A 55,886-nucleotide genomic window follows, 5' to 3' on the forward strand; every position below is an offset into this window, starting at 1 on the left:
GCCCCGGCGCCCGTCTACAGCCTCGACGGTGGACAGGACCCGGTCATGGGGTGGACGCCGACGCGCGCCCCCTCGAGCCGTCGCGCCGCCCGGCTGGCCGAGGCCCTGGTCGACAAGGCCGCGCTCGCCGACCAGGAGGCCCTGCTCGTCCCCGACACCGGCCCCTCGCCGGTCCTGCCCCGGTCGGCCGCGGCCCCGTCGTCGGTCTCCGCGCCCTCCTCCGTGCTCACGCCGCCCGCGGCCGCAGGGCCCACGGCAGCCTCCCCGGCACCGCTCAGCCCGCCGCCCGCCGGCCACGTGCTGCCGTCCACGCCGCGAGCCGGCTGGGTCGACCCCCGCTTCGAGGAGCCGATCCGCGCCTCCCGGGCTCAGGCGACCCCCACGCAGGAGGCGCGGGCCGGCTCCGCGACGGACCTCGCCGCCACCGCCCCCACCGTCGCGATCCCGGCGACGGCCGGCACGACGGCGACGAGCTCGTCCGCCTCGCCGTTCGCCGCCGAGGGCGTCGTCTTCCCGGCCGCCGACGGCGTCCCGGCGGCCCCGTCCGCGGTGGCGCCCTGGGACGCCCCGGCCCCGCAGCACGTCGCCGCCGACGCGCCGACCGCCGTCCTCACCACCCCCGAGGACGCGGCCGACTTCCACGGCATCGAGCTGCACCGCCACCCGCGCGACCACGCGCACGCCGGGCTCGTCTCGGCGTTGATCCAGGTCGTGCTGCAGAACGCGTCCGACCTGCACGTCACCACCGACGCGATGCCGACGATCCGCGTCGACGGCGCCCTGCGACCGGCCCTCGCCGGCGGGACCGTCTGGGATGCGGCCATCGTCCGCACGGCGCTGGAGAGCCTGCTCACGCCCGAGCAGCAGCAGCGGTTCGACGACGAGCTCGAGCTCGACTTCGCCTACTCGCTCTCGGACGAGGCGCGTTTTCGCGTGAACTTCTACCAGCAGCGCGGTTCGTTGGGGGCGGCGTTCCGGCTCATCCCGACCGAGATCAAGCAGCTCGGCGACCTGGGCGTGCCCGAGTCGGTGTCGACCTTCGCCAAGCTGCCGCGCGGTCTCGTGCTCGTCACGGGCCCCACGGGTTCGGGCAAGTCGACGACCCTCGCGGCACTGATCGACCTCGTCAACCGCACGCGCGCCGACCACATCGTGACGGTCGAGGACCCGATCGAGTTCATGCACCAGCACAAGAAGTCGCTCGTGAACCAGCGCGAGGTCGGGCACGACACGCACAGCTTCGCGGCGGCGCTCAAGCACGTGCTGCGGCAGGACCCCGACGTCATCCTGATCGGCGAGCTCCGCGACCTCGAGACCATCTCGGTCGCGCTGACCGCCGCCGAGACCGGCCACCTGGTGTTCGCGACCCTGCACACGCAGAGCGCGGCGCAGACGATCGACCGTGTCATCGACGTGTTCCCGCCGTACCAGCAGGACCAGGTGCGCACGCAGCTCGCCTCGACGCTGCAGGGCGTCGTCTGCCAGACGCTGCTGCCCAAGGCCAGCGGGCGGGGCCGGGTCGTGGCGACCGAGATCATGATGATGACCCCCGCCATCGGCAACCTCGTCCGCGAGGGCAAGACCTACCAGATCGCCTCGTCGATGCAGGCGGGCCGTGACCTCGGCATGCACACCATGGACCAGAAGCTCGCCGACCTGGTGAACACCGGCGTCGTGACGCACAAGGCCGCCATGGAGAAGGTGCACGACCGTGAAGGGTTTGACCGTCTCGTGACGCGTGTGATCAACAAGTCCGAGAGTCAGGGCCTCGACAGCGGCATCGACTTCGGCGACTCGTTCTCGGGCGGGGCCGCCTGATGGCCGGGGCAGTCGCCTACGCCTACAAGGGGCGTGACGGGGCCGGCAAGGTCGTCAAGGGGAAGGTCGACGCGTCGAGCGAGGGCGCGGTCATCACCCGCCTGCGCACGATGGGCGTGCAGCCGATCTCGATCAGCGAGGCGGGCGCCGGCACGGGCCTGCAGCGCGAGGTGTCGATCCCCGGGCTCGGCGACCGCGCGGTCAAGATGAAGGACATCGCGGTCATGTCGCGCCAGATGGCGACCATGATCGGCTCGGGGCTGTCGCTCTTGCGCACCCTGACGATCCTCGCCGACCAGGTCGAGAACAAGCGGCTGGCCAAGATCATGGCCGAGGTGCGTGACGACGTCGAGACCGGCGTCTCGTTCTCGGACGCGGTCGGCAAGCACGACAAGGACTTCCCCCCGCTGATGATCAACATGATCAAGGCGGGCGAGACCGGTGGGTTCCTCGACAAGGCGCTCGAGTCGACGGCCGAGAACTTCGAGAAAGAGGTGGCGCTGCGGTCGACGATCAAGTCGGCCATGACCTACCCCGTCGTCGTGCTCGTCATGTCGCTCGTCGCGGTCGTCGTGATGCTGCTGTTCATCGTCCCGATCTTCCAGGACATGTTCACGAACCTCGGCGGGCAGCTGCCGTTGCCGACGATGATGCTCGTCTACGCCTCGCGGGCGATGCCGTACGTGGTGCCGGCCGGCATCGTCGTGGGCATCGCGTTCTCGATCTGGTGGCGGACGAACAAGAACTCGGTCAGGGTGCGGGCGTTCCTCGACCCGCTCAAGCTGAGGCTGCCCGTCTTCGGTGCGCTGTTCCGCAAGATCGCGATCGCACGGTTCAGCCGCAACTTCTCGAACATGATCGGGGCCGGCGTGCCGATCCTCACGGCGCTGCGCATCGTGGGTGAGGTGTCGGGCAACTACGTCCTCGAGGAGGCGCTGGTCAAGGTGGCCGAGTCGGTGCGGCAGGGCGAGTCCATCGCCGGACCGCTGACCGAGTCGGGGGTCTTCCCCTCGATGGTCACGCAGATGATCTCGGTCGGTGAGGACAGCGGTTCGCTGCAGACGATGCTCGAGAAGGTCGCGGACTTCTACGACCAAGAGGTGAAGTCGACGACCGAGTCGCTCACGGCCCTGATCGAGCCCCTGCTGATCGCCTTCCTCGGCGTCGTCGTCGGCGGCATGATCGTGGCGCTCTACCTGCCCATCTTCCAGATCACGTCGCTGATCAAGTAGCGCATCAGGCACCCCCGCAGGAGGCGCGGCCCGGCTCACGAGGCCGGCTCGCGCCTCCTTCTCGTGCCGGGCGTCTCGCGACGGCCCGGTCTACCCCGCGAACGGGTGCTGACCAGCGATTTTCGGCCTTTCGGGGGATACCCGAACTGGGGCCGTGTCGCGGCCCAAAACCCCCCTTCCAAGGGATTCTGGGGCACTTTCCCAGGTGGCACCATCGATCCCGGCGGGAGCTCGGTGACCGCCTACCCGAACACCGAGACAACCACCCCGCACCCGACCGAACAGGACCAGCGACATGTACTTCACCCTCATGGGCAAGCTCAGCGCCCGCCGCCAGAACCTCGCCGAAGACAAGGACAAGGGCTTCACCCTGATCGAGCTCCTCGTCGTCGTGATCATCATCGGCATCCTCGCCGCGATCGCCATCCCGGTGTACCTGGGCGTGCAGAACAACGCCAAGGACTCGGCCGTGAAGAGCGACGTCACGAACCTCAAGACGGCCATCATCAGCCTGCAGACGAACGCAACAAGCACGCTGCCCGCCACTGCCACCTTCACCCAGACGGCAAAACCTGCTGCGGGAACCGCGACGACTCCCGACTGGGCCGGTGCTGGTGCGACGATCAGCGACAACACGACCGAGCTGAAGTTCGGCAAGTCGTCCACGGACTCCTTCTGCATCATCGGAACGAGCTCGACAAACAAGAAGTTCTACGCCACCGGCAACTCCGGTGTCAGCGAGACGGCCTGCACCATTTCCTAGCCCTTCAGCTCGCCCCTGAGGCGGGACGGCGGCTTGTCCTCGTCCCGCCTCTTCCAACGTCCTTGCTACAGGACATGAACGCCCTCGACCCGACCGGGAGGTGAACCACCATGTTGCAGCGCCTCAGCGCCCGTCTCTGTCCCCTCGACCCCGAGGCGCGCGACGCCGGCCTGTCGATCGTCGAGGTGGTCGTCGCCCTCCTGGTCTTCGCGATCATCACGGTCGGCTCGATCGTCGCCGTCGGCACCACGTTGACCATCTCGAGCGACAACCGCAGCCGTGAGGTCGCCACCAACCTCGCCGCACAGGCCGTCGACGTCGCCCGCGCCGTGACGGACGTCGTCGCGGTGGCCTCGGGCACGACGACGACCGTCGTCAACGGCACCACGTTCACCGTGGCCCAGACCGCCGCCTGGATCACCACCACGGGCGTCGACGCGACCTGCACCCCGGCCTCCGCGTCGGGCAACGGTTCGCTGTTCTACAAGCGTCTGCAGGTCGCGGTGACCTGGTCGGGCATGCGCAAGACCACCTCGCCCGTGCGCAGCGACACGATCCTCGCCCCCAACAGCCGGCTCAACGACCAGGACACCGGCACGATCGTCATCGGGGTCAAGGACACCAAGGGTGGCCCGGTCTCGGGCGTCGTGGTCACGGTCGAGCCCGACACCGCCTCGACCACCCCCGGCAAAGCGCTGACCTCCGGCTCCAAGCCCGGCGCGACCAACGCCGACGGTTGCGCGGTCGCCATCAAGGTGCTTCCGGGCTCCTACAAGGTGACCGTCTCGCGGGCCGACGCCGCGCCCTACCGCGACTCCCGGCAGCAGCCGGCGCCGTTCAAGACGGGAACCGTCGTCGTCAAGGGAGACACGGCCGGTGTCTCGTTCACCTACGACCTGGGTGACGACTTCGAACTCGGCTACGCCTCGAACTACACCGGCGGCACCGTGCTGCTGCCGAACGACCTCAAGACCACCGTCCTCGGCGGGCCCGAAGCGTACGTGCTCAACGGCCCGGTGAGCGACGCCTACCTCTTCCCCCTGACGACCGGCTACCAGCTGATCGCCGGCACGTACCTGCCCGTCGGCACGACCGGCGGCAGCTGCCTCTCACCCGACCCGGCCTCGTGGCCTGCCAACGCCGCCGGCAAGACGGCCACGCGCCAGCCGTTCGTCGCCGCGTCGGACAAGACCGCTGCCTACCCGTTGCCGATGGGCGTGACGACGGTGAAGCTCGCCGCGGGCAGCGACACCCTGATCCAGGCCCGGTCGACCACCGCCCTCAACGGCGACCCCGGCTGCGCCGCCACACAGACCTACTCCTTCACGGTCAAGAACAAGACGCCGGCCAACGAGGTGACGATCGCCCTTCCCTACGGCACCTGGGCGATCAGCTCGGGCACGTCGACCTCGAACCTCCGGTCGTTGACCATCAGCGGGTTGATCGGCAGCATCATCGGGGCCATCTTCGGTGGCAGCGGCGGCACCGCCAACGTCGTCACGCTCGACCCGAGGCCCGCCAAGTGACCGCGCTGCGGCGACTCATCGCCCGGGCCCGCCGTGACGAGGGCGTCAGCCTGGCCGAGCTGCTCGTGGCGATCATGGTCTTCGGCATCGTCCTCACAGTCGTCTCGACCACCTTCGTCTCGTTGACGAAAGCCACGGCCCAGGCCCGCTTCATCGACGCCAACACCAGGGTCGCCTCGAACGGGTTGAACGACCTCAGTCGGACCATCCGCGCCGCCCGCACGATCGCCCAACCCGGCGGCACCGAGGCGTCGTCGTTCACGCTCGCCACGACCGAGAGCCTCACTCTGACGACAGCCGTCAACACCGCGGACTCCCTGACCACCGTGCCGCGGCGCGTGACCTTCCGCGTCGAGGCCGACCGCACCCTCAGCTCGTCCACCGTCGTGGCCACGCCCCTCCAGACCGACTTCTGGCAGTTCACCTCGCCGGCGACCAAGCGCGCCCTCGGCGGCACCGTCGTCACGGCCGCGAGCAGCGGTGCGCCGCTCTTCACCTATCTCGACTTCACGGGCAAGGCGCTGACCCCCGACGCCTCGGGTGCGCTCACGGCGTCGCAGCTGCCCTCCATCGCCGCGGTGACCATCTCGTTGACCATCGACCGGACGAGCTCGATGTCGAGCCAGGCGGTCACCCTGCAGAACACCGTCTCACTGTCCAACCTCGCCGGAGGGGCGACGACATGACCTCCTTGCGCACCCGTCTCGGCCTGGGCGGCCCGTCCGCCGAGAGCGGCATGGCCATGGCCATCACCCTCATCTTCGGCATGGTGCTCGTCATCATGGCCGCCACCGCCCTCACCGTGGCCACCAGCGGGCTCAAGAAGGCCGACGGGGACCAGGACGTCAACGGTGCCCTCGCCGCGGCCTACGCCGGCGTCGAGGAGTACCAGTCGCGTCTCGCCAACGACAACAGCTACCAGCAGTACGGCGACTCCGACGCCCCGTTCAGCAAGGCGACCGCCAGCAAGCTGACCCTGCCGTCGGGCAGTCAGGCCAACAAGGCGTTCGGGTCGGGCCCCTCGGGCTCGTGGGCCTCGGTGCCGGGCAGCACCGACCTCGCGCAGTTCCGCTACGAGGTCGACAATTCGAAGTACGTCGGGTCGGGCGCCCTGCGCATCCGCTCGACGGGCAAGGTCGGTTCGGCCACGCGGTCGGTCATCGCCGACCTTCGCCAGAAGGGCTTCATCGACTACCTGTACTTCACCGACATCGAGTCCCAGGACCCCACGCTCACCCGCAGCACGAACGCGGACTGCACCAAGCACGCCTGGGAAGGACGCACCCAGGGGGACGACTGCGGCGAGATCGCGTTCAGCGGTGGAGACACGATCTACGGGCCGGCACACTCCAACGACACGATGCGCGTCTGCTCGGCGACCTTCAAGGAGGTCGTGACCACGGCCGACCCGACCCTCGGACGCACGTACGCCAAGGTCGACTCGAACAACAGTGCCTGCTCGGGCCAGACGTTCGACAAGGGCGTTCCCGGTCAGGTCGCGACCGTGCAGATGCCCGACACCAACAACGACAAGGTGCGCGAGACCCGCACCGACATCCCCGCCGAGGTGCCGCGCCCCGGCTGCCTCTACACGGGGCCGACCGACATCGTCTTCACCGCCGACGGCAAGATGACCGTCAAGTCGCCGTACTCGAAGATGACGCGGCTCGCGAACGCCGAGGCCACCGAGGGCAGCGCCCCGGCCGAGTGCGGCACACCGGGCACGGGGAAGGGGCAGCTCGGCTCGACCGACGGCGCGACCATCACCGTGCCCGCGAACAACCTGGTCTACGTCCAGGACATCCCCGTGCCCGCGTCGGGCAAGGGCAAGTCCAACGTCAACGCGTGGGCCTCCACCGGCGACCTCACCGAGACCTCGTGCTCCAACAACCACGTCGGCTACCCCCTGGCCGGCGAGTCCGTCCCGATCGCGAACACGGCCGGCGGTCCGGGCTCCGGGGCCTGCGCCTACGGTGCCCGCAGCGGGGACGCCTTCGTCAAGGGCGCTTTCCAGGGGCAGCTGACCATCGCGGCGAAGAACTACCTCTACGTCACGGGCGACCTGACCTACGCGTCCACGAACGCGAGCACGAACATCCTCGGCCTGGCCTCCGACGGCGTCACCTGGGTGCACAACCCGGTCAACGTCTTCGGCGGTTCGATGCTGGGCGACCGTGACCGTGAGATCGACGCCGCGATCATCTCCGTCCAGCACTCGTTCCTCGTGCAGAACTACGGCCGCGGTGGCGACCGGGGCACGCTGACCATCAAGGGGTCGATCTCGCAGGCCTACCGTGGCGTCGTCCGCAGCGGGTCGAACGGCTACATCAAGGCCTACACCTACGACACGCGCCTGCGGTACCTCGCGCCGCCCAAGTTCCTCAGCCCGGTCACCACCTCGTACGGTGTCACCACGCAGACCGAGGTCAAGGCCGCCTTCACGTCGACCGGGGCCGCGACGTGATCGCGGCCCCGTGGGTCACCGCCGTCCTCCTGGCGGGTGGTTTCGGTCTGCTCATCGGCTCGTTCCTCAACGTCGTCGTGTACCGCGTCCCCGCGGGGATCTCGATCGCGCGACCCGCGAGCGCCTGCCCGAGTTGCTCGACGCCGATCCGCCGCCGTGACAACGTCCCCGTGGTCAGCTGGCTCGCCCTCGGCGGGAAGTGCCGCGACTGCCGCACGTCCATCTCGGCCCGGTACCCGATCGTCGAACTGGCCACCGGCCTGTTCTTCGTGCTCGTCGCCGCCCGGCTGTGGCCGCTCGTCGACGTCCCGACCGAGGCGCTGCCGCTCGTGTCGCGCCTCCTGGCGCTCGTCGCGTTCCTCTGGCTGGCCGGCGTCAGCGTCGCGCTCGCCGTGATCGACCTCGAGCACCACCGACTGCCGAACGCGATCGTCCTGCCGTCCTACGCGGTCGGGGGCGCGCTCCTGGCGGCCTCGAGCATCCTCGTGGGGGACTGGTCGGCGCTCGTCCGCGCCGCCATCGGCCTGGCCTCCCTCTTCGCCTTCTACCTGATCGCCGCCCTGTCGTACCCGGGAGGCATGGGCTTCGGCGACGTCAAGCTCGCCGGCGTGCTCGGCCTGTACCTCGCCTGGCTCGGCTGGGGCGAGTTCGCCGTGGGCGCCTTCGCGGCGTTCCTGCTGGGCGGCCTCTTCGCGATCGTCCTCCTCGTCACCCGGCGCGTGCATCGCACGGGCGGCATCCCCTTCGGCCCCTGGATGCTCGCGGGCACCTGGGTCGGCGTCTTCGCCGGCGGCACCGTCGCCACGGCGTACCTCACCCTCCTCGGCCTGGCATGAGCCGGCGAGCTGACAGAGAGCAGAACTGATGGGCAAGAACATCGTGGGCATCGACATCGGCAGCCGCTTCGTGCGCGCGGTCGAGGTCGCCGACGTCGACAAGGCGAAGCCGACCATCGTCCGGTTCAGCGAGGTCGCCCTGCCCGACGGTGCCGCGAGCCGCGGCGAGGTCATCGAGTCGCAGACCATGGCCGGCACGCTCAAGCAGCTGTGGTCGGCCGGGGGCTTCAAGAGCAAGCGCGTCGTGCTGGGCATGGGCAACCAGCGGGTGCTCGCGCGCGACATGACGGTGCCGAAGGCCTCGCACAAACGCATCCGCGAGATGCTGCCGTTCCAGGTGCAGGACATGCTCCCCGTCCCGGTCGCCGACGCCCTGCTCGACTTCTACCCCTACGCCGAAGGGCTCGGCGAGAACGGTCCCGTCGTCCACGGGCTGCTCATCGCGGCGGTCAAGGACGCGGTCCTCGGCAACGTGCAGGCCAGCAAGCTCGCCGGCCTGACCACGCTGGGGGTCGACCTGATCCCGTTCTCGAACACGCGCCTCCTCGTCACCCGCCCGCGCATCGCGGGCACGGTCGCGCTCGTCGAGATCGGTCACAGCACGACCTCGGTCATCATGATCGCCGACGGCGTCCCGCAGTTCGTCCGCATCATCCCCTCGGGCGGTGACGACGTCACGCAGGCCGTCGCGACGAAGCTCGAGGTCTCGTCCCAGGTCGCCGAGGGCATCAAGTTCGGCCGCGGCCTCGCCACGACCGTCACGACTCCCGACGAGCAGGCCGCGTCGGCCGCGATTTTCGAGTCCGTCAACGAGTTGCTCGGCAGCCTGCGCAACACGATCCAGTACTACGTCAACACCCGCCCGACCGAGACCGTCGCGGGCATCATGATCGCCGGTGGGGGAGCGGCCCTGCCGGGCCTGCCCGAGGCGCTCAGTGAGGTCACCCGCCTGCCGGTCGCCCTCGCCGACCCGTTCGCGACGGTGGGCTTCGCGAAGAACCTCGACGAGACCGCCCTGCGGTCGCGGTCGACCGACCTGACCGTGGCCCTCGGCCTGGCCCTGGGGAGCGCAGCATGAGAACCCGTGGGAAAGACATCGGCATCACCGTAGGAGGCGCGCCTCGCGTCGACCTGCTGCCTCCTGAGGTCCGCGCCGAGCGTCGCGCCGCCGCCCTGACCCATCGGGTCTGGGCCGGCGTCGTCGTGGTCGCCATCGTGGTCGGCATCGGTTCGGGCGCGGCGTTCTTGCAGCGCATGCAGGCCGAGGACGGGCTGATGACCGCCCAGGGCGAGACCCAGTCCCTCCTCATGTCCCAGACGAAGTACGCGGACCTCAAGACCACGCAGGGGCAGCTCGACCTGGTCGAGGCCGCCCAGAAGGTCGGCGGCTCGACCGACATCGACTGGCCGACCTACCTCGAGAAGGTGCAGGGCACCCTGCCCGTGGGCGTGACGATCATCAGCGTCTCGCTCGACCAGGCCTCGCCCCTCGTGCAGTACACCCAGCCGACCGCGCCGCTCCAGGGGGCCCGGGTCGCGACCCTGACCTTCCAGGCGACCAGCCCGACCCTGCCGTCCGTGCCCGACTGGCTGAACGGCCTCGCGACCCTCCCCGGCTTCGCCGACGCCCAGCCGGGCTCGGTGACCCTCGAGGAAGGCGTCTACAAAGCGGACATCACGATGCACATCACGGCGGACGCCTTCTCGGGCCGCTTCGACCAGAAAGCCGGCGAGTGACCATGGACCGCAACCGGATGATGCTCATCGCCGCCGCCCTGACCGGCGTCGTGGTGTTGGCCCTCGGATTCCTCGTGGGGGTGCAGCCGCAACTCGTCGCCGCCTCGTCCGCCGAGTCGCAACAGCAGAGCGTCGAGGCGCAGAACGAGACCCTGCGCGCGAGCCTCGCGACCCTCGAGACCGACAACGCCAAGCTCCCCGACCTGAAGTCCGAGTTGGCGACGCTCGACACGTCCGTGCCGTCCCAGGCCGCCCTGTCGTCCTTCCTGACCGAACTCGACCAGCTGGCCGGGGCCTCGGGCACGACCGTGACGGGATTCACCTCGTCCGACGCGACGGTCTACGAGCCCACGACCACGGACGTCGCCGCACCCGCCGCCACCGACGAGGCGGCATCCGACTCGGGCGGGACCGCCGCCACCGCCCCGGCCGCGCCCACCGCCCCCGACCTCGTGACCGACCCGCTCGTCACCGCGACGAACTTCTCGTCGATCCCGATCACGGTCAGCATCCAGGGCAGCTACGCCCAGGCCCGTGACTTCCTGTCGAAGCTGCAGGGCGGGTCGCGGCTCTTCCTCGTGACGACGTTCGCCAGCACCGGCAGCTCCGAGGCCGGCGACGCGACCGGCGTCCCCGACCAGTGGACCGTCGGCGGCCTCGTCTACGTCCTCCAGGACGCCGCAGCGACCCAGGCCGACCAGGCCGCCGAGACCCCCGCCGCCACGGCGGAGGGCACCGACGGCACGAGCTCGGACACCGCCGCCGGCCAGTAGCGCGAAGCGCCTCAGGCCGGGTCCCGACCACCGCCCGCCCCAGAACGCCACGATCTGGACACGCCGCCACGAGAAAACGTGGCGGCGTGTCCACATCGTGGCGGGGTGGCGCATCGGCGGGCCACCGCGCCTCCTGCGGGCGCGTAGCCTCGAAGGATGTCCCGAGCCGTCTACGCCGTCATGGGCACCGTCCTCTTCGGTGCGCTCGTCATCATGGTCGCGGGCTTCGAGGCGCTGCTGCTCGACCGCGACCCGATCGACGAACCCGACGCCGGCACGTTGCTCGGCCCACTGATGGTCGCCGCCGCCGTGCTCGTGGTGCTGCTGTCGCTGCTACGGTCGGCGGCACTCTCCGACGCCCGCGACGACAGGGCTCCGGAGGTGCGGGGCACGTTCCCCGCGCAGCCCGCCGTGTTCGCCCGCCCGGGCACCGCGGGCGGAACGCGCTCCGGCACCGGTGACGAGGTGACCGGCCCTGGAGGACCCGCACCGCGCCTCCTCGTCGTCGCGATCGTCACCGCAGCGCTCGTGTACGTCCTGATGCTCGCCGTCGGGGGAGTCGTCTACGGCCTCGTGCGGGAGGAACTCGTCTGGGTGCTGCTCTTCGCCGCGCGGTACGCCGTGTCGCCCTTCGTGATCGGCTCGGCGATCTGCGCCGGACTCGTCGTCGGGGGCACGCTCGCCGTGTCCCGCATCGACCCGGGGCACGCCGACCCTCGACCATTTGATTAAGGCACTACCGCAAGATAAGCTCTTTCGGGTGTGCGCCTGACCGCGCGCCCGAATAAAAGCCCCCTCGACCTCGCGGCCGAGACGGGCAGACCGTCTCGGCCACCGAGACGAGGATGCCGGCTGATCAGCCGGACAGAGCAGAGCGATGCGAGAGCAGCGCGACTCGGCGTGTTCGAGAGAACAGCGTCGAGATCCGATGAGGAGAACCAGTGCCAACTATTCAGCAGCTGGTCCGCAAGGGACGTACGCCGAAGGTCGTCAAGACCAAGGCCCCCGCCCTGCGGTCCAACCCCCAGCAGCGTGGCGTGTGCACGCGTGTGTACACCACCACCCCCAAGAAGCCGAACTCCGCGCTCCGCAAGGTCGCCCGTGTGAAGCTCTCGAACGGCACCGAGGTCACCGCCTACATCCCCGGCGAGGGCCACAACCTGCAAGAGCACTCGATGGTGCTCGTGCGCGGCGGTCGTGTGAAAGACCTCCCCGGTGTGCGCTACAAGATCGTCCGTGGCGCCCTCGACACCCAGGCCGTGAAGAACCGCAAGCAGGCTCGCAGCCTCTACGGTGCGAAGAAGGACAAGAAGTAATGCCTCGTAAAGGACCCGCGCCCAAGCGCCCTGTCGTCGCCGACCCGGTCTACGGTGCGCCGATCGTCAGCCAGCTCGTCAACAAGATCCTCCTCGACGGCAAGAAGGGCCTCGCCGAGCGCATCGTCTACGGTGCTCTCGCCGGCGTCACCGCCAAGAACGACCAAGATGCGGTGGCCACGCTGAAGAAGGCGCTCGACAACGTGCGCCCGACCCTCGAGGTCCGCTCGCGTCGCGTCGGCGGTTCGACCTACCAGGTCCCCGTCGAGGTCAAGCCCCACCGCGCCAACACCCTGGCCCTCCGCTGGCTCACCAGCTACGCCAAGGCTCGTCGCGAGAAGACGATGACCGAGCGTCTCATGAACGAGATCCTCGACGCGTCGAACGGTCTCGGCGCCGCTGTCAAGCGTCGCGAAGACACGCACAAGATGGCCGAGTCGAACAAGGCCTTCGCGCACTACCGCTGGTAACCGGCACGAGGAGGCGCGGTGTGCGCACGACGCGCACCGCACCTCCTCGTCCCCCCAACTACCCCACCTATCCCTTCGGAGGAACCCGTGGCACAAGATGTGCTCACCGACCTGAACAAGGTCCGCAACATCGGCATCATGGCTCACATCGATGCTGGCAAGACGACGACCACCGAGCGCATCCTGTACTACACGGGCATCACCCACAAGATCGGTGAGGTCCACGACGGTGCGGCCACGATGGACTGGATGGCGCAAGAGCAAGAGCGCGGCATCACCATCACGTCGGCTGCGACGACCTGCTTCTGGAACAAGAACCAGATCAACATCATCGACACCCCCGGTCACGTCGACTTCACGGTCGAGGTCGAGCGGTCGCTCCGCGTGCTCGACGGTGCCGTCGCCGTCTTCGACGGCAAAGAGGGCGTCGAGCCCCAGTCCGAGACCGTCTGGCGTCAGGCCGACAAGTACGACGTGCCCCGCATCTGCTTCGTCAACAAGATGGACAAGCTCGGTGCCGACTTCTACTTCACGGTCGACACGATCATCAACCGCCTCGGCGCCAAGCCGCTGGTGATGCAGCTCCCGATCGGTGCCGAGAGCTCCTTCGAGGGCGTCGTCGACCTGGTCGAGATGCGTGCCCTCACGTGGCGCGGCGACGCCAAGGGTGACGTCGAGCTGGGTGCGAAGTACGAGATCGAAGAGATCCCCGAAGACCTCAAGGAGAAGGCGGCCGAGTACCGCGCCAAGCTCCTCGAGACGGTCGCCGAGTCCGACGACGTGCTGCTCGAGAAGTACTTCGGTGGCGAAGAGCTCACGATCGCCGAGATCAAGGGTGCCGTCCGCAAGATGACGGTCAACTCCGAGCTGTACCCGATCTTCTGTGGTTCGGCCTTCAAGAACCGCGGCGTGCAGCCGATGCTCGACGCGGTCATCGACTACCTGCCCTCGCCGCTCGACGTGCCTCCCATGGAGGGTCACGACGTCCGCGACGCCGAGAAGATCATCATCCGCAAGCCCGAGTCGACCGAGCCCTTCTCGGCTCTCGCCTTCAAGGTCGCGGTGCACCCCTTCTTCGGTCGCCTCACCTACGTCCGCGTCTACTCGGGTTCGATCGAGTCCGGCGCCCAGGTCATCAACTCGACCAAGGACAAGAAAGAGCGCATCGGCAAGATCTTCCAGATGCACTCCAACAAGGAGAACCCGGTCGACAGCGTGACCGCCGGTCACATCTACGCCGTCATCGGGCTCAAGTTCACCACCACCGGTGACACCCTGTGCGACCCGTCCGAGCAGATCGTCCTCGAGTCGATGACGTTCCCCGAGCCCGTCATCGAGGTCGCGATCGAGCCGAAGACCAAGGCCGACCAAGAGAAGCTGTCGCTGGCCATCCAGAAGCTCGCCGAAGAAGACCCGACGTTCCGCGTCGAGCTCAACGCCGAGACGGGCCAGACGGTCATCAAGGGCATGGGCGAGCTCCACCTCGACATCCTGGTCGACCGCATGAAGCGCGAGTTCAACGTCGAGGCCAACGTGGGCAAGCCCCAGGTCGCGTACCGCGAGACCCTCAAGAAGGGCATCGAGCGCTACGACTACACCCACAAGAAGCAGACCGGTGGTTCGGGTCAGTTCGCCAAGGTGCAGATCGCTCTCGAGCCCTTCGAGGTCACGGCCGAGTCGACCTACGAGTTCGTCAACAAGGTCACCGGTGGCCGCATCCCCCGCGAGTACATCCCCTCGGTCGATGCCGGCATCCAGGACGCCATGCAGGTCGGCGTGCTCGCCGGCTACCCGACGGTGGGCGTCCGCGCGCTGCTGCTCGACGGTGCGGCGCACGACGTCGACTCGTCCGAGATGGCGTTCAAGATCGCTGGGTCGATCGCCTACAAAGAGGCGGCTCGCAAGGCCCAGCCCGTTCTCCTCGAGCCGCTCATGGCGGTCGAGGTCCGTACGCCCGAGGAATACATGGGCGACGTCATCGGCGACCTCAGCTCGCGACGCGGGCAGATCTCGTCGATGGAAGACGCCAGTGGTGTGAAGGTCGTTCGGGCCAGCGTGCCGCTGTCGGAGATGTTCGGTTACGTCGGAGACCTGCGGTCGAAGACCTCGGGCCGGGCCGTCTACTCGATGACGTTCGAGTCGTACCAAGAGGTGCCCTCGGCCGTCGCCGAAGAGATCATCCAGAAGAACAAGGGCGAATAGTCCTGAACCGCGTGGTCGTCCGACGACCACGTAACATGTACACACACCAATCCGCGAGGCGTCCGGTAGGCCGGGTCATCGACCCGGCCCCCGGCCGCACCGCAACCGAGTCCTGAGGAGGACCCACAGTGGCTAAGGCCAAGTTCGAGCGGACCAAGCCGCACGTCAACATCGGAACCATCGGTCACGTCGACCACGGCAAGACCACGCTCACCGCGGCGATCACCAAGGTCCTGCACGACAAGTACCCCGACCTCAACACGGCGTCGGCGTTCGACCAGATCGACAACTCGCCTGAAGAGAAGCAGCGCGGCATCACGATCAACATCTCGCACGTCGAGTACCAGACCGAGAAGCGCCACTACGCTCACGTCGACGCTCCCGGCCACGCCGACTACGTCAAGAACATGATCACCGGTGCGGCTCAGATGGACGGCGCGATCCTCGTCGTCGCCGCCACCGACGGTCCCATGCCCCAGACGCGTGAGCACGTGCTGCTCGCTCGCCAGGTCGGCGTGCCCTACATCGTCGTCGCCCTGAACAAGGCCGACATGGTCGATGACGAAGAGATCATGGAGCTCGTCGAGCTCGAGGTCCGCGAGCTCCTCTCGAGCCAGGAGTTCGACGGCGACAACGCCCCGATCGTCCAGGTCTCCGCTCTCAAGGCCCTCGAGGGCGACGAGAAGTGGGCCGAGACGGTCGCCGAGCTGATGAACGCCGTCGACGAGAACGTGCCCGAGCCCGTTCGCGCCACCGACCAGCCCTTCCTCATGCCCATCGAGGACGTCTTCACGATCACCGGTCGTGGCACCGTCGTCACCGGTCGTGTCGAGCGCGGTCAGCTCAACGTCAACGAAGAGGTCGAGATCGTCGGCATCCGCCCGACCGTCAAGACCACCGTCACCGGCATCGAGATGTTCCGCAAGCTGCTCGACTCGGCCCAGGCCGGCGACAACACCGGTCTGCTCCTTCGTGGCACCAAGCGCGAAGACGTCGAGCGCGGCCAGGTCGTCGTCAAGCCCGGTTCGGTCACGCCGCACACCGAGTTCGAGGCGAACGTCTACATCCTCTCGAAGGACGAGGGCGGCCGTCACAACCCGTTCTACGCGAACTACCGCCCGCAGTTCTACTTCCGCACCACCGACGTCACGGGTGTCATCACGCTGCCCGAGGGCACCGAGATGGTCATGCCCGGCGACACGACCGAGATCAGCGTCCAGCTGATCCAGCCGATCGCCATGGAAGCCGGCCTGCGCTTCGCCATCCGCGAGGGTGGTCGCACGGTCGGTGCCGGTACGGTCACCAAGATCAACAAGTAAGTCCTGTTCACGCAGAACTGCTGATCTGACGAAAGAGGTCAGGCCCTTCGGGGTCTGACCTCTTTCGCGTTCCCGGAGCACGATGGAACGGACGCCGGACGGTCCGGCGCCGACGGGAGGACGTCATGGCAGGCTTCGACGACATCACCAAGAAGGCCCAGGCCTTCCTCAAGGACGGCAAGGTGCAGGACGCACTCAAGAGCGAGAAGGCCGAGGGAGTCAGCGACAACATCCTCGACGCCGTCGCGTCCGCGGCCGACAAGGCCACCGGTGGCAAGCACACCGACAAGATCCGCCAGGCGAAAGAGCAGGCCGACAAGAAGCTCGGCAACCAGTAGGTCGTCCCCGGCGAAGCCCCCGTCTCCCCGACGGGGGCTTCGCTGTACCCCGCCCAGCCCCCTCGGCGACGGGCGGTGTTCACTCGACCGATGCCGCGCCTCCGGAGGACCGATTCGAGTCGACCCGGGTTGACCCGGGTCCGAGCGGGACGAGGATTCTCGTACCGCACCGCCGACGGGACTGCCGTCGCGGACGTCGAACTACGGGGCCGCATCGAGCACCTCGCGATCCCACCGGCCTGGACCGACGTCTGGATCTCGCCGTACGACAACGGCCACATCCAGGCCACGGGCGTGGACGCCGCAGGTCGGCGTCAGTACATCTACCACCCGACCTGGCGTGAGCAGAAGGATCGCATCAAGTTCGACCGTGCCCTCGCCCTCGCCGAGTCGCTGCCGACCGCCCGCCGGTTCGTGACGCGCGACCTCCGCCTCGACGGTGCCGGGCGAGAGCGCGTCCTGGCCGCCGCCTTCCGCATGCTCGACACCGGCTCCCTACGTGTGGGGTCCGAGCGCTACGCGCAGGAGCACGGCAGCCACGGGCTCTCGACCCTGCTCTGTGCTCACGCGACCGTCTCCGGCGACACGGTGTCGCTTGCCTTCCCCGGCAAGAGCGGTCAGGACTGGGACTCCGAGATCCGCGACGCCGACCTGGCCTCCGTCGTCCGCAGCCTGAAACGGCGTGGCGGGCGGGCCCGGTTGCTCGCCTGGAAGGCCGACGTCGGGGGAGCGGAGGAGGCGCGCGCGGCCTGGCACCCGCTGCGAGCGACCGAGATCAACGAGTACGTCAAGGACAAGGCGGGTGACGAGTTCACCGCGAAGGACTTCCGCACCCTGCACGGGACCGTCGCCGCCGCCGTCAGCCTGGCCCGCTCCGGGCCGCAGGCGGCGGCCTCCCGCCAGGCGAGGTCCCTCGCGCAGGCGATGCGCGACGCCGCCGCCGTGCTCGGCAACACCCCGGCCATCGCGAAGTCCTCGTACGTCGATCCCCGACTGGTCGACGCGTACCGTCCACGGGGAGACCATCGACCCGGCCCGCCTGCACGCGGCAGAATCCGAGGTCCGGGCCCTGCTGTTCCGCTGAGCCCGCGGGCTGCCGTCGTCGCCCTCGGTCTGCGGGCGGCCCCCGTCGTGACGTAACCTAGAGGGTCGCGTCCCGTTCGGGGCGCCCGAGAGGAACAACTGCAGTGACTGACGAGTGCATCCACGGATTCGAGCGAGAGTTGTGCGACATCTGTGCTCCCCGCAAGCGCGAGGGCGTCGCCGACGGCATGCCCTCGACCGCCGCACGGTCGGTCACCACCCGCCGCCGCCCCTCCAACCGCAAGCCCGAGTCGTTGCGCAGCACGCCCGCGCTCGCCCGTGACTCGGCCGCCGTGGCCGTGGCCGCCCAGTCGGCTGCCACTCCCGTCCCCGAGTTCTCGACCCAGCGTGCCTACCACTGGACCCACGTGTCGAATCTGCCCGCCATCCTCGAGGCCGGTGCCCTGCAGGCGGGTGCGACTCCCGTGCTCGACGTCAGCTCCGAGGCCACGCGGGCCCTCCGCGCCTCCGTCACGACCGCTTCGGGTCAGCCCGTCGCCGCCCACGTGCCGTTCTCGCTGTCGCCCCACGCGACCGCCTGGGACGCCGTCCGTACCGGCGCCGAGGGCTACGAATGGTCCGATGCCGCACGCGAGGCCCGCGCCATCGACTTCGTCATGCTCGTCGTGCCCGTAGCCTCCCTCGGCGACGACTTCGTCGTGACCGAGGGCGACGCAGCCGTCGAGGGCGTCCGCGCGGCCGCGGGACTGGACGACGCCTCGTCGATGGTCCGCCGTTTCAGCCTGAAGGACCCCGATCTGCTCGGACCCGAAGTGCTCGTCCCCGGCTCGGTGCCCTTCTCCTCGGTGACCCTCGTGGGCGTCCCGAACGACAAGGTCCGCGACGCCGTGAAGGACACGCTCGCCGAGCTGGGTGCCGACGCACCGCGCGTCGCCGTCTACCCGCCGTGGTTCCGGCCGGCCCCGGTCGTCGAAGCGGTCTGAGATCCGCGACACGCCCGGGTTGCAGCAAATGCAGGCGTGTGGCAAAATCGTCTAGTTCAACATTTCGAGCCTGGCCTCTGCGCCGGGTGTCGGATCACTGCCAGGCAGTGCACAGACGCAAGGCGTCTGGGCCGCGGGTAGCAGGACACATCTCACAACGAAACCATCGCCGTGGCCATCGGTCGCGGTGCGCCGGGGCGAAGCCCTGGGTGCAGGTGGCGGTGGCGAAGATGGCCCTCCCCGGGTCCTTCCTCGCGGGCACCGACCGGTTTCGGCAGATGGATTGACACAAGAACAGCGGTACGCGAGAGACACGTAGTGCCAACAGATGTTCGCCCAGCGAACAGCGTCAGGCGGCCCCCGAGGTGCGCGACGTCCGAACGAGAGAGAGTCACACATGGCGGGACAGAAGATCCGCATCCGACTTAAGTCGTACGACCACGAGGTCATCGACACTTCCGCGCGCAAGATCGTCGACACGGTCACCCGCGCGGGCGCTACGGTCGTCGGCCCCGTGCCGCTCCCGACCGAGAAGAACGTGGTCGTCGTGATCCGTTCGCCCCACAAGTACAAGGACTCGCGCGAGCACTTCGAGAAGCGCACGCACAAGCGCCTCATCGACATCGTCGACCCGACGCCGAAGGCCGTCGACTCGCTCATGCGTCTCGACCTGCCTGCCGACGTCAACATCGAGATCAAGCTGTAGGGGGGCGACCATGACCATCAGCACCACCAAGAACGTCAAGGGCCTGCTCGGCAAGAAGCTCGGCATGACCCAGGTCTGGGACGAGAACAACAAGCTCGTCCCCGTCACCGTCGTCGAGATCGCCCCGAACGTCGTGACCCAGGTCCGCTCGCTCGAGAAGGACGGCTACACCGCCGTCCAGATCGCGGCCGGCCAGATCGACCCCCGCAAGTCGAACAAGCCCGCCACGGGTCACTTCGACGCAGCGGGCGTCACGCCCCGCCGCCACCTCACCGAGGTCCGCACCGCCGACGCCGCCGAGTACGCACTCGGTCAAGAGCTCACGGTCGACACCTTCGAAGCCGGCCAGAAGGTCGACGTCGTCGGAACCTCCAAGGGCAAGGGCTTCGCCGGTGTCATGAAGCGTCACAACTTCAAGGGCGTCAGCGCATCGCACGGTGCGCACCGCAACCACCGCAAGCCCGGTTCGATCGGCGCCTCCTCGACCCCCAGCCGTGTCTTCAAGGGCATGCGCATGGCCGGTCGCATGGGTGGCGAGCGCGTCACCATCCTCAACCTCACGGTGCACGCCGTCGACGCCGAGAAGGGTCTGCTGCTCGTCAAGGGCGCCGTCCCCGGTGCTCGTGGCCGCATCGTTTTCGTCCGCACCGCCGTGAAGGGGAAGTAGCTCATGGCCACCACTACCGCATCGGCCACCTCGGTCGACGTCGTCGACGCCAAGGGCCAGAAGACCAGCACGGTCGAGCTCCCCGTCGAGCTGTTCGACGTCGTCACGAACGTCCCGCTCATCCACCAGGTCGTCGTCGCCCAGCAGGCCGCCGCCCGTCAGGGCACGCACAAGACCAAGCGTCGCGGCGAGGTCTCCGGCGCCGGCCGCAAGCCGTTCAAGCAGAAGGGCACCGGCCGCGCCCGTCAGGGTTCGATCCGCGCTCCTCAGATGACCGGCGGTGGCATCGTCCACGGTCCGCAGCCCCGCGACTACGCCCAGCGCACCCCCAAGAAGATGATCGCCGCAGCCCTGCTCGGTGCGTTGTCCGACCGCGCTCGTGGCGCCCGCGTCCACGTCGTCGAGAGCTTCGTCGCCGACTCGATCTCGACCAAGGTCGCCCTCGACCTGCTCGCGTCGATCGCCTCGAGCAAGCACGTCCTGGTCGTCACCGACCGCGACGACACGCTGACCCTCAAGAGCGTCCGCAACGTGCCCACGGTCCACGTGATCACGTTCGACCAGCTGAACGCCTACGACGTCCTCGTCAGCGACGACATCGTCTTCACGAAGAGCGCCTTCGACGGCTTCGTCGCCTCGAAGACCAAGAAGGAGGCCACCGCATGAGCGGCTACGGAAAAGACCCCCGCGACGTCATCATCGCGCCCGTCGTCTCCGAGAAGAGCTACTCCCTGATCGACCAGGGCAAGTACACCTTCCTCGTGGACCCGCGTTCGAACAAGACCGAGATCAAGCTCGCCATCGAGAAGATCTTCGACGTCAAGGTCGACAGCATCAACACGCTCAACCGAACGGGCAAGACCCGTCGCACCCGCTTCGGCACCGGCAAGCGCAAGGACACCAAGCGCGCCATCGTCACGCTGAAGTCCGGTTCCATCGACATCTTCACGGCTGTCGGCTAGGGAGCAGAGGCATAAATCATGGCAATTCGTAACTACAAGCCCACGACCCCGGGTCGCCGCGGTTCGTCGGTCGCCGACTTCGCGGAGATCACGCGTTCGACGCCCGAGAAGTCGCTGCTGCGCCCGCTCTCGAAGTCCGGTGGCCGCAACAACGCCGGTCGCATCACGACCCGTCACATCGGTGGTGGCCACAAGCGCCAGTACCGCGTGATCGACTTCCGTCGCAACGACAAGGACGGCGTCAACGCCAAGGTCGCTCACATCGAGTACGACCCCAACCGCACGGCTCGCATCGCGCTCCTGCACTTCGTGGACGGCACCAAGCGATACATCATCGCGCCGAACAAGCTGAAGCAGGGCGACGTCGTCGAGTCGGGTGCCGCCGCCGACATCAAGCCCGGCAACAACCTGCCGCTCAAGAACATCCCGGTCGGTACCGTCATCCACGCCATCGAGCTCAAGCCCGGTGGAGGCGCGAAGATGGCCCGCTCGGCCGGTGCGTCGGTGCGTCTCGTCGCCAAGGACGGCCCCTACGCGCAGCTCCGTCTGCCGTCGGGCGAGGTCCGCAACGTCGACGCCCGCTGCCGCGCCACGATCGGCGAGGTCGGCAACGCCGAGCAGTCGAACATCAACTGGGGTAAGGCCGGCCGCATGCGCTGGAAGGGCGTCCGCCCGACCGTGCGTGGTGTCGCCATGAACCCCGTCGACCACCCGCACGGTGGTGGTGAGGGCAAGACCTCCGGTGGACGTCACCCGGTCAGCCCGTGGGGCCAGAAAGAGGGCCGCACGCGTCACCCCAACAAAGAGAGCGACAAGCTCATCGTCCGTCGTCGTAACGCTGGCAAGAAGCGTAAGTAGGAGTTGTAGAAGATGCCACGCAGTCTTAAGAAGGGCCCCTTCGTTGACGACCACCTGCTTCGCAAGGTCGTCTCGCAGAACGAGGCCAGCACCAAGAACGTCATCAAGACCTGGTCGCGCCGTTCGATGATCGTCCCCAACATGCTTGGGCACACCATCGCCGTGCACGACGGACGCAAGCACATCCCCGTGTTCGTGACCGAGAGCATGATCGGCCACAAGCTCGGTGAGTTCGCGCCCACCCGCACCTTCCGTGGTCACGTGAAGGACGACAAGAAGGGTCGTCGCCGCTAACGCGGCGACGTGAAGGAGGAGAGAAATGGTGGAGTCGATCGCACGCGTGCGTCACATCCGCGTCACCCCCATGAAGGCCCGTCGTGTCGTCAACCTGATCCGCGGCAAGCAGGCCGCCGAGGCTCTGGCGATCCTGAAGTTCGCGCCTCAGGGCGCCAGCGAGCCCGTCTACAAGCTCGTCGCGTCGGCCATGGCCAACGCTCGGGTCAAGGCGGACGCCTCGAACAGCTACCTCGACGAGCAGGACCTGTACATCAGTCGTGCATTCGTCGACCAGGGCGCCACCCTCAAGCGGTTCCAGCCGCGTGCACAGGGCCGCGCCTTCAAGATCCTGAAGCGCACCAGCCACATCACGATCGTCCTCTCGACGCCTGATGAGGTCGAGGCTGCCGACGCTACGAAGAAGGCGAGCAAGTAATGGGCCAGAAAGTCAACCCGTACGGCTTCCGTCTGGGCATCACCACCGACCACGTGTCGCGGTGGTTCACCGACAGCACCAAGCCGGGACAGCGTTACAGCGACTACGTCGCCGAGGACGTCAAGATCCGCACCCTGCTCAAGACCTCGCTCGACCGCGCCGGCGTGGCCAAGATCGAGATCGAGCGCACCCGTGACCGTGTCCGCGTCGACATCCACACCGCCCGTCCGGGCATCGTGATCGGTCGTCGTGGCGCCGAGGCCGAGCGCATCCGCGGCGACCTCGAGAAGCTCACGAGCAAGCAGATCCAGCTGAACATCCTCGAGGTCAAGAACCCCGAGGCCGAGGCCCAGCTCGTCGCCCAGGGCATCGCCGAGCAGCTCGCTGCTCGCGTGGCGTTCCGTCGCGCGATGCGCAAGGGGCTCCAGGGTGCTCAGCGTGCCGGTGCCAAGGGTGTCCGCATCCAGGTGTCGGGCCGTCTCGGCGGCGCCGAGATGAGCCGCTCGGAGTTCTACCGCGAGGGTCGCGTCCCCCTGCACACCCTCCGCGCCAACATCGACTACGGCTTCTACGAGGCCAAGACCACCTTCGGTCGCATCGGTGTCAAGGTCTGGATCTACAAGGGCGACATCACCAACAAGGAGCTCGCGCGCGAGCAGGCGAACCAGAAGTCGTCTCGCCCCGAGCGCCGCAACGACCGTGACGGCGCCCGCCGCGGCGGGGGCGACCGCGCTCCCCGCGAGCAGAAGGCACCCGCCACCACAGGAGCTGAGGCGTAACCATGCTTATCCCCCGTCGTGTCAAGCACCGCAAGCAGCACCACCCCGGCCGCAGTGGCCAGGCCACTGGTGGCACCAAGGTCAGCTTCGGTGAGTACGGCATCCAGGCCCTCACGCCCGCTTACGTGACTAACCGTCAGATCGAGTCCGCTCGTATCGCGATGACGCGTCACATCAAGCGTGGCGGAAAGGTGTGGATCAACATCTACCCCGACCGTCCCCTCACGAAGAAGCCCGCCGAGACCCGCATGGGTTCCGGTAAGGGCTCGCCCGAGTGGTGGGTCGCGAACGTCAAGCCGGGTCGCGTGCTCTTCGAGCTCAGCGGCGTGAGCGAGGAGATCGCCAAAGAGGCGCTCACTCGCGCAATCCACAAGCTGCCCCTCAAGGCACGCATCATCAAGCGCGAGGAGGGCGACGCATAATGGCGATCGGTTCCAAGGAGCTCCGTCCTGTCGAGCTCGACACATTCGAAGACGAGCGTCTCGTCGATGAGCTGAAGAAGGCGAAGGAAGAACTCTTCAACCTCCGCTTCCAGTCGGCCACCGGCCAGCTCGAGAGCCACGGCCGCCTGCGTGCCGTGAAGCGCGACATCGCTCGCATCTACACGGTCCTGCGTGAGCGCGAGCTCGGCATCCGTGCCACCCCCGCCCCGGTCGAGGCGGCCCCCAAGGCTGCCAAGAAGTCGACCAAGAAGGCTGACAAGCCGGCCGAGACGGCTGACGAGACCGCCGAGGAGAGCAAGTAATGGCCACCGAGAACAAGACCGAGGTCGACTCGGCTGCCGTCGAGGTCCGCGGCTACCGCAAGACGCGTCGCGGCTACGTCACCAGCGACAAGATGGAGAAGACCATCGTCGTCGAGGTCGAGGACCGCGTGAAGCACCCCCTGTACGGCAAGGTCATCCGCCGCACGTCCAAGGTCAAGGTCCACGACGAGGCCAACGCGGCCGGTGTCGGCGACCTCGTCGTGATCAGCGAGACCCGTCCGCTCAGCGCCTCCAAGCGCTGGCGCCTGGTCGAGATCCTCGAGAAGGCGAAGTAGGCCTCGCGGCCTGCTTGCGTAGAAGGAGACACAAGTGATTCAGCAAGAATCCCGCCTCAAGATCGCCGACAACACTGGGGCAAAAGAGATCCTCACCATCCGCGTCCTCGGTGGCTCCGGCCGTCGTTACGCCGGCTTGGGTGACGTGATCGTCGCCACGGTGAAGGACGCCATCCCCGGTGGCAACGTGAAGAAGGGTGACGTCGTCAAGGCCGTCATCGTTCGCACCAAGAAAGAGGTCCGTCGTCCGGACGGCTCTTACATCAAGTTCGACGAGAACGCCGCAGTGATCCTGAAGGCCGACGGAGACCCCCGCGGAACCCGCATCTTCGGACCGGTCGGTCGCGAACTCCGCGACAAGAAGTTCATGAAGATCATCTCGCTGGCGCCGGAGGTTATCTAAGTCATGGCAAACATCAAGAAGGGTGACCTCGTGCAGGTCATCACCGGTGCCTCGCAGGCCCGCGGCGGAGACCGCGGCAAGCAGGGCAAGGTCCTCGAGGTGCTCGTCGAGCGCAACCGCGTGGTCGTCGAAGGCGTCAACTTCGTCACCAAGCACGTGCGTGTCGGCCAGACCCAGCGCGGTTCCAAGACCGGTGGCATCGAGACGCACGAGGCACCGATCCACGTGTCGAACGTCGCCGTCGTCGACCCCAAGACCAAGAAGCCGACCCGCGTCGGCTTCCGCGAAGAGACGGTCACCAAGGACGGCGTGTCCAAGACCGTTCGCGTCCGTTACGCCAAGAAGTCTGGTGAGAACCTCTGATGACCGACACCACCACGCAGGCCGCCACGGCCCTCCCGCGGCTGAAGGCCAAGTACCGCGCCGAGATCATCGAGCAGCTGAAGTCGGACTTCGGCTTCACGAACGTGCACCAGGTGCCCGGACTCGTGAAGATCGTCGTCAACACCGGTGTCGGTGAGGCCGCTCGCGACAGCAAGATCATCGACGGTGCCATCAAGGACCTGACGGCCATCACCGGCCAGAAGCCCCAGGTCACCAAGGCTCGCAAGTCCATCGCGCAGTTCAAGCTCCGCGAGGGCCAGCCCATCGGTGCTCACGTCACGCTCCGCGGCGACCGCGCCTGGGAGTTCCTCGACCGACTGCTGTCGCTCGCGCTTCCGCGCATCCGTGACTTCCGTGGTCTGAGCGACCGCCAGTTCGACGGCAACGGCAACTACACCTTCGGTCTCAACGAGCAGAGCATGTTCCACGAGATCGATCAGGACCGCATCGACCGCGTCCGTGGCTTCGACATCACCGTCGTCACGACCGCCAAGAACGACGACGAAGGTCGCGCGCTGCTCAAGGCGCTCGGGTTCCCGTTCCGTTCGGCCGACTCGGCCAACTAAGATCGTCCGGTCGGCAACTCTCTCGAAGAGTTGCCGGCCGTTCCCCTGAGGTCGACGAGAACCGCTCGTCGACCAATCGATCGCCCAGGTCGGCACCCGGTGTACCGGATGTCGAAACCGGACGAGAAAGTGACAAACCGCATGACGATGACAGATCCGGTCGCAGACCTGCTGACCAGACTGCGCAACGCGAACTCGGCTTTCCACGAGACCGTGTCGCTCCCGAGCAGCAAGCTCAAGTCCCACATCGCCGAGATCCTCAAGCGCGAGGGTTTCATCGAGTCGTGGAAGGTCGAAGACGCCCGCGTGGGCCAGACCCTCACGATCGACCTCAAGTACGGCCCCGCCCGTGAGCGCTCCATCAAGGGCATCAAGCGCGTGTCGAAGCCCGGCCTCCGCGTCTACGCCAAGTCGACCGAGATCCCCCAGGTGCTCGGTGGCCTCGGTGTCGCCATCCTGTCGACTTCCTCCGGTCTGCTGACCGACCGTGAGGCCCAGAAGAAGGGCGTAGGCGGAGAAGTCCTCGCCTACGTGTGGTAACTCGTCATGTCTCGAATCGGAAGACTCCCCATCTCGATCCCTGCCGGGGTCGACGTGAAGATCGACGGCCAGGCCGTCAGCGTCAAGGGCCCCAAGGGTGAGCTGTCGCTCGTCGTCAAGAGCCCCATCGAAGCCAAGATCGAAGAAGGCACGGTCGTCGTGACCCGTCCGGACGACGAGCGCGAGTCGCGTTCGCTCCACGGCCTCACGCGCACCCTGATCGCCAACCAGATCATCGGCGTCACCGAGGGCTACACCAAGGGCCTCGAGGTCGTCGGAACCGGCTACCGCGTCCAGGCCAAGGGCTCGAACGTCGAGTTCGCCCTGGGCTACTCGCACCCCATCACCGTCGAGCCGCCCGCGGGCATCAGCTTCACGGTCGAGGGCAACAACAAGCTCACCGTCGTCGGGATCGACAAGCAGGCCGTCGGCGAGATGGCTGCCAACATCCGCAAGCTGCGCAAGCCCGAGCCCTACAAGGGCAAGGGTGTCCGCTACGCCGGCGAGGTCGTCCGCCGCAAGGCCGGAAAGTCAGGTAAGTAATCATGGGTCTCGGTACACGAGGAAAAAGCAAGTCGGCTGCCACCAAGCGCCGTCACACCCGCCTGCGCAAGAAGGTCGTGGGCACCGAAGAGCGCCCCCGTCTCGTCGTCACCCGTTCGGCCCGGCACGTCTTCGTGCAGGTCGTCGACGACAGCAAGGGCTTCACCGTCGCCAGCGCATCGACCCTCGAGGCCGACCTGCGCACGTTCGACGGTGACAAGACCGCGAAGTCCCGCAAGGTCGGCGAGCTCGTCGCCGAGCGTGCGAAGGCTGCGGGCATCGAGGCCGTCGTGTTCGATCGCGGCGGCAACAAGTACGCCGGACGCGTCGCGGCCATCGCCGAAGGCGCCCGAGAGGCTGGTTTGAACCTGTGAGCGACGCTACGAACACCACTCCCCCCGCAGAGACCGAAGCGACCAAGGCGCCGGCTGAGGCCGTCGTCGAGCGTCCCGTCGAGACCGCTGCCGGCTCGGAGTCGAACAACCGCGAGGGTGGTCGCACCGACCGCCGTGGCGGCCAGGGTCGCGGTGACCGCAACCAGGGTGGCCGCGGACGCGGCGACCGTGACGACAAGAGCCAGTTCCTGGAGCGCGTCGTCACGATCAACCGCGTGTCGAAGGTCGTCAAGGGCGGTCGTCGCTTCAGCTTCACCGCGCTCGTCGTCGTCGGTGACGGCAACGGCCTGGTCGGTGTCGGCTACGGCAAGGCCCGAGAGGTCCCCACGGCCATCAGCAAGGGCGTCGAAGAGGCCAAGAAGAACTTCTTCCGCGTCCCGCGCATCGGCAACACGATCCCGCACCCCGTGCAGGGCGAGGCCGCTGCCGGCGTCGTCATGCTGCGTCCGGCTTCGGCCGGTACCGGTGTCATCGCCGGTGGTCCCGTCCGCGCCGTGCTCGAGTGCGCCGGCGTGCACGACGTCCTGAGCAAGTCGCTCGGTTCGTCGAACACGATCAACATCGTCCACGCCACGGTCGAGGCGCTGCAGCAGCTCGAAGAGCCGCGCGCCGTCGCCGCCCGTCGTGGACTCGACATCGACGCTGTCATGCCGGCCTTTATGGTCCGTGCCGAGCAGGCAGCTCGTACCGCCGCAACCGAGAAGGCAGGTGCCTGATGGCCGCCAACCTCAAGGTGACCCAGATCAAGTCCGTAATCAGCGAGAAGCAGAACCAGCGTGACACGCTGCGGAGCCTGGGCCTCAAGCGCATCGGCCAGTCGGTCGTTCGCGAGGACACCAAGCAGAACCGCGGCTACGTCAACACGGTCGCCCACCTCGTGAAGGTCGAGGAGATTGACTAATGGCTGACGAGAAGAACGAGGCCGCCGCGAAGGCCGCCCCGAAGAAGGCCGCCGCCCCCAAGGCGACGACCACCAAGGCAGCAGCTCCCAAGGCCGCAGCCAAGAAGCCGGCAGCCGACAAGGCCGCTGCTTCGACGGGGTCGACCACCAAGGTCGCTCCCGCCTCGACGACGTCCTCCGACGACGTCGCGCGTCCCCAGGTGCTCAAGGTGCACCACCTTCGTCCGGCTCCCGGTGCCAAGAAGGCGAAGACGCGCGTCGGTCGTGGTGAGGGCTCGAAGGGTAAGACGGCCGGTCGTGGCACCAAGGGTCAGAAGGCCCGGTACCAGGTCAAGGTCGGCTTCGAGGGTGGCCAGATGCCGCTCCACATGCGTACTCCGAAGCTGCGCGGGTTCAAGAACCCGTTCCGCGTCGAGTACCAGGTGGTCAACCTCGACAAGCTGAACGAGCTCTACCCCCAGGGTGGTGACGTCACCGTCGGTGACCTCGTCGCCAAGGGTGCCGTTCGGAAGAACGAGAAGGTCAAGGTCCTCGGACAGGGCGATCTGAGCGTCAAGCTCACCGTCGCGGTCGACAAGGTCTCCGGCTCCGCCGAAGACAAGATCGTCGCCGCCGGCGGGTCCGTCAGCAAGTAAAAATCACCTGAGGGGGTGGTCCATCAGGGCCACCCCCATCAGTCGTCTATCCTTCATACCGGGAGGCCCCACGTGTTCAGAGCTGTCGCGCGCATCATGCGCACCCCCGACCTGCGTCGCAAGATCGGGTTCACGCTCGGCATCATCGCGCTCTTCCGGCTGGGTAGCTTCATCCCCGCGCCGTTCGTCGACTACCAGAACGTCCAGGCCTGCCTCGCCGGCAACCAGGGCACCTCGGGTCTCTACGAGCTCGTCAATCTGTTCAGCGGTGGCGCACTGCTGCAGCTGTCGGTCTTCGCGCTGGGCATCATGCCCTACATCACCTCGTCGATCATCGTGCAGTTGCTGCGAGTGGTCATCCCGCACTTCGACACCCTCTACAAAGAGGGCCAGTCCGGGCAGGCGAAACTCACGCAGTACACGCGGTACCTCACCATCGCCCTGGGCGTCCTCCAGTCGACGACCCTCATCACGGTGGCCCGCTCCGGCGCCCTGTTCGGCTCGTCGGGCATCGCCGAGTGCAGCCAGCTGATCACGAACGACGCCTGGTACGCCGTCATGCTCATGGTCGTCACGATGACCGCCGGCACCGGCCTCATCATGTGGATGGGCGAACTCATCACCGAGCGCGGCATCGGCAACGGCATGTCGCTGTTGATCTTCACTTCGATCGCCGCCCGCTTCCCGACCGCCCTCTGGAGCATCGCCCAGTCGCGCAGCTTCGAGATCTTCTTGCTCGTCATCGCCGTCGGTCTGATCATCATGGCGCTCGTCGTCTTCGTGGAGCAGTCCCAGCGGCGGATTCCCGTCCAGTACGCCAAACGCATGGTCGGCCGGCGAACCTACGGCGGAAACAACACGTACATCCCGATCAAGGTCAACATGGCGGGCGTCGTGCCGGTCATCTTCGCCTCGTCGCTGCTCTACCTCCCGGCCCTGGTCGCACAGTTCAACCAGCCCTCCGACGGCACGGCTCCGCCCGCGTGGGTCAGCTGGGTGCAGGCGAACCTCACCTCGGGTGACAACCCGCTCTACATGGTGCTGTACTTCGCGCTCATCGTCGGGTTCACGTACTTCTACGTCGCGATCACCTTCAACCCCGAAGAGGTCGCCGACAACATGAAGAAGTACGGCGGCTTCATCCCCGGCATCCGCGCCGGTCGCCCCACGGCCGAGTACCTCGACTACGTGCTGACGCGTGTGACGCTTCCCGGCGCCCTGTACCTCGGCATCATCGCGCTCATCCCGTTGATCGCCTTGGCCACGGTCGGTGCGAACCAGAACTTCCCCTTCGGAGGCGCCAGCATCCTGATCATCGTGGGTGTCGGTCTCGAGACGGTCAAGCAGATCGACTCGCAGCTCCAGCAGCGTCACTACGAGGGCCTGCTCCGATGAGCGCCGCTGAGACCCGACTCAGCCCGCGCCTCCTCATCGTCGGTCCCCCCGGGGCCGGCAAAGGCACCCAAGCGGTCGCCATCGCCGACTCGCTGGGCATCCCGGCGATCTCGACCGGTGACATCTTCCGCGCCAACGTCAAGAACGAGACCGAACTCGGCCTCAAGGTGAAGGCGATCCTCGACGCGGGCGACTACGTCCCGGACAGCCTCACCAACGAGCTCATCTCCGACCGGCTGTCGCAGGCCGACGCGGCCGAGGGCTTCCTCCTCGACGGTTACCCGCGCACCCTGCAGCAGGTCGAGTTCCTCGACGAGCACCTCGCCGAGCAGGGGCAGTCCCTGACGACCGTGGTCCAGCTCGTCGCCGACCGTGACGAGATCGTCGAGCGTCTCCGCAAGCGTGCCCTCGACCAGGGCCGTTCTGACGACACCGAAGACGCCATCCGCCACCGCCAGGACGTCTACCTCCGCGAGACCGCTCCCCTCATCGACACCTACCGAGAGCGTGGCCTGCTGGTCGAGGTCGACGGTCTGGGCAGCATCGACGAGGTCGCCGGGCGCATCGAGTCGGCCCTCGCCTCCCGCGGGTTCACGTCCGTCGCCTCGGCCTCCTGATCTCGTGGCGTTCCGCCGCTCCGGCATCTACAAGACCGCCGACGAACTCCGACGTCTGGTCGCGCCGGGACTCCTGACGGCCGCGTCTCTCGATGCCGTCCAGTCCGTCGTGCGACCGGGCGTGTCGACGCTCGAGCTCGACGCCGTCGCCGAGTCCGCCATCCGCGACGGTGGGGGAGAACCCAACTTCATGTTGGTGCCCGGGTACCGCCACACGGTGTGCGCATCGGTCGATGACGAGGTCGTCCACGGCATCCCGGGCTCCCGCGTCCTGGCGGCCGGCGACCTCGTCTCGATCGACAGCGGCGCGCAACTCGACGGGTGGAACGGTGACAGCGCACGCACCTTCGTCCTGGAAGACGCCGACCGCCCCGACGTCGTGGCCGAGCGCCGTCGCCTGAACGAGGTCACCGAGCAGTCCCTCTGGCACGGCATCGCCGCCTTGGCGTCCGCTTCGCACCTCAACGAGGTCGGTGGCGCCATCGAGGACTACATCGACGTGCAGGGCGACTACGGCATCATCGAGGACTACACCGGTCACGGCATCGGTCGGTCGATGCACGAGGACCCGCCCGTCTTCAACTACCGCGTCCGCGGACGTGGCCCCGCCGTCCGGCCGGGCCTGGTGATCGCCATCGAGCCCATGGTGACGTCCGGCGGAATCGACACGGTCACCCATGACGACGGGTGGACCGTCAGCACGCGCGACGGCTCGCTGGCCGCGCACTGGGAGCACTCGATCGCGGTGCACGCCGACGGCATCTGGGTGCTCACGGCACGCGACGGTGGTGCAGCCGGCCTGGCGCCGCTGGGTGTGACGCCCGTCCCGATCGCCTGACCCGCGCCTCCTCGGTCCGTCTCGGCGACGCCGAGGAGGCGCGCTGCGGCTCAGCGGGACGAGCCGACGCTGCAGGTGGCCTCGGCCGCGGACTGCCCCGTGATCGTCGAGGGCAGCGTGGTGGTCGGCGCGGCCGTCGCGGCCGGGTCGGCAGGTGCCGCCGACCCCGAGGTCGCGTCGGACGGCGTGGAGGTCGCTTCGGGTGCAGCGGGGGCCGTGGTCGCGACCGGTGCCGTCCCGTCCGCGACGGAGCCACGTCCCGCGCTGTCGTCGCCGAGGGTGAACTTCTCGTCGGCGTTCAGAGCGGCGTTGAGGGCTGCGGCGTCGGTCGTGGACTCGACCACCCGGTTCGAGTCGCGCGGGTCGTCGACGACCGGGTACTGGATGAAGACGATCCCGGCGGGCTGGATGTCCTTCAGTGCGAGGGCCAGGCGCACGAGCGTGTCGGGGGAGTTGAGGGTGGACGACAGGGTCATGTTGCTGAGAGCGGCCGAGGCGAGTTTGTAGAGCGTCGTCACGTCGCCGAGCGTGCCGCCCGAGATGATCTTGCGCATCATCGACGACAGGAAGACCTGCTGCGAACTGATGCGGGCGATGTCGCTGCCGTCGCCCACGCCGTGTCGGGTACGCAGGAAGGCCAGTGCCTCGGCACCCTGCAAGGGGTGGGTGCCCGCGGCCAGATCGATGCCCGAGTCGGTGTCGCGAATCGTCCGCGTGACGCAGACGTCGACCCCGCCGATCGCGTTCGACATCTCGATGACGCCGTCGAAGGTGATCTTGCCGGCGTAGGGGATCGCCAGCCCGGTCATGCCCTCGACCGTCTTGACGGTGCACGAGAGGCCACCGCGGCCGAGGGTCGTGTTGAACTGCACGTAGTCCTCGGCAGGGTAGACCTGGCCGTCCTCACCGACGCATTCGGGCACGTCGATCATGAGGTCACGGGGGAAGCTCACGGCCGTCAGCTGGGTGTGGTCCGCCGAGAGGTGGGCCAGGATCGTCACGTCGTTGCGGATGCCGTCCACCTCGCCGGCGTCGACCTGGCTGCCGTCGTCGCGTTCGTCGCTGCCCACCAGCAGGATGTTGGCACCGCCCTGGATGGCCGAGATATCGACCCCGGCGACCTCGTCCTCGTTGCCCAGCGAGACGGTCTGAACCCCGGAGGTCGCGGTGCGGACCGCGATCGCCGCGACGGACACGCCGCTCACGAGCACGACGGCCATCGCCCCGGCGACGAGGGCCAGCAGCATGCGGACGGGTCCTCGGCGGCGGAGTCGACCGTGGCGAGCGACCCCCCGAGGGGCAGAGGGGGTGGTCGAGCGGTCAGGCATGGTGCTCCCGGCAGTCGTGACGCGTACCCGACGAGACGACGACTGACGTGGTCGGCGGAGGTCGACGGGTGCTCCGGCGTGTCGGGTTGACCAGCCGGGTTGCTGAACTATACCGGCATCACCTAGGATCGATCTTTGGTGTTCCGTGTGCGTTTCTGCGCGCCTGGGCATCGCATCCCCGCACGACCAACACCCCTATTCTTAGCGACAGTGAGGCTATGGCCAAAAAAGACGGTGTCATCGAAATCGAAGGCGCAGTGATCGAAGCTCTGCCCAACGCGATGTTCCGCGTTGAGTTGACTAACGGACACAGGGTCCTCGCGCACATCTCCGGCAAGATGCGGCAGCACTACATCCGCATCCTGCCCGAAGACCGTGTGATCGTGGAGCTCAGCCCCTACGACCTGACCCGCGGCCGGATCGTCTACCGCTACAAGTAGGGCGTGCTGGAAAGGAACGGCCCCACGCACCCGTGGGGCACGAAGCCAGCGAGATCAAGGAAACAACGATGAAGGTCAACCCCAGCGTCAAGCCCATCTGCGAGCACTGCAAGGTCATCCGCCGCAAGGGCAACGTCATGGTCATCTGCAAGAGCAACCCGCGCCACAAACAGCGCCAGGGCTGACTCGTCCGCCGCTCCGGCGGCGTGCCGATGCCGACCCGGCCGTGCCGGGTCACACAGCAACACCCTCCCAGCAGCACCAGAACTCGTCACGGTCACCCGACAGGGTGGGCGGAGGCGGGGGACACCCCGGGTCGGAGGCCCGGGCACCGGTGCTGTGACAGACCTCCACCATCTCTGAAAAGAGGCCATCATGGCACGTCTAGCAGGCGTTGACATCCCGCGCGACAAGCGCGTCGAAGTCGCACTGACCTACATCTACGGAGTCGGCCGCACCAGCGCGCTCAAGACTCTCGCCGAGACCGAAATCGACGGCAACATCCGCGTCAAGGACCTCACGGACGACCAGCTCGTCCTGCTCCGCGACTACATCGAGGGCAACTACAAGGTCGAGGGCGACCTCCGCCGCGAGGTGGCCGCCGACATCCGCCGCAAGGTCGAGATCGGCAGCTACGAGGGCATCCGCCACCGCCGTGGCCTCCCCGTCCGCGGCCAGCGCACCAAGACGAACGCTCGTACCCGCAAGGGCCCGAAGCGCACCGTCGCTGGCAAGAAGAAGGCTCGATAGGCCTCGGCTCCCGCCGTACGCCCCTCAAGGTTGTAGGAGAAAAAATTGGCAGCACCGAAGACGGCCGCGCGTAAGCCCCGCCGCAAAGAGAAGAAGAACGTCGCCGTGGGTCAGGCCCACATCAAGAGCACGTTCAACAACACGATCGTCTCGATCACCGACCCCTCGGGCGCCGTCCTGAGCTGGGCCTCGTCCGGCGCCGTCGGCTTCAAGGGTTCGCGCAAGTCGACCCCGTTCGCCGCCCAGCTCGCCGCCGAGTCCGCTGCCCGTCAGGCGCAGGAGCACGGTGTCAAGAAGGTCGACGTCTTCGTCAAGGGCCCGGGTTCGGGTCGCGAGACGGCGATCCGTTCGCTCCAGGCCGCCGGCCTCGAGGTCGGTTCGATCAACGACGTCACCCCTCAGGCGCACAACGGCTGCCGCCCGCCGAAGCGTCGTCGCGTCTAACTGAGTTACCGCCCGCCGCACCCGGCACGGACCCCGTCACCGGGGTCCGCCGGGGCGGCGGGCACCCCCGCGTCAGCACCGCCTCCCGCGTGTTCGCCCGAGGTGCCCACAACTCAACAGACCCGACGGGCCAGCCACCTGTCGTACCGCCAAGAGTCATATAGCGGACTCTTCGCCGAAAGGAATAATCAGTGCTCATTGCACAGCGCCCCACCCTCACCGAGGAGAACATCTCGGAGTTCCGCTCCCGCTTCGTGATCGAGCCGCTCGAGCCCGGCTTCGGTTACACCCTCGGCAACTCGCTGCGCCGCACGCTTCTCTCGTCGATCCCCGGCGCTGCTGTCACCAGCATCCGCATCGACGGCGTGCTGCACGAGTTCACGACCGTCCCCGGTGTGAAGGAAGACGTCACCGAGGTCATCCTCAACATCAAGCAGCTGGTCGTCGCCAGCGAGCACGACGAGCCCATCACGGCCTACCTCCGCAAGCAGGGTGCCGGTCAGGTCACGGCCGCCGACATCTCGGCTCCGGCCGGTGTCGAGATCCACAACCCCGAGCTCGTCATCGCCACGCTGAACGACAAGGCGAAGTTCGAGCTCGAGCTCACGATCGAGCGTGGCCGCGGCTACGTGTCGGCCGTGCAGAACCGCAGCGAGTTCAGCGAAGCCGGTCAGATCCCGATCGACTCGATCTACTCGCCCGTGCTCAAGGTCACCTACCGCGTCGAGGCGACGCGTGCCGGTGAGCGCACCGACTTCGACCGTCTGGTCGTCGACGTCGAGTCGAAGCCGTCGATCTCGCCCCGTGACGCCATCGCGTCGGCCGGTCGCACGCTGACCGAGCTGTTCGGTCTGGCCCGCGAGCTCAACACCGCCGCCGAGGGCATCGAGATCGGCCCCGCGCCGGTCGACGCCGTCCTGTCGAGCGAGCTGCAGACCCCGATCGAGGACCTCGACCTGTCGGTCCGCAGCTACAACTGCCTGAAGCGCGAGGGCATCAACACGGTGTCCGAGCTGGTCGCCCTGTCCGAGACCCAGTTGATGAACATCCGCAACTTCGGTCAGAAGTCGGTCGACGAGGTGAAGGACAAGCTCGTCGAGCTCGGCCTCTCGCTGAAGGACACGGTCCCCGGGTTCGACGGAGCCCACTTCTACAGCGGTTACGACGAAGAAGAGACCACCAACTAGGTCTCTCCGCCCGACGCCCTCCACTCTCGACTCACTTTAGGAACAGACAATGCCCAAGCCCACCAAGGGACCCCGCCTCGGAGGCGGCCCGGCGCACGAGCGCCTCATGCTGGCCAACCTGGCCGCCTCGCTCTTCGAGCACAAGACGATCAAGACGACCGAGACCAAGGCCAAGCGCCTCCGTCCCGTCGCCGAGCGTCTCGTGACCTTCGCGAAGCGTGGCGACCTGCACTCGCGTCGTCGCGCCATGCAGACCCTGCGCAACAACAAAGAGGCCGCGCACATCCTCTTCACCGAGATCGCTCCGCTGGTCGAGAACCGTGACGGCGGCTACACCCGCATCACGAAGCTCGGCTTCCGCAAGGGCGACAACGCGTCGATGGTGTCGATCGAGCTCGTCCTCGAGCCCGTGAGCCCCAAGGTCAAGAACTCGAAGACCACCGCCACGGCGGCTCCGGTCACCGAGCCCGCCGACGACGAGCCGACCGAGGCTCCCGTCGACGAGACCGAGACCGTCGAGGAGTCCGCTCCCGTCGAGACCGAGACCGAGACGGCTGCGGCCGACGAGGTCGAGGCGGACGCCCCTGCCAAGTCGGACGACGAAGCAGCCAAGTAGCGCCACCCGCACCACCCGAAGGGCCCGTCACCGTGAGGTGGCGGGCCCTTCGTCGTACCCACAACGGGTGTCGTTCATCTGCGGGACACACGGGCGAAACCCGCCGGGTGGACGAGGGCTCTAGATTCACAGGGTCCTCTTACGAATCACCGAAGGAACCAATGTCACCCCGACCTCGACACACCGCACTGGGCACCGCCGCCCTCGTCGCCGGACTCTCGCTGCTGCTCGGCCCCCTCGTACCGGTCGCGGCCGTCGCCGCCCCCGGCGGCTCCGGCATCGTCATCAACGAGGCGTATCTGAAGGGTGGCAGCGCCAACCAGCCGTTCAACCGGAAGTTCGTCGAGCTGTACAACCCCACGTCGTCATCGGTGTCGTTGGCCGGCTGGTCGCTGCAGTACCGCCCGGCGACGGGTGCCGGAGCTTTCTCGTCGGCAGCCCTGACCGGCACGATCGCCGCCGACGGGTACTTCCTCGTCGCGATCCCGGGCAACGGCACCACGGGAGCGGATCTGCCCGAGCCCGACGCGAGCGTCTCGCTCAACCCCAGCGGGACGACGGGCACGCTGGTGTTGTCGAACGCCACCACACCCGTGGCGCCTGCCCCCGGCTCGATCACCGCCGGCACGCCAGGCGTCGTCGACCTGCTCGGCTACGGCACGTCGAACACCTACGAGACGTCGGTCGCTCCTGTCACGGGCACCAACCAGACGCCGAACTCCTTGGCCCGGGCAGGCGGGGTCGACACCGACGTCAACTCGGCCGATTTCTCGACGCAGACCACCGTCACCCCGCAGAACTCCGGCGGCACGGGCAGCGAGCCGGGCCCCGAGCCCGAGCCGCAGCCCGAGCCCACCCCCGAGGCCGACGTCACGATCGCGCAGATCCAGGGCGTGACCGGCACGAGTCCGCTCGGCGGTCGCACGGTGACCACGCGCGGCATCGTCACGGCGACCTACCCCACGGGCGGGCTGGACGGCTACGTCATCCAGACCCCGGGGACCGGAGGCGCGCTCGACCTGTCGACGCACGTCGCGTCGGACGCACTGTTCGTGTACTCCGCGAGCACCGCCTCCTCGGTCGCCGTCGGCGACTACGTCGAGGTGGACGGGACGGTCACCGAGTTCTTCGGCCTGACGCAGATCACCGTCACCGGTGCGTCGTCGCTCAGGACGCTCGACGCCTCGACCGTCGTGGCACCGCGGGCGGCGACCGTCGGTCTGCCGGCCACGGACGCCCAGCGTGAGACGCTCGAGAGCATGCTCGTACTGCCCCAGGGCGAGTTCACCGTCGCGGACACCTACACGACGAACCAGTACGGCGAGGTGAAGCTCGCCTCGGGTGACCGGCCGCTGATCCAGCCCACCGAGGTGGCGCGTCCGGGTTCGGCCGGCTACGCGGCGGTGGTCGCCGACAACGCGGCCCGTGCCGTGACCCTCGACGACGGTGCCACGACGAACTTCTTCACGGCGGCCAACCAGTCGATCCCGGTGCCCTACCTCTCGAACGAGGACCCGGTGACGGTGGGCGCCTCCGTGGCCTTCACGAAGCCGGTCGTGTTCGACTTCCGCAACTCGGCCTGGAAGTACCAGCCGACCGCCCGCCTCACCGGCGACACCGCCTACGGCGACCTGCCGGTCACGTTCGAGGACATCCGCACCGACGCCCCGCGCGAGGTGGGAGGCGATGTGAAGCTCGCCAGCTTCAACGTGTTGAACTACTTCACGACGACGGGTGACTCGATCCCCGGGTGCACCTTCTACGACGACCGGGCGGGGAACCCGCTCACCGTCAACAGCGGCTGCGACGCTCGCGGTGCCGCGAACGCCGAGAACCTCGCCCGCCAGCAGGTGAAGATCGTCACGGCGATCAACGCGCTGGGTGCCGACGTGGTCTCGCTCGAGGAGATCGAGAACTCCGCTCGCTTCGGTGACGACCGCGACTCGGCGCTCGCGACCCTGGTCGGCGCGCTCAACGCCGCGGCCGGCAGCGAGGTCTGGGACTACGCGCGCTCACCGGAGGCGCTGCCCGCCAACGAGGACGTCATCCGTCTGGCCTTCATCTACAAGAAGGCCGTCGCCGAACCCGTCGGCGGGTCGACGATCCTGACCGGCTCCGCCGCGTTCAGCAACGCACGCCAGCCGCTCGCGCAGGCCTTCCGTCCCGTCGGCGGTGACGCCGAGTCGACCTTCGTCGCGATCGCGAACCACTTCAAGTCGAAGGGCAGCGGTTCGGGCCCGGACGCCGACCAGGGCGACGGCCAGGGCGGTTCGAACGGCTCGCGCGTGAACCAGGCGAACGCCCTGGTCGCCTTCGCGGCCGAACGCGAGGCCGCCGCCGGCACCGACAAGGTGTTCCTGCTGGGCGACTTCAACGCCTACAGCCAGGAGGACCCGATCCAGGTGCTGCGGGCCGCGGGCTACGTCGACCTCGGCTCCACCGGGACCGACGAGTACAGCTACGTGTTCAGCGGCCTCAGTGGCTCGCTCGACCACGTGCTCGCCTCGTCCGCCGCGGCGGAGGCCGTCACGGGCGTGGACATCTGGAACATCAACTCGGGTGAGGGCATCGGCCTCGAGTACAGCCGCTTCAACTACAACGTGAAGCAGCTCTACCAGGCCGACCAGTTCCGCTCGAGCGACCACGACCCGGTCGTCGTCGGGGTGTCGCTGCTCGCCGCTCCCGTCGACCCGGTGCCGCCGGTGACCGACCCGGGCGCGACGCCCGGTGCGGGCGCCGACCCGACCACGCCGGGTGCTCCCGGCGCCGTCTCGCCGGGCACCGCGGCACCGACCGCGGACGGCTCGCTGGCCTTCACGGGTTCCGCGCCCCTGGCCGGGTGGCTCGCGCTCGCCCTGGTGCTGATGGCGATGGGCGGCACGGTCCTCGTGGTCCGGCGCCGCGCCTCCCGCGTGGGCTAGGCGGACACGCCCGACGGCGGTCGCGACCCGGGTGACCGGGTCGCGACCGCCGTCGTCGTCCGACCGACCGACAGGCCGAGGAGGCGCGGTGACGGCCCCGTAGGATCGTCGGGTGACGATCGACGCCCCGGCCCTGACGCGCCTCCGTCTCGGGGTCGCGTACGACGGCACCGGCTTCTCGGGCTGGAGCGAGCAGCCCGGCCGTCGCACGGTGCAGGGCGACATCGAGGCCGCTCTGCAGACGCTGTTCCGCCGGCTGGGCGACGTGCCGACCGTGACCGTGGCGGGCCGCACCGACGCCGGCGTGCACGCGCGCGGGCAGGTGGTGCACCTCGACCTCACCGACGCCCAGATCGCCCAGTTGCAGAAACCGCACCGCGGCATGCGCGACCGGTCGCCGCTCGACGCCCCGACCGTGCTGGCCCGGCGGTTGAACGGGCTCGCGGGCGCGACCGACGAGATCGTCATCTCGGGTGCGCGAGTCGCGCCTCCTGGTTTCCACGCCCGGTTCGGCGCCCTCTGGCGACGATACGAGTACCGTATCGCCGACCGCGGGGCGGAGCGCGACCCCACCCGACGCAGCCACACGCTCTGGTACGACCAGCGCCTCGACCTCGACCTGATGAACGCCACCGCCGCGGGCCTCCTCGGCCTGCACGACTGGGCCGCCTATTGCCGGCACCGCGACTACGCGACCACCATCCGCGAGCTGCAGGAGTTCTCGTGGAGGCGCGAGGCCGACGGCGTGCTCGTCGCCTCCGTGCAGGCCGACGCGTTCTGCCACAACCTCGTGCGCAACCTCGTGGGCGCCTGCGTCGCCGTCGGCGAGGGAGCGATGGAGGCGCATCGTGCGGTGGGCGTCCGGCGCGAGGCCCAGCGCAACGGCGAGTTCCGCGTCGTGCCCGCCCACGGGCTCACGATGGTCGAGGTCGGCTACCCGCCCGACGACGAGATGGCCGCCCGGGTGGCCCTGACGCAGGTGAAGCGGTCGCACGATCAGCTGGGGGAGTGACTTCCTCGCGCGAGGGAGGCGGCGGTTGACCGTCACGCCTGTCTCGGGTAACGTTGCCTCTTGGTGTCTGCGCAACTGCGCGCTTTCGCCCGAAGTTGAGCCCTCCACCTGACTCGTTCTCATCGCCTCTGCGGTGACAACGGCAACGGAGCGGGATTCACGAACCTCTCACCTCGACCAGAAAGCAGCACTACTGTGACGCGCACTTTCTCCCCCAAGCCGGCTGACGTTCAGCCGAACTGGCTGATCATCGACGCCAACGACGTCGTGCTCGGCCGCCTCGCGAGCCACGTGGCGGCCCTGCTGCGCGGCAAGCACAAGCCGACCTTCGCCCCCCACATGGACATGGGCGACTTCGTCATCGTCATCAACGCCGACAAGGTGGCCCTCACCGGCTCCAAGCTGGCCGAGAAGCTCTACTACCGTCACTCGGGCTACCCGGGCGGCATCACGGCCACCACGTACTCCGAGATGGTCGAGAAGCACCCCACCCGTGCGGTCGAGAAGGCCATCCGTGGCATGCTGCCGAAGAACTCGCTGGGCCGTGCCCAGATCAAGAAGCTGAAGGTGTACGCGGGTGCCGAGCACCCCCACGCTGCTCAGCAGCCCACGGTTTACACCCTCGACCAGGTCGCCCAGTAGCGTCCGCCTTCAGACTTAAGGACCCCCACACAGTGGCTCAGATCGCAGATTCCATCGACCAGGCTCCCGAGAGCTTCACCACCGAGAGCTCGGCCCCCGAGGCCGCCGCGACGCCCCGCCCCGTGCTGAGCGTCGGCGGTTCCGCCGTCGGTCGTCGCAAAGAGGCCATCGCCCGCGCGCGCCTCACGCCCGGCTCCGGCACGATCGTCGTCAACGGTCGCACCCTCGAGGACTACTTCCCCAACAAGCTGCACCAGCAGCTGATCAACGACCCGTTCAAGGTCCTCGACCTGCTCGGCTCGTACGACGTGGCCGTCAAGGTCACCGGTGGTGGCCCCTCGGGTCAGGCCGGTGCCCTCCGTCTCGCCATCGCCCGTGCGCTGAACGAGATCGACCGTGAGAACAACCGCGCCACGCTCAAGAAGGCCGGCTTCCTCACCCGTGACGCCCGCGTCATCGAGCGCAAGAAGGCCGGTCTCAAGAAGGCCCGCAAGGCCTCGCAGTTCTCGAAGCGCTAACCAGCACCACACAAGGCAGGTCTCGCGATGTCGCGTTTGTTCGGTACGGACGGTGTCAGAGGCCTCGCCAACCGTGAGTTGACCGCCGCGCTCGCCCTGGGCCTCGCCCAGGCGAGCGCGGTGGTGCTCACGAAGGGGCATCACGCCGATGCCCGCCGCGCCGAGGGACGGCGACCCGTCGCCGTCGTCGCGCGCGACCCCCGCATCTCCGGTGAGTTCCTCACCGCCGCCGTCTGCGCCGGGCTCGCCAGTTCGGGCGTCGACGTGCTCGACGCCGGGGTCATCCCGACCCCCGCCGCGGCCTTCCTGGTCGACGACATCGGCGCCGACTTCGGCGTGATGATCAGTGCCTCGCACAACCCGGCGCCCGACAACGGCATCAAGTTCTTCGCCTTCGGCGGCACGAAGCTGCCCGACGAGGTCGAGGACCGCATCGAGGCCGCCATGGCCGATCCTCAGCTGATGCCCATCGGTGGCGACGTCGGCCGCATCCGCCGCTTCGCCGACGCCGAAGACCGGTACGTGCTGCACCTGCTCGGTGCCCTGCCGAACCGGCTCGACGGCATCCACGTCGTCCTCGACTGTGCCCACGGGGCCGCCTCGGCCGTCTCGCCCGAGGTCTTCACCGACGCCGGCGCGACCGTCACCCTGATCGGTGCCGACCCCGACGGCGTGAACATCAACGACGGCGTGGGGTCCACCCACCTCGACAACCTCGCGAAGGCCGTCCTCGAGCACGGTGCCGACGTCGGCATCGCGCACGACGGCGACGCCGACCGTTGCCTGGCCGTCGACGCCACGGGTGCGGTGGTCGACGGTGACCAGATCATGGCCATCATCGCCCTGGCCCAGAAAGAGCGCGGCGCGCTCGTCGGCGACACCCTCGTCGCGACCGTCATGAGCAACCTCGGCCTCATCCGCGCCATGGCCGACCACGGCATCACGGTCCGTCAGACCAAGGTCGGCGACCGCTACGTGCTCGAGGACATGAACGAGCACGGCTTCACCCTCGGCGGCGAGCAGTCCGGCCACATCGTCTTCGCCGACTACGCCACCACCGGCGACGGCATCCTCACCGGCCTCTCGCTCGTGGCCCGCATGGCCGCGACCGGCAAGAGCCTGGCCGAACTCGCCTCGGTCATGACGGTCTTCCCGCAGATCATGATCAACGTGCGCGACGTCGACCGTTCGCGAGCCGCGTCCGACGAGGGCGTGGCCGAGGCCGTGCGCCGGTTCGAGGCCGAGCTCGGCGACACCGGCCGCGTGCTGCTCCGTCCCTCGGGCACCGAGCCCGTCGTGCGCGTGATGGTCGAGGCCGCCGACCAGGCGACCGCCGACCGCGTCGCCCACGCGTTGGCCGACGTCGTCCGCGAGCGACTCGCCCTCTGAGCCGCGCGGCGCACGGGGTGCGTCGTCGCGGTGACGCCACCCGCGCCTCCTGACCGGACCCCGCCCCTGATCGGGGCGCGGCGTCGTCGCCTCGGGTCAGATCTTGCGCAGCAAGACCGAGCTGACCTTGTGGTCGGCGGCCTTCCGCAGGACGAGCGTCGCCCGTGACCGGGTCGGCAGCACGTTCTCGATCAGGTTCGGCTCGTTGACCGACTTCCAGACGCCCGAGGCGAACGACCTGGCCTCGGGTTCGCTCATGTCGGCGAAGCGGTGGAAGAACGAGCGCTCCTGGGTGAAGGCGCTCTTCTGCAGAGCGAGGAACCGGTCGACGAACCAGTTCTCGATGTCGCCGGTGCGGGCGTCGACGTACACCGTGAAGTCGAACAGGTCGCTGAGGGCGAGCCGACCGGCGACGGCGGGCTGCAGCACGTTCAGCCCCTCGACGATCAGGATGTCGGGCCGGCGCACGACGACCTCGGCGCTCGGCATGATGTCGTAGCTGGTGTGCGAGTAGAACGGGGCCCGCACCTCTTCGGCACCGCTCTTGACCTGCGAGACGAACCGCAGCAGGTGGCGGCGGTCGTACGACTCGGGGAAACCTTTGCGGCTCATGATGCCGCGGCGTTCGAGCTCGGCGTTCGGGTAGAGGAACCCGTCGGTGGTCACCAGCTCGACGCGCGGGGTGTCGTCCCAGCGGCTCAGCAGTTCACGCAGGAGGCGCGCCACGGTCGACTTGCCGACGGCCACCGACCCGGCGACGCCGATCACGAAGGGCGTGCGCTGGGCGCGTTCGCCGAGGAAGTCGCTCGTCGCCCGATGCAGGTTGCGGGCGCCGGCAGCGTAGAGGTTGAGGAGGCGGCTGAGCGGGACGTAGACGTCCTGCACCTCGCGCATGTCGAGACGGTCGCCGAGGCCGCGCAGCTGCACGATCTCGGTCTCGGTCAGCGGCAGGCGCGTCGTCGGGGCCAGGTCGGCCCAGGCGTCGCGTCCGATCTCGACGAAGGGGCTCGCGTGCACGGCGGAGGGCGTGGTCGTCGGGTTGGCTTCGGCCATGCGCACGAGGCTACCGGTCCGGGGTCGGCGCGAGTCGGCACGGCCCGCCGGGCTCTCGGACGGGAACCTCTAGGATCGACCGCATGTGTGGAATCGTGGGATACGTCGGAGCGGGTGACAAGAGCGTCGAGGTACTGCTGGGCGGCCTGAAGCGACTCGAGTACCGCGGGTACGACTCGGCGGGAGTCGCCGTGATCGACGCCGCGGGTGACCTCGGGACCCGCAAGAAAGCCGGCAAGCTGCAGATGCTCGTCGACGACCTCGAGGCGACGCCGCTGACCGACGGCACGACCGGCATCGGTCACACCCGGTGGGCGACCCACGGTGGCCCGACGGACGAGAACGCGCATCCCCACCTGTCGGACGACGGCAAGCTCGCCCTCATCCACAACGGCATCATCGAGAACTTCTCCGAGCTCAAGGCCGAGCTGCTCGCCGAGGGCGTCGAGTTCCTCAGCGAGACCGATTCCGAGGTCGCCGCGCACCTGGTCGCCCGCGCCTACCGCGCCTCCGGCGACCTGACCGAGGCCTTGCGCACGGTCGTCAACACCCTCGACGGCGCCTTCACGCTGCTCGTCGTGCACGCCGACCAGCCCGGCGTCGTCGTCGGCGCCCGCCGCAACTCGCCCCTGGTCATCGGCCTGGGTGACGGCGAGAACTTCCTCGGCAGCGACGTCGCAGCCTTCGTCGCGCACACCCGTCGTGCCATGTCGATCGGGCAGGACCAGTTGGTGACGATCCGTCCCGATTCGGTCGAGGTCGTCGACTTCACCGGCGCGCCCGTCGAGACGACCGAGTTCGAGGTCGACTGGGACGCCTCGGCCGCCGAGAAGGGCGGCTGGTCCAGCTTCATGGCTAAAGAGATCAGCGAGGAGCCCGAGGCCGTCGCCAAGACGCTGCTCGGCCGCATCACCGTCGACGGCGCCGTGACCCTGCCCGAGCTCGACGGCGTGCGGGAGCGCCTCCTGACGGTCGACCGCGTCATCGTCATCGCCTGCGGCACCGCCGCCTACGCCGGCATCCTCGGCAAGTACGCCGTCGAGCAGTGGGCCCGCGTCCCCGTCGAGGTCGAGTTGGCGCACGAGTTCCGCTACCGCGACCCGGTGCTCGACGAGAAGACCCTCGTGGTGTCGATCAGCCAGTCGGGCGAGACGATGGACACCCTGATGGCCGTCAAGTACGCCCGCGAGCAGGGTGCCCAGGTGCTCTCGATCTGCAACACCCAGGGCTCGACGATCCCGCGCGAGTCCGACGCCGTGCTCTACACGCACGCCGGCCCCGAGGTCGCCGTCGCGTCGACCAAGGCGTTCGTCGCCCAGGGCACCGCGCTCTTCCTGCTGGGCCTGCACCTGGCGACCCTGCGGGGCACGCTCAGCACCGAGGCCATCGCCGAGCAGGTCGCCGACCTGCACGAGATCCCCGGCAAGATCGAGCAGGTGCTCGAGTCGTCCGAGCGCATCAAGACCCTCGCCGGCTGGATGGCCGACACCCGGTCCGTCCTCTTCCTCGGTCGCCACGTGGGCTACCCGATCGCCCTCGAAGGGGCGCTCAAGCTGAAAGAGCTGGCCTACATCCACGCCGAGGGCTTCGCCGCCGGCGAGCTCAAGCACGGCCCGATCGCGCTGATCGAGCCCGGCCAGATCGTCTTCGTCATCGTCCCCAGCCCGCGCGACCCGCGATCGCTGCACCCCAAGGTCGTCTCGAACATCCAAGAGATCCGTGCGCGCGGCGCCCGGGTCATCGCGATCGCCGAAGAGGGCGACGCCGCGGTGCTGCCCTTCGCCGACGAGGTGCTGCACATCCCGCTGGCGGCCCCGCTCTTCGAGCCCCTGCTGTCGGTCGTGCCGCTGCACATCTTCGGCATGGAGCTCGCCGCCGCCAAGGGCCTCGACGTCGACCAGCCGCGCAACCTGGCCAAGTCGGTCACCGTCGAGTAACGGGTCGTGCAGCCGGGGCAGGGCATCAGGCGGGTGAGGACGTGATCGTGGGCATCGGCGTCGACGTCGTCGACCTCGAACGCTTCGGCCGCTCGATCGAGCGCACCCCGGCACTCGCGACGCGACTGTTCCGGGCCGACGAACTCGTCCTGCGTGACGGCAGCCCGCGCGGGCGCCAGTCGCTGGCGGCCCGTTTCGCCGCCAAGGAGGCGCTGATCAAGTCCCTGGGCGGCTCCACCGGGGTGCGCTGGCACGACGTCGTGGTCGTCTCCGACGACCAGGGAGCCCCTTCGCTCGTGCTCAGCGGGGGAGCACGGTCGCTGGCGGACTCGCGGGGCGTCGCGCGCCTCCACCTGTCGCTCAGCCACGATGGCGGGGTGGCGGTCGCCTACGTGGTCGCCGAAGGCGACGGCCGCGGCGCTGCCGACCACGACGACGCACACCACGAAGGGGCAGACCGATGACCCACGACGTCACCATCACCGTCGACACGGCCGCGCTGCGACACAACGTCGAGGTGCTGCGGGCGGCCGTCGCACCGGCGGCCGTCATGGCCGTCGTCAAGGCCAATGCCTACGGCCACGGTGCCGTCGAGTGCGCCCGGGCCTTCGTCGAGGCCGGCGTCGACTGGCTCGGCGTGGCCGACCTGACCGAGGCCGTGGCCCTGCGACGAGCGGGTGTCGAGGCGCCCGTGCTCGCCTGGCTGCACGCTCCCGACGAGGACTTCGTCGAGGCCGCCGCGCTCGGCATCACCCCGGCGGTGTCGAGCGTCGACCAGCTCGAGGCGGCCGTGGCGGCCGGCGTCCGCGCGGTCCACCTGGCGATCGACACGGGCCTGAGCCGCAACGGGGCCGTCGAGTCCGAGTGGCCCGAGCTGTTCGAGCGTGCGGCCGGCCACGCCGCCGTCGTGCCGGTCGAGGGCCTCATGACCCACGTGTCGAACGCCTCGTCCGAGGAGGACGGCCTGCAGACGGCCCGCTTCGCCCGCGCCTCCCAGATGCTCGACGAGCGGGGCGTGCGGCCACCCCTGCTGCACGTCGCCGCCTCGGCGGCGGCGCTCGACTACGTCGGCTCGAGGGCCACGATGGTGCGCTTCGGTCTCGCGAGCTACGGGCTCAGCCCCTACCCCGACCGCACGTCCGCCGAGCTCGGCCTGCGTCCGGCCATGACCGTCACGGCACCGGTGACCACCGTCAAGCGCATCCCGGCGGGCGAGGGCGTCTCCTACGGCTACCTCTTCCGCCCCGAGCGCGACACGTCCATCGCGATCGTGCCCGCCGGGTACGCGGACGGCATCGACCGGGCCGCGAGCGAGCGCGCGTCCGTGACGATCGGCCGGCGCACCTACCGGGTCCGCGGGCGCATCGCGATGAACGCCCTCGTGATCGACGTGGGCGACGACCCCGTCGAGATCGGCGACGAGGTCGTGCTGTTCGGCGACCCGGCGCTGGGTCGGCAGTCCGCCGCCGACTGGGCCGACGCCATGGGCGGCATCACCTACGAGGTCGTCGCGTGCCTGGCCGCCGGCCTCACCCGGAGGTACACCGCATGAGCGCCGCGACGTCCCTGCGCCGGGCCACGGTCGACCTGGCCGCGTACCGGGCGAACCTCGAGTCGTTGATCGCCCGTCTCGACCCGGTCGAGATCCTGGCCATCGTCAAGGCCGACGCCTACTCCCACGGGGCCGACGTGCTCGTGCCCGAGGCCGTGGCAGCGGGCATCCGCTGGTTCGGCACGGTCGAGCTCGCGCCGGCCCTGAGGATGCGACGTCTGGGCATCGGAGGCGACGCCTCGTTCTTCGCCTGGCAACTCAGCCCGTCCGACGACCTCGAGGCCGCCGTCGACCTGCACGTCGACCTGGGGGTGTCGACCCTCGACCAGCTCGAGTCCGTCGCTGCCGTCGCGCGGGCACGCGGTGGTGTCGCCCTCCTCCACCTGACGATCGACACCGGGCTGCACCGCGAGGGCTGCCTGCCCTCGGACTGGCCGGCCTTCGTCGCCCGTGCCGTCGAGTTGCGCGACGAGGGCGTGGTCCGCCTGCGCGGCATCTTCTCGCACGTCAGCGAGACGAGCGAGGCCGACGACCAGGCCGCGGCCCGGGTGTTCGAGAAGGCCGTGGCCGACGCCGAGGCGTTCGGTGCCACCGTCGAGAAGCGGCACATGTCGTCGAGCTCGGCCGCGCTCGAGCACCCCGAGCGGCGCTTCGACATGGTGCGCATGGGGTCGAACGGCCTGGGCATCCCCGTGACCGAGGGCGTGACCGCCGCGGACCGCGGGCTGCGTCCGGTGCTCACGCTGAGCGCGTCCGTCGTCAAGGTCAAGCGCGTCGCCGCGGGCACCGGGGTCTCGTACGACTACACCTTCCGTGCTCCGTCCGACACGACGCTCGCGCTCGTGCCCCTGGGCTACGCCGACGGCGTCAGCCGCCGGGCGCAGGGGGCGGTGCACGTCGTCGTGAACGGTGCGCCGCGGCCGATCGTCGGCCGGGTCGCGATGGACCAGTTCCTCGTCGACATGGGCGACGACCCGGTCGCGGTCGGCGACGAGGTCGTGCTGTTCGGCCCGGGCGACCGGGGCGAGATGACCATCGGCGAGTGGGCCGACGCCACCGGCACGATTCCCGAAGAGGTCGCCTGCCGCGTCGGCGCCCGGGTGCCGCGCGTCTACGTCGGCGGCCGCCCGTGACCACCCCGGGCCGTCCCGTCGAGCTCGCCGTCGCCGACGCCGACGCCATGGAGGCGCTGGGACGTCGGGTGTCCGGCCTGCTGCGAGCGGGTGACCTGCTGGTCCTCACCGGACCGCTCGGTGCCGGCAAGACGACCTTCACGCGCGGCCTGGGCGAGGGGCTCGAGGTCCGCGGCCAGGTGGCGAGCCCGACGTTCGTCCTGGCGCGCACGCACCCGACCGCGTCGGGCACTCCCTTGGTGCACGTCGACGCCTACCGGCTGTCGGGCGAGGCCGAGCTCGACGACCTGGACCTCGACTTCGAGAACTCGATCGTCGTCGTCGAGTGGGGTGCGGGGCTGCTCGACGGGGTGTCCGACTCGTGGCTCGACGTCGTGATCGAGCGACCGACGGGTGCCCGGGATGTCACCCCCTCGAGCGATCCCGTCGACGAGCCCGACGAGCCCGACGAACCCCGCCGGGTGACGATCACCCCGCACGGGCCGCGCTGGGTGGGTGTGGAGCTGCCCGTCCGCTGACTCGGCCGCCGGCCGAGGGCGGCCGGCCGCATCCCCCCACCGGGCGGTCAGCGGGTGAGAGCGGGTGATCCCACGCGTGCGGCCGCCGGGGCGCCCCCGTCGGGGGGTCATGGCCCCCGTTCGCTGCGGGTATGCTCGCCAGGTTCAACCACTTAACCCGGGAGTGTCAGTTGGATCCTCAGCACTACTGGCGCGCGCTCGTGAAGAGCTGGCCCGTCATCCTCGTCCTCGCCCTGCTCGGCGGTGCGGCCGGTTACGGCTACGCCCAGACACGACCCGACAGCTTCCGCTCGACCAGCAGCGTCTTCGTCTCCGCCGCCGAGGGCTCCGACCCGAACGAGCTGCTCCAGGGCTCGTCGTACACGCAGAACCTCGTGCAGAGCTACACCCGCCTGGCCACGTCGACGGTCGTCCTCGAACCGGTCATCTCCGACCTGGGGCTCGACCTCACCCCGGTCCAGCTGGCCCGGCAGGTCACGGCCGAGAACCCGCTGAACACCGTCATCATCGACGTCACCGTGGTCGACTCCGACCGTCAGCGGGCGGCCGACATCGCCAACGCCGTGACCCGGTCGCTCAGCGACGAGGCCCGATCGCTCTCGCCCGAGAGCGCGGCCGGCCTGTCGACGCTGAGCGTGGCACCCATCGCCGAGGCCACGCCGCCGAACTCGCCCGCGGGCCCCAACCGTCGCCTCATCGCACTCACCGGGCTCGCCATCGGTGCGGCCCTGGGCATCGTCTTCGCCCTGGTCCGCTCCGTGGTCGACACGCGCCTCCGCTCGACGGCCGACGTCGACGAGCTGCGCGTCGCCCCCGTGCTCGGCAGCGTCGCGCGCCGTCGCCGCGGCAGCATGGCGTTCGCCGACGAGCCCCAGGGCGCGGCGGCCGACGACTTCCGTCGCATCCGTGCGCAGCTCCAGTTCTCGGACGTGGACGCGGTCGCCCGGACGATCGCCGTCTCGTCGGTCAGCACCGACGACCGTGAGAGCCGCGGTGCCGTCGTCCTCGACCTGGCGCTGGCCTACGCCGAACGCGGCCAGTCCGTCCTCGTGATCGACGCCGACCTCCGGGGCGGCGGACTCGCCGACCTCGCGGCCGTGTCGGACGAGACGGGCCTGACCGACGTCGTCGTGGGGCGTCTCGAGTTCGCCGACGCCGTCACGCCCTGGCGCGACCGGGTCGACGTCATCCCCACCGGCGAGGTGCCCCCGAACCCCAGCCCGCTGCTCAGCTCGAAGTCGATGGCCCTGTTCGTCGAGTCCGCGCGCGAGCGCTACGACGTGGTCATCGTCGACACCCCCGGTGTGCTCAGCTCGTCCGACGCCCTCGAGCTCGGCCGCTTGAGCGACGGCGTCGTGCTCGTCGCCACGGTGGGCCACTCGTCCCGCGGCCAGTTGGTCCAGGCCGCCCGGGCGTTGACCGGCGTCCAGGTGCCCGTGCTCGGCATCGTCCTCGACGGCGTCTCCGAGAGCGCACAGCGTGCCGGTGGCGGCCCGTCGGCGCCGAAGGCTCCGATCTCCTCCCGCCCGGCCGGCGGTCGGGGCGTCGACGCGCCGTGACCGTCGCTCGGCCGTCCCGGGGGGCCGCACCGCGCCTCCCGGCCGTCCGGTTGTACGAGTCGCTGCGCACGGCGCATCTCGAACGGGCCCACGAACTCGCCCCGGCCAGCATCGTCTACCGGGTGACGCGGTACGACTTCGACGCCTCGCTCGCCGAGGGCCTCGACCTCGTGCCGGCCGGCCCGGTGCGCGCCGCCTGGCTGATCGCGCGGTCCGAGGTCGAGACCCTCGAGGTCAACGAGCCGCTGATGACGTCGAGCCTGCCCGCGACCGCGCTCGTGCTGGCGGCCCTGGCGGTGCGACGTCGGATCACCGGCCGCCCGACCACCGTGGTGAGCTACCTGATCGGCAACGCCGACCCGTTCACGTCGGCGACCGCTCCCCGGCTGCGGACGCGACTGCGCCGACGCGGTGAACGCGTGCTGGCCCGGGCGGTCTGGCGCCGACTCGACCGGGTGGTCTTCGGGACGGAGGCGGCGCGCGAGACGTACACGCGCCTCCTCGGTTCTCCGTCGCCCCGGGCCTCCGTGGCCTCGGTGCCCGCGCTGCCGACGCGTCACCAGGACGCCCGCGGCGGCGGGGTCCGTCCGCCCTCGGTCGCGTTCGTCGGTTCGTTCGTCGAGCGCAAGGGACTGCGTGTGCTGGCGGCGGCCTGGCCGCTCGTCGTCGCCGCCCGCCCGCAGGCGACGCTCACGCTGCTCGGCAAGGGCGCCCTCGAGCAGGAGGCGCGGGCCCTGTCGGCCACGGAGCCCTCGGTCGTCGTCGAGGTCGACCCGTCGCGCCCGCGCATCCACTCCGTGCTCGACGAGGCGCGCGTGCTCGTGCTCTGGTCGCAGCCGAGCCCGACCTGGCGCGAGCAGGTGGGACTGCCGATCGTCGAGGGGCTGTCGCACGGTTGCACCGTCGTGACGACGACCGAGACCGGCCTGGCCGACTGGCTCGACGCCCACGGCCACGTGGTCGCGTCCGACCCGCGTTCCCCTCAGGTGCTGGCCGACGCGATCGTCGCGGCGCTCGACGCGGGCCGCGCCGCCGACGACGTGCTGGCGGACCTGCCCGACCGCGACGGACGCCTCGCCGCGGACGACCGACTGTTCGGGCGCGCCTCGTGAGCCGGTCGGCGACGGGCTCGGCCGGTCGTCCTCGGCGGGGCGGCGCGATGGCCGCCGTGGGCTCGACCGCGGCGATCAAGGTGATCGTGATGGGGCTGTCGGGCGTGCTCGGCATCATCACGAGCCGCATGATCATCCAGAACTTCGGCACCGACGCCTACGCCCAGTACGGGCTGCTCTCGACGTTCCCCACCCTGCTGCCCTTCGCCGACCTCGGCATCGCGGCGATCGTGATCAACGCCGTGGCCGGGTCGTCGTCGGTCCGCACCGACGACTTCGTCAAGCGCTCGATCGTCACGGCCTTCCGCGTGCTGCTGGTGTCGGGCGGCATCATGGTCGCGGTCGCACTGATCATCACGCTCGCCGGCTGGTGGCCCGTCTTGCTCGGTGAGGGGCTGCTGCCCGACGGCGGCTCGCTCGCGGCCGGTCTCTGTCTGGCGGTGTTCGGCCTGGTGATCCCGCTGACGGTCGGCCAGCGCATCCTCGTGGGGCTGAAGAAGACCAGCACGCAGGTGGCCAGCCAGGCCGTCGTGGCGCCGTTCATGCTGCTCGCGATCGGCTCGGCCGTCATGTTCAGCGCGCCGATCGGCAGCTACCTCGCGGTCGTCTCGTACGTGGCCAACAGCCTCGTCTCGGTGATCTGCCTGATCGTGGCGGCCCGCGCGCTGTCCCCGCAGATCGGACAGGCCGTCAAGCTCGTGCCACGCGTCCGCAGCTACCGTGGCGTACCCGCCCTGGGCCTCGCCTGGCCGATGCTCGTGCAGATGATCGCGCTGCCGGTCGCGATGCAGACGGGCCGCCTGCTGCTCAGCCACCTCGCCGGTCCGGACGAGCTCGCGCAGTACAACCTCGCCTCGCAGCTGTTCGGCATCGTCCTGCAGACCGTCGCCGCGGCAGGCATCGCGCTCTGGCCGGTCTACGCGGCGGCCCGGTCGGCCGGGCGGGTGGAGTCCCCGACCGTGCCGACCCTGTGGTTCCTGCTCGGGGGACTCGTGCTCGGCACCGCGCTCGCCGTGCTGAGCCCGTTCCTGGCGCGGTTCGTCTCGGGCGGGGCGATCACGCTCGACGGCTGGATGCTCGTCGGCTTCGTCGTGTTCGTCGGCCTGCAGGCGGCGAAGTACCCGGTCGGCATGTACATGACCGACAAGACCGGACTGGTCTTCCAGGTGCTCCCGATCGTGCTGATGGTCCCGCTCAACCTCGGGCTGTCGTGGTGGTTCATCGGGCTGGTCGGTGCGGCAGGGCCGGTGCTGGGCTCGGCGATCTCGGTGGCGCTCTGCCAGCTCGTGCCGAACCTCTGGTACGTGTCGCGCGACCTGGGGCGGCGTCGGGCCGAGGCCGCGGCTGGCGGCGCTGGTGGCTCGGGCGACGATTCCGGCGTCGACGACGACGCCACGGTGGGCACGGCGGGCCTCGACGTCGACGAGCAGCGTGGTGACGAGACCGCGACCGACCAGGCCATCGCCGAACGAGCGGTGGCCGAGCGGGCCGCCGAGGAGCATGCGCGCGACGGCCGTACCGGTGACGACGAGAAGGAGGCGCGGTGATCGAGGTCCTCTTCGCCCACGAACGCGACGTGGCCGGCTGGGCCGCCGACCACGCGGCGGGACGCCGGCCCGGCCTCTGGCCCTACGGCCTCGAGGCGCTGCGCGACTCGGCCCCGGAGGCGCGCCTCGCGTCGGTCACCGAACCCGGCCGCCTGCAGGTGCTGCGCGACCGGGTGGTGCCGCGCCGCGCCTCCTCGTCCGGGGTCCCGTCGAGCGACGTCGGGGTGACCTGGGACGAGAACGTCGCGCGGCGGATGCTGCTGACGCGGCCCCACGACCGGATGTTCACCGGGGTGATCTGGGTGACCGACCGGGTCGAGCGCGGGCAGGACGTCGGGCGCATGCGCGACGTGCTGCGACGGATGAGCGGGCTCTGGGTGATCAGCCGGGGGCAGGTCGAACCGTTGCGGCGGTTCGTCGGCGAGGACGGTCCGCCGGTCGGGTTCTTCACCTTCGGGGTCGACGAGGAGTTCTTCGCGGCGCGACCGTGGCCCTCGCGACCGATGGTGCTGAGCATCGGGGGCGACCGCGACCGGGACCCCGCGACGCTGTTCGCCACGCTGGCGCGCGTGCACGCCGCGCGGCCGGACGTCGAGCTGGTCGTGCAGACGACGAGCGACGCGGCACCGCCCGAGGGCGTCACCGTGGTGCCGCACGTCTCGCACCGCGAGCTGGCCGAGCTGTACGCACGGGCCTCGGTCGTGGCCGTCGCGACGCGGGACAACCTGCACGCGTCGGGCATGACGGTCAGCCTCGAGGCGATGGCGACGGGGCGGCCCGTCGTGATGACGAACACCCCGGGCATCGAGGACTACGTGGTGCACGAACGCACGGGGTTGCTGGCGCCGGTGGGGGACCCGTCGGCGCTCGCGGCGCACGTGCTGCGGCTGCTCGGCGACGAGGCCGAGGCCCGGGCGTTCGGCGCGGCCGGGCGGGCCCTCGTCGAGGAGCGGTTGACGACGCGGCACCTGGCGGCGTCGCTGGCGGAGTTCGTCGCGGGCTGAGGGCTTCGGGTCCGGCTCTGCTCGGCGGCGTGCCCGGGCTCCGCTAGTCGGTCGTCGTCGCCACGGGCCGTGTGCCGTCGGGGCCGGCCGCACGGACGACGAGCGCCAGCTGGACCCGGTTGCCGACGGCGAGCTTGTCGTAGGCGTGGCCGACGTGGGTCTTGACGGTGGCGACGCTGACGAAGAGATCGGCGGCGATCTCGGCGTTCGACGCCCCCTCGGCCACCGCGACGGCCACCTCTCTCTCGCGGTCGGTCAGGAGGGCCAGTCGGGCCCGGGCATCGGCGGCCGAGCCGGACTCGTCCGGGCCGGCGGCCCGGGTGGCGGCGGCGATCACGCGGTCGAGCACGGTCGGCGACAGGATCGAGCGTCCCCGGGCGACGGCGAGTACGGCGTCGACGAGCTCACCCGGCGGGGTGTCCTTCACGAGGAATCCGCGTGCCCCGCGGTGCAGGGCCCCCAGCACGAGGTCGTCGGCCTCGAAGGTCGTCAGCACGATCACCCGCAGGTCGGGTCGTCGGGCCAGCTCGCGCTCGGTCGCCTCGAGCCCGTCGCAGCGGGGCATGCGGATGTCCATCAACACGACGTCCGGTGCCGTGCGGGCGATGACGTCGGCGGCGTCGAGTCCGTCCACGGCCTCGCCCACGAGTTCGACGTCGACGTGCCCGCCCAGGATGAGGCGGAGTCCCGACCGCACCAGGGCGTCGTCGTCGACGACCACGACCCGGACCGGACGCTGGCCGGTCATCGCGTCCACGGCAGGTCGGCCTCGACGACGAAGCCGTCCCCGTCGGGGCCCGCCCTGAAGTGGCCGTCCACCAGGCGCACGCGCTCGGCCAGCCCGGCCAGGCCGTGGCCCGTGCGGTTCTCGGTCGTGACGTCGGGTGCGGGGTTCGTGACGCGGATGCGGACGACGTCCGTCGTGGCGACCGCGACCGACACCCGGATCGGCTGTCCGGGAGCGTGCCGCCGGGCGTTCGTCAGGGCCTCCTGGACGATGCGGTAGGCGTGTCGACCGACGGTGGTCGGCACCTCGGCCAGACGCTCGGCGTCGTCGATCGAGGACGTGACCGACGACCCCGCCTCACGCGCCTCGTCGACGAGGGCGTCGAGCTCGAGCAGCGTGGGTTGAGGAGGCGCGGTGACGGTGACCTCGGAGGCCCCGCCCGCCTCCGGGTCGCGCAGCACCCCCAGCACGTCCCGCAGGTCGGAGAGCGCCGAGTGGGCCTCGGCCCGGACGACGGCCGCGGCGGCGACGGTCTCGTCGGGGTCGAGGTCGCGGCCCCGGTACTCGAGCGCCCCGGCGTGCAGGGCGACGAGGGAGAGCCGGTGCCCGAGGACGTCGTGCATCTCGCGGGCCAGGTGGGCCCGTTCTCCGTCGCGGGCCCGCTCCTCGCGCAGCGCCTGGTCGCGCTCGACGAGGCGGGCCCGCTCGCGCAACGAGGAGACGAGGGCGCGTCG

64 protein-coding genes and 1 pseudogene (2 of these 65 cut by a window edge) are annotated in these 55,886 nt (G+C 69.2%); 61 read left to right on the forward strand and 4 right to left on the reverse strand.

Features of this window, described 5'->3' with window-relative positions:
- The 41 genes and pseudogenes from BIV04_RS17475 to map all read left to right on the forward strand — a co-directional run.
- On the forward strand, positions 1–1,818 hold the 3' portion of the coding sequence (locus BIV04_RS17475) for a type IV pilus twitching motility protein PilT (protein WP_304457119.1). The gene continues 192 nt to the left of window position 1, outside the view; only the last 1,818 of its 2,010 coding nucleotides appear in the window; the start codon falls outside the window, past its left edge; it ends in the stop codon at positions 1,816–1,818.
- Positions 1,818–3,050, forward strand: coding sequence for a type II secretion system F family protein (locus tag BIV04_RS10415; protein WP_071256209.1), 1,233 nt, complete (start codon positions 1,818–1,820; stop codon positions 3,048–3,050). Before BIV04_RS17475 ends, BIV04_RS10415 begins: the two co-directional genes overlap by 1 nt.
- 295 nt (positions 3,051–3,345) lie before the next feature.
- Positions 3,346–3,813, forward strand: coding sequence for a type II secretion system protein (locus tag BIV04_RS17515; RefSeq protein ID WP_071256210.1), 468 nt, complete (start codon positions 3,346–3,348; stop codon positions 3,811–3,813).
- Positions 3,814–3,923: 110 nt separating this feature from the next.
- Complete coding sequence (locus tag BIV04_RS10425) at positions 3,924–5,339, forward strand: carboxypeptidase-like regulatory domain-containing protein (protein WP_071256211.1); 1,416 nt, start codon at positions 3,924–3,926, stop codon at positions 5,337–5,339.
- Entirely contained in the window at positions 5,336–6,025 is a 690-nt protein-coding gene (locus BIV04_RS17480) for a type II secretion system protein J (RefSeq protein ID WP_071256212.1), read from the forward strand. Before BIV04_RS10425 ends, BIV04_RS17480 begins: the two co-directional genes overlap by 4 nt.
- On the forward strand, positions 6,022–7,803 hold the full coding sequence (locus tag BIV04_RS10435; RefSeq protein WP_071256214.1) for a hypothetical protein: 1,782 nt from the start codon (positions 6,022–6,024) through the stop codon (positions 7,801–7,803). Before BIV04_RS17480 ends, BIV04_RS10435 begins: the two co-directional genes overlap by 4 nt.
- Positions 7,800–8,639, forward strand: coding sequence for an A24 family peptidase (locus tag BIV04_RS10440; protein ID WP_071256215.1), 840 nt, complete (start codon positions 7,800–7,802; stop codon positions 8,637–8,639). The genes BIV04_RS10435 and BIV04_RS10440 overlap by 4 nt, the downstream gene beginning before the upstream one ends.
- A gap of 28 nt (positions 8,640–8,667) precedes the next feature.
- On the forward strand, positions 8,668–9,717 hold the full coding sequence (gene pilM / locus BIV04_RS10445) for a type IV pilus assembly protein PilM (protein ID WP_071256216.1): 1,050 nt from the start codon (positions 8,668–8,670) through the stop codon (positions 9,715–9,717).
- Positions 9,714–10,376 (forward strand): hypothetical protein, encoded by a 663-nt coding sequence (locus BIV04_RS10450; protein WP_071256218.1) that lies wholly within the window; start codon positions 9,714–9,716, stop codon positions 10,374–10,376. Before pilM ends, BIV04_RS10450 begins: the two co-directional genes overlap by 4 nt.
- A complete protein-coding gene (locus BIV04_RS10455) occupies positions 10,373–11,149 on the forward strand; it encodes a hypothetical protein (RefSeq protein ID WP_143048666.1) in 777 nt (258 codons plus the stop codon). Before BIV04_RS10450 ends, BIV04_RS10455 begins: the two co-directional genes overlap by 4 nt.
- Before the next feature lie 156 nt (positions 11,150–11,305).
- Positions 11,306–11,881, forward strand: coding sequence for a DUF6121 family protein (locus BIV04_RS10460; RefSeq protein WP_071256221.1), 576 nt, complete (start codon positions 11,306–11,308; stop codon positions 11,879–11,881).
- 209 nt (positions 11,882–12,090) lie between these two features.
- Positions 12,091–12,465 carry a 30S ribosomal protein S12 gene (rpsL, locus tag BIV04_RS10465; protein ID WP_043593380.1) on the forward strand — a complete coding sequence of 125 codons (375 nt, stop codon included), beginning with the start codon at positions 12,091–12,093 and terminating at the stop codon, positions 12,463–12,465.
- The gene (gene rpsG, locus BIV04_RS10470; protein ID WP_043593378.1) at positions 12,465–12,935 is read left to right on the forward strand and encodes a 30S ribosomal protein S7; all 471 of its coding nucleotides are present in this window, start codon (positions 12,465–12,467) and stop codon (positions 12,933–12,935) included. The genes rpsL and rpsG overlap by 1 nt, the downstream gene beginning before the upstream one ends.
- A gap of 87 nt (positions 12,936–13,022) precedes the next feature.
- Positions 13,023–15,137: an elongation factor G gene (gene fusA / locus BIV04_RS10475; RefSeq protein ID WP_056043577.1), complete on the forward strand. Its 2,115-nt coding sequence runs from the start codon at positions 13,023–13,025 to the stop codon at positions 15,135–15,137.
- A gap of 128 nt (positions 15,138–15,265) precedes the next feature.
- Positions 15,266–16,456 carry an elongation factor Tu gene (gene tuf / locus BIV04_RS10480; protein ID WP_054145418.1) on the forward strand — a complete coding sequence of 397 codons (1,191 nt, stop codon included), beginning with the start codon at positions 15,266–15,268 and terminating at the stop codon, positions 16,454–16,456.
- Between the two features lie 125 nt (positions 16,457–16,581).
- Positions 16,582–16,794, forward strand: coding sequence for an Rv0909 family putative TA system antitoxin (locus BIV04_RS10485; RefSeq protein WP_071256222.1), 213 nt, complete (start codon positions 16,582–16,584; stop codon positions 16,792–16,794).
- 90 nt (positions 16,795–16,884) lie between these two features.
- Positions 16,885–17,878 (forward strand): annotated as a pseudogene (locus tag BIV04_RS10490) (DNA topoisomerase IB).
- Between the two features lie 103 nt (positions 17,879–17,981).
- A complete protein-coding gene (locus BIV04_RS10495) occupies positions 17,982–18,821 on the forward strand; it encodes a DarT ssDNA thymidine ADP-ribosyltransferase family protein (RefSeq protein ID WP_054145421.1) in 840 nt (279 codons plus the stop codon).
- 397 nt (positions 18,822–19,218) lie between these two features.
- Complete coding sequence (gene rpsJ, locus BIV04_RS10500; protein WP_043593369.1) at positions 19,219–19,527, forward strand: 30S ribosomal protein S10; 309 nt, start codon at positions 19,219–19,221, stop codon at positions 19,525–19,527.
- Between the two features lie 16 nt (positions 19,528–19,543).
- On the forward strand, positions 19,544–20,194 hold the full coding sequence (gene rplC / locus BIV04_RS10505; protein WP_167599061.1) for a 50S ribosomal protein L3: 651 nt from the start codon (positions 19,544–19,546) through the stop codon (positions 20,192–20,194).
- 3 nt (positions 20,195–20,197) lie between these two features.
- Positions 20,198–20,860 (forward strand): 50S ribosomal protein L4, encoded by a 663-nt coding sequence (gene rplD / locus BIV04_RS10510; RefSeq protein ID WP_054145422.1) that lies wholly within the window; start codon positions 20,198–20,200, stop codon positions 20,858–20,860.
- Positions 20,857–21,156: a 50S ribosomal protein L23 gene (gene rplW / locus BIV04_RS10515; protein ID WP_043593363.1), complete on the forward strand. Its 300-nt coding sequence runs from the start codon at positions 20,857–20,859 to the stop codon at positions 21,154–21,156. Before rplD ends, rplW begins: the two co-directional genes overlap by 4 nt.
- An 18-nt stretch (positions 21,157–21,174) precedes the next feature.
- A complete protein-coding gene (gene rplB / locus BIV04_RS10520) occupies positions 21,175–22,014 on the forward strand; it encodes a 50S ribosomal protein L2 (protein WP_054145423.1) in 840 nt (279 codons plus the stop codon).
- Positions 22,015–22,026: 12 nt separating this feature from the next.
- Entirely contained in the window at positions 22,027–22,308 is a 282-nt protein-coding gene (gene rpsS, locus BIV04_RS10525) for a 30S ribosomal protein S19 (RefSeq protein WP_043593360.1), read from the forward strand.
- Between the two features lie 25 nt (positions 22,309–22,333).
- A complete protein-coding gene (rplV, locus tag BIV04_RS10530) occupies positions 22,334–22,726 on the forward strand; it encodes a 50S ribosomal protein L22 (protein ID WP_043593358.1) in 393 nt (130 codons plus the stop codon).
- On the forward strand, positions 22,726–23,505 hold the full coding sequence (gene rpsC, locus BIV04_RS10535) for a 30S ribosomal protein S3 (protein WP_043593357.1): 780 nt from the start codon (positions 22,726–22,728) through the stop codon (positions 23,503–23,505). The genes rplV and rpsC overlap by 1 nt, the downstream gene beginning before the upstream one ends.
- Before the next feature lie 2 nt (positions 23,506–23,507).
- Positions 23,508–23,927 (forward strand): 50S ribosomal protein L16, encoded by a 420-nt coding sequence (gene rplP / locus BIV04_RS10540; protein ID WP_043593355.1) that lies wholly within the window; start codon positions 23,508–23,510, stop codon positions 23,925–23,927.
- A complete protein-coding gene (rpmC, locus tag BIV04_RS10545) occupies positions 23,927–24,250 on the forward strand; it encodes a 50S ribosomal protein L29 (RefSeq protein WP_054145424.1) in 324 nt (107 codons plus the stop codon). The genes rplP and rpmC overlap by 1 nt, the downstream gene beginning before the upstream one ends.
- The gene (rpsQ, locus tag BIV04_RS10550) at positions 24,250–24,546 is read left to right on the forward strand and encodes a 30S ribosomal protein S17 (RefSeq protein ID WP_071256223.1); all 297 of its coding nucleotides are present in this window, start codon (positions 24,250–24,252) and stop codon (positions 24,544–24,546) included. The genes rpmC and rpsQ overlap by 1 nt, the downstream gene beginning before the upstream one ends.
- Before the next feature lie 34 nt (positions 24,547–24,580).
- Positions 24,581–24,949 carry a 50S ribosomal protein L14 gene (rplN, locus tag BIV04_RS10555; protein WP_043593350.1) on the forward strand — a complete coding sequence of 123 codons (369 nt, stop codon included), beginning with the start codon at positions 24,581–24,583 and terminating at the stop codon, positions 24,947–24,949.
- A gap of 3 nt (positions 24,950–24,952) precedes the next feature.
- Positions 24,953–25,312 carry a 50S ribosomal protein L24 gene (rplX, locus tag BIV04_RS10560; RefSeq protein WP_043593348.1) on the forward strand — a complete coding sequence of 120 codons (360 nt, stop codon included), beginning with the start codon at positions 24,953–24,955 and terminating at the stop codon, positions 25,310–25,312.
- Positions 25,312–25,899: a 50S ribosomal protein L5 gene (gene rplE, locus BIV04_RS10565; protein ID WP_043593346.1), complete on the forward strand. Its 588-nt coding sequence runs from the start codon at positions 25,312–25,314 to the stop codon at positions 25,897–25,899. The genes rplX and rplE overlap by 1 nt, the downstream gene beginning before the upstream one ends.
- Before the next feature lie 141 nt (positions 25,900–26,040).
- A complete protein-coding gene (gene rpsH, locus BIV04_RS10570; protein WP_043593344.1) occupies positions 26,041–26,439 on the forward strand; it encodes a 30S ribosomal protein S8 in 399 nt (132 codons plus the stop codon).
- Between the two features lie 6 nt (positions 26,440–26,445).
- Positions 26,446–26,982, forward strand: coding sequence for a 50S ribosomal protein L6 (gene rplF / locus BIV04_RS10575; protein ID WP_043593343.1), 537 nt, complete (start codon positions 26,446–26,448; stop codon positions 26,980–26,982).
- Between the two features lie 2 nt (positions 26,983–26,984).
- Complete coding sequence (rplR, locus tag BIV04_RS10580; protein ID WP_043593341.1) at positions 26,985–27,356, forward strand: 50S ribosomal protein L18; 372 nt, start codon at positions 26,985–26,987, stop codon at positions 27,354–27,356.
- On the forward strand, positions 27,353–28,093 hold the full coding sequence (gene rpsE / locus BIV04_RS10585; protein ID WP_043593339.1) for a 30S ribosomal protein S5: 741 nt from the start codon (positions 27,353–27,355) through the stop codon (positions 28,091–28,093). Before rplR ends, rpsE begins: the two co-directional genes overlap by 4 nt.
- The gene (gene rpmD, locus BIV04_RS10590) at positions 28,093–28,278 is read left to right on the forward strand and encodes a 50S ribosomal protein L30 (RefSeq protein ID WP_043593338.1); all 186 of its coding nucleotides are present in this window, start codon (positions 28,093–28,095) and stop codon (positions 28,276–28,278) included. Before rpsE ends, rpmD begins: the two co-directional genes overlap by 1 nt.
- Complete coding sequence (rplO, locus tag BIV04_RS10595; protein WP_083396354.1) at positions 28,278–28,913, forward strand: 50S ribosomal protein L15; 636 nt, start codon at positions 28,278–28,280, stop codon at positions 28,911–28,913. The genes rpmD and rplO overlap by 1 nt, the downstream gene beginning before the upstream one ends.
- Positions 28,914–28,985: 72 nt before the next feature.
- Complete coding sequence (gene secY / locus BIV04_RS10600; RefSeq protein WP_043593336.1) at positions 28,986–30,308, forward strand: preprotein translocase subunit SecY; 1,323 nt, start codon at positions 28,986–28,988, stop codon at positions 30,306–30,308.
- The gene (locus BIV04_RS10605) at positions 30,305–30,925 is read left to right on the forward strand and encodes an adenylate kinase (RefSeq protein WP_071256224.1); all 621 of its coding nucleotides are present in this window, start codon (positions 30,305–30,307) and stop codon (positions 30,923–30,925) included. Before secY ends, BIV04_RS10605 begins: the two co-directional genes overlap by 4 nt.
- A 4-nt stretch (positions 30,926–30,929) precedes the next feature.
- Complete coding sequence (map, locus tag BIV04_RS10610) at positions 30,930–31,763, forward strand: type I methionyl aminopeptidase (RefSeq protein WP_071256225.1); 834 nt, start codon at positions 30,930–30,932, stop codon at positions 31,761–31,763.
- A 50-nt stretch (positions 31,764–31,813) separates the two neighbouring features.
- On the opposite strand, the gene BIV04_RS10615 is transcribed toward map, so the two are convergent.
- Complete coding sequence (locus BIV04_RS10615) at positions 31,814–33,010, reverse strand: LCP family protein (RefSeq protein ID WP_255364257.1); 1,197 nt, start codon at positions 33,008–33,010, stop codon at positions 31,814–31,816.
- 299 nt (positions 33,011–33,309) lie between these two features.
- On the opposite strand from BIV04_RS10615, the gene infA reads away from it, so the two are divergent.
- The 11 genes from infA (at position 33,310) to glmM (ending at position 43,010) form a co-directional block, all read left to right on the forward strand.
- On the forward strand, positions 33,310–33,531 hold the full coding sequence (infA, locus tag BIV04_RS10620) for a translation initiation factor IF-1 (RefSeq protein ID WP_043593329.1): 222 nt from the start codon (positions 33,310–33,312) through the stop codon (positions 33,529–33,531).
- 68 nt (positions 33,532–33,599) lie between these two features.
- Positions 33,600–33,716 carry a 50S ribosomal protein L36 gene (gene rpmJ, locus BIV04_RS10625; RefSeq protein ID WP_043593327.1) on the forward strand — a complete coding sequence of 39 codons (117 nt, stop codon included), beginning with the start codon at positions 33,600–33,602 and terminating at the stop codon, positions 33,714–33,716.
- Between the two features lie 190 nt (positions 33,717–33,906).
- Positions 33,907–34,281 carry a 30S ribosomal protein S13 gene (rpsM, locus tag BIV04_RS10630; protein WP_043593325.1) on the forward strand — a complete coding sequence of 125 codons (375 nt, stop codon included), beginning with the start codon at positions 33,907–33,909 and terminating at the stop codon, positions 34,279–34,281.
- Between the two features lie 45 nt (positions 34,282–34,326).
- A complete protein-coding gene (rpsK, locus tag BIV04_RS10635; protein ID WP_043593323.1) occupies positions 34,327–34,725 on the forward strand; it encodes a 30S ribosomal protein S11 in 399 nt (132 codons plus the stop codon).
- A gap of 191 nt (positions 34,726–34,916) precedes the next feature.
- Entirely contained in the window at positions 34,917–35,912 is a 996-nt protein-coding gene (locus tag BIV04_RS10640; protein WP_043593322.1) for a DNA-directed RNA polymerase subunit alpha, read from the forward strand.
- Positions 35,913–35,961: 49 nt separating this feature from the next.
- Positions 35,962–36,528, forward strand: coding sequence for a 50S ribosomal protein L17 (gene rplQ / locus BIV04_RS10645; RefSeq protein WP_071256228.1), 567 nt, complete (start codon positions 35,962–35,964; stop codon positions 36,526–36,528).
- Positions 36,529–36,689: 161 nt separating this feature from the next.
- Positions 36,690–39,449, forward strand: a complete 2,760-nt coding sequence (locus BIV04_RS10650; protein ID WP_071256230.1) for an ExeM/NucH family extracellular endonuclease — start codon at positions 36,690–36,692, stop codon at positions 39,447–39,449.
- Between the two features lie 112 nt (positions 39,450–39,561).
- Entirely contained in the window at positions 39,562–40,461 is a 900-nt protein-coding gene (locus BIV04_RS10655) for a tRNA pseudouridine(38-40) synthase TruA (RefSeq protein WP_255364258.1), read from the forward strand.
- A 195-nt stretch (positions 40,462–40,656) separates the two neighbouring features.
- Positions 40,657–41,103, forward strand: coding sequence for a 50S ribosomal protein L13 (rplM, locus tag BIV04_RS10660; protein WP_043593314.1), 447 nt, complete (start codon positions 40,657–40,659; stop codon positions 41,101–41,103).
- A gap of 32 nt (positions 41,104–41,135) precedes the next feature.
- Positions 41,136–41,621 carry a 30S ribosomal protein S9 gene (gene rpsI, locus BIV04_RS10665; RefSeq protein WP_082059799.1) on the forward strand — a complete coding sequence of 162 codons (486 nt, stop codon included), beginning with the start codon at positions 41,136–41,138 and terminating at the stop codon, positions 41,619–41,621.
- A 27-nt stretch (positions 41,622–41,648) separates the two neighbouring features.
- Complete coding sequence (glmM, locus tag BIV04_RS10670) at positions 41,649–43,010, forward strand: phosphoglucosamine mutase (protein WP_071256231.1); 1,362 nt, start codon at positions 41,649–41,651, stop codon at positions 43,008–43,010.
- Positions 43,011–43,106: 96 nt separating this feature from the next.
- On the opposite strand, the gene coaA is transcribed toward glmM, so the two are convergent.
- Positions 43,107–44,063, reverse strand: coding sequence for a type I pantothenate kinase (coaA, locus tag BIV04_RS10675; protein WP_071256233.1), 957 nt, complete (start codon positions 44,061–44,063; stop codon positions 43,107–43,109).
- Between the two features lie 83 nt (positions 44,064–44,146).
- On the opposite strand from coaA, the gene glmS reads away from it, so the two are divergent.
- The 9 genes from glmS to BIV04_RS10720 all read left to right on the forward strand — a co-directional run bounded on the left by glmS (position 44,147) and on the right by BIV04_RS10720 (position 54,425).
- Entirely contained in the window at positions 44,147–46,000 is a 1,854-nt protein-coding gene (gene glmS / locus BIV04_RS10680; protein ID WP_071256234.1) for a glutamine--fructose-6-phosphate transaminase (isomerizing), read from the forward strand.
- Between the two features lie 41 nt (positions 46,001–46,041).
- A complete protein-coding gene (locus tag BIV04_RS10685; RefSeq protein ID WP_054145435.1) occupies positions 46,042–46,464 on the forward strand; it encodes a holo-ACP synthase in 423 nt (140 codons plus the stop codon).
- Positions 46,461–47,552 (forward strand): alanine racemase, encoded by a 1,092-nt coding sequence (alr, locus tag BIV04_RS10690; protein ID WP_071256235.1) that lies wholly within the window; start codon positions 46,461–46,463, stop codon positions 47,550–47,552. Before BIV04_RS10685 ends, alr (BIV04_RS10690) begins: the two co-directional genes overlap by 4 nt.
- A complete protein-coding gene (alr, locus tag BIV04_RS10695; RefSeq protein ID WP_071256238.1) occupies positions 47,549–48,685 on the forward strand; it encodes an alanine racemase in 1,137 nt (378 codons plus the stop codon). Before alr (BIV04_RS10690) ends, alr (BIV04_RS10695) begins: the two co-directional genes overlap by 4 nt.
- The gene (gene tsaE, locus BIV04_RS10700; RefSeq protein ID WP_369825315.1) at positions 48,682–49,203 is read left to right on the forward strand and encodes a tRNA (adenosine(37)-N6)-threonylcarbamoyltransferase complex ATPase subunit type 1 TsaE; all 522 of its coding nucleotides are present in this window, start codon (positions 48,682–48,684) and stop codon (positions 49,201–49,203) included. The genes alr (BIV04_RS10695) and tsaE overlap by 4 nt, the downstream gene beginning before the upstream one ends.
- A 170-nt stretch (positions 49,204–49,373) precedes the next feature.
- On the forward strand, positions 49,374–50,762 hold the full coding sequence (locus tag BIV04_RS10705; protein WP_177174806.1) for a polysaccharide biosynthesis tyrosine autokinase: 1,389 nt from the start codon (positions 49,374–49,376) through the stop codon (positions 50,760–50,762).
- On the forward strand, positions 50,759–51,874 hold the full coding sequence (locus BIV04_RS10710) for a glycosyltransferase family 4 protein (RefSeq protein ID WP_083396356.1): 1,116 nt from the start codon (positions 50,759–50,761) through the stop codon (positions 51,872–51,874). Before BIV04_RS10705 ends, BIV04_RS10710 begins: the two co-directional genes overlap by 4 nt.
- Before the next feature lie 47 nt (positions 51,875–51,921).
- Positions 51,922–53,421: a lipopolysaccharide biosynthesis protein gene (locus BIV04_RS10715; RefSeq protein WP_218141846.1), complete on the forward strand. Its 1,500-nt coding sequence runs from the start codon at positions 51,922–51,924 to the stop codon at positions 53,419–53,421.
- Positions 53,418–54,425 carry a glycosyltransferase family 4 protein gene (locus tag BIV04_RS10720; protein WP_143048667.1) on the forward strand — a complete coding sequence of 336 codons (1,008 nt, stop codon included), beginning with the start codon at positions 53,418–53,420 and terminating at the stop codon, positions 54,423–54,425. The genes BIV04_RS10715 and BIV04_RS10720 overlap by 4 nt, the downstream gene beginning before the upstream one ends.
- A 43-nt stretch (positions 54,426–54,468) precedes the next feature.
- Here the strand turns inward: BIV04_RS10720 and BIV04_RS10725 are convergent, their stop codons facing one another.
- Both BIV04_RS10725 and BIV04_RS10730 read right to left on the reverse strand, forming a co-directional pair.
- Entirely contained in the window at positions 54,469–55,173 is a 705-nt protein-coding gene (locus BIV04_RS10725) for a response regulator transcription factor (RefSeq protein WP_071256547.1), read from the reverse strand.
- Positions 55,170–55,886: the 3' portion of a sensor histidine kinase gene (locus tag BIV04_RS10730; RefSeq protein ID WP_143048668.1), read on the reverse strand. 552 nt of this gene lie beyond the right edge of the window; the window shows 717 of its 1,269 coding nt (coding positions 553–1,269); the start codon falls outside the window, past its right edge; its stop codon occupies positions 55,170–55,172. The genes BIV04_RS10725 and BIV04_RS10730 overlap by 4 nt, the downstream gene beginning before the upstream one ends.

It is taken from the genome of Frigoribacterium sp. MCBA15_019, assembly GCF_001864945.1.
Taxonomy (GTDB): Bacteria; Actinomycetota; Actinomycetes; order Actinomycetales; family Microbacteriaceae; genus Frigoribacterium.

What these genes read in the sequence shown, in the direction of transcription:
- BIV04_RS10415 (WP_071256209.1), top strand. Translation starts at nt 1,818, where the DNA reads ATGGCCGGGGCAGTCGCCTACGCCTACAAGGGGCGTGACGGGGCCGGC.
- BIV04_RS17515 (WP_071256210.1), top strand. Translation starts at nt 3,346, where the DNA reads ATGTACTTCACCCTCATGGGCAAGCTCAGCGCCCGCCGCCAGAACCTC.
- BIV04_RS10425 (WP_071256211.1), top strand. Translation starts at nt 3,924, where the DNA reads ATGTTGCAGCGCCTCAGCGCCCGTCTCTGTCCCCTCGACCCCGAGGCG.
- BIV04_RS10435 (WP_071256214.1), top strand. Translation starts at nt 6,022, where the DNA reads ATGACCTCCTTGCGCACCCGTCTCGGCCTGGGCGGCCCGTCCGCCGAG.
- pilM (WP_071256216.1), top strand. Translation starts at nt 8,668, where the DNA reads ATGGGCAAGAACATCGTGGGCATCGACATCGGCAGCCGCTTCGTGCGC.
- BIV04_RS10450 (WP_071256218.1), top strand. Translation starts at nt 9,714, where the DNA reads ATGAGAACCCGTGGGAAAGACATCGGCATCACCGTAGGAGGCGCGCCT.
- BIV04_RS10460 (WP_071256221.1), top strand. Translation starts at nt 11,306, where the DNA reads ATGTCCCGAGCCGTCTACGCCGTCATGGGCACCGTCCTCTTCGGTGCG.
- rpsG (WP_043593378.1), top strand. Translation starts at nt 12,465, where the DNA reads ATGCCTCGTAAAGGACCCGCGCCCAAGCGCCCTGTCGTCGCCGACCCG.
- BIV04_RS10485 (WP_071256222.1), top strand. Translation starts at nt 16,582, where the DNA reads ATGGCAGGCTTCGACGACATCACCAAGAAGGCCCAGGCCTTCCTCAAG.
- rpsJ (WP_043593369.1), top strand. Translation starts at nt 19,219, where the DNA reads ATGGCGGGACAGAAGATCCGCATCCGACTTAAGTCGTACGACCACGAG.
- rplD (WP_054145422.1), top strand. Translation starts at nt 20,198, where the DNA reads ATGGCCACCACTACCGCATCGGCCACCTCGGTCGACGTCGTCGACGCC.
- rplW (WP_043593363.1), top strand. Translation starts at nt 20,857, where the DNA reads ATGAGCGGCTACGGAAAAGACCCCCGCGACGTCATCATCGCGCCCGTC.
- rplB (WP_054145423.1), top strand. Translation starts at nt 21,175, where the DNA reads ATGGCAATTCGTAACTACAAGCCCACGACCCCGGGTCGCCGCGGTTCG.
- rpsS (WP_043593360.1), top strand. Translation starts at nt 22,027, where the DNA reads ATGCCACGCAGTCTTAAGAAGGGCCCCTTCGTTGACGACCACCTGCTT.
- rplV (WP_043593358.1), top strand. Translation starts at nt 22,334, where the DNA reads ATGGTGGAGTCGATCGCACGCGTGCGTCACATCCGCGTCACCCCCATG.
- rpsC (WP_043593357.1), top strand. Translation starts at nt 22,726, where the DNA reads ATGGGCCAGAAAGTCAACCCGTACGGCTTCCGTCTGGGCATCACCACC.
- rplP (WP_043593355.1), top strand. Translation starts at nt 23,508, where the DNA reads ATGCTTATCCCCCGTCGTGTCAAGCACCGCAAGCAGCACCACCCCGGC.
- rpmC (WP_054145424.1), top strand. Translation starts at nt 23,927, where the DNA reads ATGGCGATCGGTTCCAAGGAGCTCCGTCCTGTCGAGCTCGACACATTC.
- rpsQ (WP_071256223.1), top strand. Translation starts at nt 24,250, where the DNA reads ATGGCCACCGAGAACAAGACCGAGGTCGACTCGGCTGCCGTCGAGGTC.
- rplX (WP_043593348.1), top strand. Translation starts at nt 24,953, where the DNA reads ATGGCAAACATCAAGAAGGGTGACCTCGTGCAGGTCATCACCGGTGCC.
- rplE (WP_043593346.1), top strand. Translation starts at nt 25,312, where the DNA reads ATGACCGACACCACCACGCAGGCCGCCACGGCCCTCCCGCGGCTGAAG.
- rpsH (WP_043593344.1), top strand. Translation starts at nt 26,041, where the DNA reads ATGACGATGACAGATCCGGTCGCAGACCTGCTGACCAGACTGCGCAAC.
- rplF (WP_043593343.1), top strand. Translation starts at nt 26,446, where the DNA reads ATGTCTCGAATCGGAAGACTCCCCATCTCGATCCCTGCCGGGGTCGAC.
- rplR (WP_043593341.1), top strand. Translation starts at nt 26,985, where the DNA reads ATGGGTCTCGGTACACGAGGAAAAAGCAAGTCGGCTGCCACCAAGCGC.
- rpmD (WP_043593338.1), top strand. Translation starts at nt 28,093, where the DNA reads ATGGCCGCCAACCTCAAGGTGACCCAGATCAAGTCCGTAATCAGCGAG.
- rplO (WP_083396354.1), top strand. Translation starts at nt 28,278, where the DNA reads ATGGCTGACGAGAAGAACGAGGCCGCCGCGAAGGCCGCCCCGAAGAAG.
- BIV04_RS10605 (WP_071256224.1), top strand. Translation starts at nt 30,305, where the DNA reads ATGAGCGCCGCTGAGACCCGACTCAGCCCGCGCCTCCTCATCGTCGGT.
- BIV04_RS10615 (WP_255364257.1), bottom strand. Translation starts at nt 33,010, where the DNA reads ATGCTGCTGGCCCTCGTCGCCGGGGCGATGGCCGTCGTGCTCGTGAGC.
- infA (WP_043593329.1), top strand. Translation starts at nt 33,310, where the DNA reads ATGGCCAAAAAAGACGGTGTCATCGAAATCGAAGGCGCAGTGATCGAA.
- rpmJ (WP_043593327.1), top strand. Translation starts at nt 33,600, where the DNA reads ATGAAGGTCAACCCCAGCGTCAAGCCCATCTGCGAGCACTGCAAGGTC.
- rpsM (WP_043593325.1), top strand. Translation starts at nt 33,907, where the DNA reads ATGGCACGTCTAGCAGGCGTTGACATCCCGCGCGACAAGCGCGTCGAA.
- rplQ (WP_071256228.1), top strand. Translation starts at nt 35,962, where the DNA reads ATGCCCAAGCCCACCAAGGGACCCCGCCTCGGAGGCGGCCCGGCGCAC.
- BIV04_RS10650 (WP_071256230.1), top strand. Translation starts at nt 36,690, where the DNA reads ATGTCACCCCGACCTCGACACACCGCACTGGGCACCGCCGCCCTCGTC.
- glmM (WP_071256231.1), top strand. Translation starts at nt 41,649, where the DNA reads ATGTCGCGTTTGTTCGGTACGGACGGTGTCAGAGGCCTCGCCAACCGT.
- coaA (WP_071256233.1), bottom strand. Translation starts at nt 44,063, where the DNA reads ATGGCCGAAGCCAACCCGACGACCACGCCCTCCGCCGTGCACGCGAGC.
- glmS (WP_071256234.1), top strand. Translation starts at nt 44,147, where the DNA reads ATGTGTGGAATCGTGGGATACGTCGGAGCGGGTGACAAGAGCGTCGAG.
- alr (WP_071256235.1), top strand. Translation starts at nt 46,461, where the DNA reads ATGACCCACGACGTCACCATCACCGTCGACACGGCCGCGCTGCGACAC.
- alr (WP_071256238.1), top strand. Translation starts at nt 47,549, where the DNA reads ATGAGCGCCGCGACGTCCCTGCGCCGGGCCACGGTCGACCTGGCCGCG.
- BIV04_RS10715 (WP_218141846.1), top strand. Translation starts at nt 51,922, where the DNA reads ATGGCCGCCGTGGGCTCGACCGCGGCGATCAAGGTGATCGTGATGGGG.
- BIV04_RS10725 (WP_071256547.1), bottom strand. Translation starts at nt 55,173, where the DNA reads ATGACCGGCCAGCGTCCGGTCCGGGTCGTGGTCGTCGACGACGACGCC.